This is a genomic window from Bacillus thuringiensis (assembly GCF_022095615.2).
GTDB lineage: Bacteria > Bacillota > Bacilli > Bacillales > Bacillaceae_G > Bacillus_A > Bacillus_A cereus_AG.
In genome coordinates, this window is sequence record NZ_CP155559.1 from 768,872 (window position 1) to 825,729 (window position 56,858).

The window sequence follows — 56,858 nt, forward strand, 5'->3', positions numbered from 1 at the left end:
TATTAGCAACAGCAATCTCAACAAGTGCATTCTATCCAACTCTAAGCGGTCACAAAAGCGGTAACCTACTATTGAAAAACTCATATAAGAAGCCTGTTATTAAATATATACCAACGTTAATATTGTTTATTTTGGCTTCTATTTCTTCCGTTATGTTTGTATTAAATAACGGAATGGGAGAGCTGATGATAGCAGTCTCTTTAGGGATTGCAACGATAGTGAACGGTCTTTTACTTCTTACATTGAAAGTAGTTCGTGTGATTGTTGCAAGGGGAAAGTAGAGCATCGAATTTCGATGCTCTATTTTTTATATAAAAAAAATCCCTCTTTATGAGGGATTTTAATGTGGTAAGAAAATCAATTGATAAGCGAACAAGATTCCAAATAAGTATACAAGTGGGTGAACAGAACGGAATTTACCTTTTGCCACTTTCATAAGTGGGTATGAAATAAATCCAAGTGCGATACCTGTTGCGATACTTGATGTAAGTGGCATGCTTAAGATTACTAAGAATGCTGGGAATGCTTCATCAAATGCGTCCCAATCGATGTGGCGAACTGAACCCATCATAAGACTACCAACGATAATTAATGATGGTGCAGTAATAGCTGATACACCAGAAACGGCACTTACTAATGGTCCGAAGAATGCTGCTAGTGCGAATAGAACAGCTACTGTAACAGTTGTTAAACCAGTACGACCACCAGCTGCAACACCAGCAGATGATTCAATGTAAGCTGTTGATGGTGTTGTTCCAAACATAGAACCGATTGTTGCTGAGAATGAGTCAGATAGAAGAGCTCGTCCAGCTTTTGGAAGCTTTCCATCTTTCATAAAGCCACCTTGCTGAGCTACACCAAGTAATGTACCTGTTGTATCGAATAATGTAACAAGGAAGAATGAAAATACAACGCCGTACAATCCGTAGTTAATTACATCAGATACAGCAGTAATTGGATTTGAAACGATAATTCCTTCTGGTAATCCAGGCATTGATGTAACACCGTTTGAGAATGTTAATTGTCCTGTGAAGAAAGCGATAATACCAGTTAATAGCATTCCGATAAATAGCGCACCATTTACATTTAAAGACATAAGGACAATTGTAATTCCAAGTCCAGCTAATGCTAGTAGTACTGGAGCAGAGTGAAGATCACCAAGTCCAACTAAGTTTGCATCGTTTTTTGTAACGATACCTGTTAAACGTAAACCGATAAAGGCGATGAAAAGACCGATACCAGCAGTAATTGCATGTTTTAAGTTTTCAGGAATTGCTTCCATTAATTTTGTACGGAAAGATGTGAATGATAACAAAATTAAAATCATACCTGCTACGAATACAGCAGAGAATGCAATTGCGAAAGTCATGCCTTCATGAGCTTTTACAACAGAGTAAGAGAAGTAAGCATTTAATCCCATACCTGGTGCAATTGCGATTGGTAAGTTTGTAAAGATCGCCATAAATAATGTTCCGACAACAGCAGCGATAATTGTTGCTGTAAATGCTTGTTCAAATGGAACGCCTGCATCCCCAAGGATGACAGGGTTTACGACAATGATATATGCCATTGTTAAGAAGGTAATAATACCTGCCATAATTTCAGTTTTAATAGAAGTTTTATGTTTTGAAAGGTTAAACATATAAACATCCTTTCTGTTTACGAATAATTTCCACAACAGTTATATATAATATTCGTTTTTTAACTATTTTGCAATAGTTTTGCATAAAAAGTTTATAACAACTCATATTTTGTGTCTTAAATTCGAATATTAATCGTAAAACGATGTGTGAATTGCAGTTTTTATTGTGCGCATTATAAGGAAAAGGAGTTGAGAGAAGCTATGCCACAGCAAAAAAACTTTGTAACAATGCCTGCGCAACATCAAAATAAACAGCCTGGTATTGAATCATTAATGAATCCACGTCCCCAGTTTGAAGATCCGAATTATAAAGGTAGCGAAAAGTTAAAAGGAAAGAATGTATTAATTACAGGAGGAGATAGTGGGATTGGACGAGCTGTTTCCATCGCTTTTGCGAAAGAGGGGGCAAATATTGCGATTGCGTATTTAGATGAGGATGAAGATGCAAATGAGACGAAGCGACGTGTAGAACAAGAAGGTGTAAAGTGTGTGTTGTTACCGGGTGATTTAAGCGATGAACAGCATTGTAAAGATATTGTAGAAGAGACCGTTCGGCAGCTAGGTAGTTTACATGTTTTGGTAAATAATGTCGCGCAGCAATATCCGCAGCAAGGATTAGAGTATATTACAGCAGAACAGCTAGAAAAGACTTTTCGTATTAATATTTTTTCTTATTTTCACGTTACGAAAGCAGCACTTTCTCATTTAAAGCAAGGGGATGTCATTATAAATACGGCGTCTATCGTTGCGTATGAAGGAAATGAAACTTTAATTGATTATTCCGCAACGAAAGGAGCAATCGTAGCTTTTACAAGATCACTTTCTCAATCGTTAGTGCAAAAAGGGATTCGTGTAAATGGTGTAGCGCCGGGACCAATTTGGACACCACTTATCCCATCGAGTTTTGATGAGAAGAAAGTCTCTCAGTTTGGGAGTAATGTTCCAATGCAAAGACCTGGTCAACCATATGAACTAGCGCCAGCATATGTATACTTAGCGTCTGGTGATTCATCCTATGTTACCGGGCAAATGATACATGTAAATGGGGGTGTTATCGTAAATGGATAGTTTTCATTTATAAGAGCAAAGTAAAGTTAATTCCACTTATTATAGTGAGCGCTAGGGGGGATATAGATGAAAAAGTTATGTTTCTTCATACTATTATTTTTCATCCTACCGGTTAGTGCTTTTGCTGATACAGATCATTTAATATTAGTGAATCTTATGACAAACCAGTTGTCTTTTTTTGAAAATGGAAATTATAAAAAAACATTCCCCGTAACAACTGGAAGAGATCGTACACCTACGCCTGAAGGTAGTTTTTGTATTATAACTAAATTTAAAAATAAAGAATATCATCGAAAAAAAATACCTGGTGGTGCGCCAAATAATCCTCTCGGTACACGTTGGTTAGGTCTGGATAAAAAGGAGTATGCAATTCATGGAACAAATCGGGAATGGACGATTGGAAGCCGAGAGTCAAATGGTTGTATTCGCATGCATGATCGGGATATACAATGGTTATATGATCGGGTGCAATTACAGACGAAAGTAATTATTTCTCGCTTTCATACGAGCCCCGAGTATGAAGCGAATAAGCTTGGTTACCGCGTTGTGAGCTGGAATGGTCGTAAAGTAGAAGAAGAGCAAATTGGCATGCTTACGTTAGTAGACCGCGTGGATATATATTGGCAAGAACCAAATGGACAGTTAACAAAAGTGAAAACGATATTGCCAAACGAAAGATATGCAGTGTACTCAAAACGAAAAGATGGAATATATTATATAGGAAATAATTTGTATATAGTGGATGAAACAGGAGAAAAAATTCGTTATGAGCAAATTCCTACTTCGACTTTAAGTAATATATATAAACGGAAATATAATATTCCGTAATGGCTACCGTATTATAGACGGTAGCTTATTTCTACTTTGAGTTTAACTGCAACTATTGTATTTTGCTGAATATAATACAGTACAGATAGGGGGCGGTTACATTATGAAAAGTGAATTTGCTTTTAAAGTTTTCTTAGTAACGACCTGTTTATTTATCGTGTATTTGTATGCGTTTCTCGTCTTCTCTTTTTATGTTCCATATTTTGATTTAATATTGTTTTTCGGATTTATTTGGGCATTTGTGAAAGCGAGAGAAGGAGAGAAGAGTATATATCGGCGCATTACCCTATGCGGGACAGCTATTCTTGTTATTTTGTATTTTTTTATCATGCATGATTTTTGGAGAGGGATGTAAAAAAAGCATACGAGTAATCGTATGCTTTTTATGTTTAATATTTTGGCTTAAACGTATGACAACAAGTTTCTACACTCGTTGCTACAGAACTTTCTAGCGTCTCGTTTGTTAAAACCGCGCCTGTATACGAATCATTTGCATTCGAACCAGCCTCTTGTGCATCTGGTTGAACAACGATTGCACTTGCTTGACAAAAGTTACCTTGTCCCCAAAATGAGCAATTGGAAACAGAACATTTCACTTCTGGCATAAAACCCCCTCCTTATACATTAGTTTGGGATTTTATGTCCATTTCATGTGTAGAAGGAGTTTCCTTTTCTCGTTATTTTTTCGTTTGTTCAAGCCATTCTTTTAATTTGTCTTCTGGTTGTTCACCACTAATACGACTTACTTCTTTGCCATCTTTAAAGTGAATGATTGTCGGAGTTCCTTTAATTTTATATTCATCCCAAGGAACATCTAGTTTTTCAATATCCATAACTTTCATATCAATGTTCAAGTCTTTAGCCATCGGTACTACGACAGGAGATAACTTTTGACAATGAACACAAGATGTTTGATAAAAGTATACTGTTTCTTCTTTTTTCTCTTTTAAATTCTTTTGAAGATCTGAAAGAGAGATTTTATTTGTATAGTAGTCAGGGCCATTTGTCTTACTATCAGTAGCATTATCAATTTTTTGGCTAGTAGCATTTTTTTCTTCCATTTGTGTGACAGCGAAAATTGCTGCAAACAAGGCGATAATAATACCACCAAATATAAGCATTTTTTTCATTGTTTCATCTCCTTATTTGTTTTTAATTACAATAAAGCTACAAACAGCGATTATGATAAAGCCGATAAGTGCTAAAAACGGGATTGTCACAAAGCCGAACCAGTTTATGTATTCTCCCGTACATGGTACACGACCGCAAGCTGCGCCAGCAGCTGAAAATGCCGCGATTTTTTGAATTGCATAGTGATATAAAGAAATACAAGCACCAATACTTGCGATTGGTAAAGAATAACTTGCGATACGGTAATCTTTTTTTACTACAGCGATACCGAGCCATAAAACGAATGGATACATAAAAATACGTTGATACCAACAAAGGACGCAAGGCTCAAATTTCATGATTTCGGAAAAGTATAGACTTCCTAGTGTAGCGATAAAAGAAGCTCCCCACGCGGTAAATAAAGCATATTCTTGCTTTTTTTCTCGTCCCATATTTTATACCTCACTTATAATAGTTACATACTAAATTATAGTATGAAGTGGCACAGAAAAGAAAGAAAAAATATGTTTATCAATAAAAGTTTTATAAGGGGAAACTTTTATTGATATAAACATTTTAAAAAAGCGCTATTCTCCAGAAGAGAATAGCGCTATATTTTACATTTGAATTTGCTCTACTTCATCTATATGTGACTTTTGGGATGCGTGGTCAATATATTGAAATAGGAGCTGCAATTGTTTGTCAACTTCTGGTAGTTCTTTACTGTATTGATAAGCGTGTAAAAAATGCTCAATACGTTTAGAAAATAATTGATCGTTCGTTTGAACCATGAGAACGAGTAATTTATCCCAATTACAGCAATACGTGTAATAGAGAGCTTTATCATAGTCGTTATATGTTTGCACTGTGTACCCTCCTTACTGAGGAGTTATATATAGTGTGTGAAAAGCAAGGAGAAATACACTTGAAAGAATTTGTTAAGAAAAAAAGTGAATGAAAAGAAAAAACGAGGTATTTCCTCGTTTTTAAGCTTTTGGCATTGGCGTAGGTGTTGGCTTGCCGTAACCCTCTTTGTATTTATTGTCGATATAGTTGCGGATTTCCAGCGTTGATTTTCCTTTTTGTTTCATGGAAGCAGATTCAACAGCTATTTCTAGGCAATTGACACAAGTCGTCGCGTGGGAATCCCAAACAACTTCACCATTCTTTTTAATTTCACGAATAAAGCAATTTTTATTATTTTTATGCCCTACACTTTCACCGCAACCGCAGTAACATGGAATCCAATCTAATAACTCTGCATTTTGTCCAGCGACAGTGTAGATATCTTTCATTTGTGGATCAAGCTTGTCTAGGAAAGTAGGAAGTGTGTCGACTCCTTTTGTTTTTTCTTGAATGTCAGCTTGCTGAGTATGCGATGCGTGGTCATGCTCTTCTTTTGGTTCAGAAGATTTTTTGTCATTTGTACTCGTACTTCCGCATCCAGCAAGAATTAGGCTTAGTACTGCAAGTAAAGAAAATACATACTTTTTCATTCGCTTGTCCCCTTTACAAATGTATTAATCAAATTGTATCAAATATCAGGGGGCGTTGGGTGAAGATTTTTTCGACTGATTTTTGAATCGCCACCGCAGTGAATGGAATAGAAATAAAATGGGGATATAAGCGTATACAATATATAAGCCGGCCTGAGAAAGTACGGTATTTAATGTATTGATGCTTTCCCTGTTTGTGAAAAACAGAGATGAAACAAATATAGTCGCGATAAACAATGGCAATGTAATGTTAAATGGTATGTGAAAAGAGTATTTACTAATACGACAAGAAGACCAAATGGTTAAACAAAGATTAGGTAAAATAATAAGAAACCAGATGAAAATAATAATGTATTCAAATCGCTGAATGAATGGCACTTTAATAATTTTTAGCATCGTTAAAGTAGGCCAAATTGTATGATGCAGTTGCCCCTGACTATAGTACATAAGGGAAACGATTGCTAGTATTACATATAAAATAGTTGTGAAAGCAATCCCGCCATGTGCCCATTTATGTAGTGATTTTCCCTTTTTAATAAGTGGATAAAAGATAAGAATTGCTTCAAATCCAAGAAACTCTAATGCAGATGCTTTCGCTGAATATAGAATGTCTGCAGGTGAATGGGTGAAAATAGGTAAAACATTACGGACATGTGCGTATTTCATAGGGAAAATTAAGAAGAATAGTACGAAAATTGGTATTATGACGCCCCAAAAACACATTCCTGTTACAGAGCGGAAGCCGCCTTTTATTACGTAATACGTCACGAGTAAAAATAATAATGTTAATTTCCATGGCTTAATTGTAGGAAAGACCCAAACTTGAATGACTTCAATATATGTACGAAGAACAGTAAGGCAAAATAAGAGAAGATATGCGGCAAAGCACATAGACAAAAAGGTTCCAATCCATTTTCCGAAACATGTCGTATGAATGGTCATCAAATCATTGTCTTTATCTAACATCTTTAACATACAAAACAGTACGATATGAGTTAAGACACCCGCAACAATAAGGGAAATCCAAGAATCATAACCAGCATATTGTGCAATAACTCGTTGGTATCCTAACACGCCTACTCCAATTTGAAGAGAGTGTAATAAAAGAAATGTGAAATAAGGGGAAACAGTCATTGTTTTATTTTGCTCAGCCATTGTAATACCTCACTATTCTCCGATACCAGATTGCACAACATTGATTTGTACGTGAACAGCAACATCTACATTAGGGTACATTTCTTGAATTTGTTTTATAGTCCATTTTCTTGAATGACTACGAATTTCTTCCCGTATCCCTATCGGATCGACCTCTTTTTTTTGGAATTGTTTTATTAATTCGTTTAAATGTTTCTCAACTGTTTTTTCTACATGTTTTTTTATGTAAGTTATGTTTTCGTTTTTCGCTAAATCAAGCCAGCTTGGAGCGCTTTTTATGAGTCCGTTTAATTTTAGGTGAATATGAACTTTCGGCATGTCACCAGTATCGGAAATGTAACAAACGCTCTTTCCAGATAAGTTTTGAGTGGCAATTAATCCTTTATGGTTACCTTGCTGTATTGGAACTTCGTAACGACCATTTGTAGTTGGATTAAGGAGTAATTTTAATAAAAAAGATCCTTTTTTATCTGTGTACATAACCACTTTATCCTTTTTTAAAAAAGCGAGTCCTTTAATGGAAGCGGACTTGTCTTCATCCATTTCAATATAAGGAAGAAATGGATCGCATCCTGATGAATAAAAGTTATATAAAAAAATATTTAAAGCAGTCCGTGGAATCGTTTCGGTTTCTATGTTTTGCTCCAGTAAGTCAGACAGATATAGTGATCCATTTGTTTTAATATGTTTGAGCAGTTTTTCTGTAGAACCGTCTACCAGTGCTAGTTGAACATCTCGACCAATATTAGGATCACGTTGCAAATTATTTATAATATCGCCAATTCCATGTTCGCCAATGGATTTTCCAAAAAGCACAACACGCATTTGACCGACAGCGATAGTATGAGGCGATTTTGCATTTAGTCGTGAAGATATTGTTTCAATCGTGCCAGCAGTAGTTGACTGAGTTTCTGGTTTTGATTGAACGCCTTTTGTGTAATCGGGATATAAAATCGTCCCGCGAAATTGTTTGTCTTTCGTTATATCAAATCCACCTACATGAATCATTCGCTGTGTGTCTACTATATTCGGTTGTGTACATCCCGATTGGAAAATTAAAACGATAATAGCAAAGTACAATAAAATTTTTTTCATTTCTCCTCACCATCACGTTTTTCTTTCGCTTTATTTGGATCATAGCGCCATTTCTTTTTTGGTCTCAGAAAAGAGGCACGTCCAGCAGTTTGACTAAATGGTAAGCGAAGAAGTCCTTCTGCAGTTCCTAAACCGCGAAATGGATATAAAGGCAATAAATAAGGCGACCCAAGTGATTTAAGACGAATTAAATGAGCTAATATGAATACGAATCCAACGATAAGACCTACGCCGCCAAATGCACCAGCTAAAATGATGAGAGGGAAGCGTAATATTCGGATGGTAGAGGACATTTTTACTGTTGGTGTCGTAAAAGACGCCAGTGCAGACAACGCAACAGCAATTAATAAAATAGTACTCGTTAAAGCAGCCTCAACAGATGCTTGTCCAATTACAATCCCACCAACAATACCAATCGTTTGCCCAACTTTAGTCGGTAAGCGTGCTCCAGCTTCGCGAAGTAATTCAATTGTAATTTCTAAAAAAAGTGCTTCTAACATCGGTGGAAACGGTACGTTAGCTCTAGAATAAATAATAGGACCAAGTAAATCAGCTGGAATCATTTGATAGTGATACGTTAATACAGCTGTATAAATAGCTGATGAAAATAGAGAGAATGCAGCTCCGAAAAAACGAACTAATCTAAGAAAGGAGCCTGCTATCCAGGGCAAATAATAATCTTCTGGAGAGACGAAGAAATCAAGCAACGTCGCTGGTCCGGCTAATGCATATGGTGAACCATCTGTTAAAATGACAACTCCTCCATTCAGTAACGCATAAACGGAGCGATCTAAACGCTCTGTAGGTAGTAAAACAGGGAAGGGTGAGTTGCTATTATCGCTAATAAACTGTTCAATCATAGTTGCATCAAAAGGAAAATCAAAGTCAATATCTTGTAGGCGTTGCACGGCAGTATTCACATGCTGTTCATTTGTAATATCCGCCATATAAGCGACTATGATTTTTGTTTTCGATATAGACCCAACGGAAAGCTCCTTGAAAATTAATTGCTCTGTTACGATATTTCGCCGAAGTAAATGCATATTTGTATCGATATTTTCAACGAATCCGATTTTTGGACCAATTACACTATATTCATTCTCCGTATCGTTATATAATCTCGTTCCTAAAACTGAACTTTCAGCGCGGAGGAGTGCATACGCTTCTTGCTCTGAACTTTTTTTTAGCTGTACTAACACGTAGCCACCTAATAATTTTTCGCGAATATCATTAACGGAAGGAGAGATGATAATGTCTTCAATTGCTACGATATTTGCGATATCCTCAATATTTTGAATTTCTTCTAATTTAATTTTTATAGGAGCTAAAATGAATCGTTTAATAATGAGTGATTCTACTGTAGATTGATAATAAAACAAACATAACGTCCCATCTTCTATGACGTTATAAGAAGAAAAGTCACTTGATTCTTTCATAGTGTGGATAAATTCTGGAATAGAACAAACAGTTTGTTTCTTCTTTTTAGATGATAAACGAAACATTTTTTCACCCCTAACATACATCATTTACTTATGTTAGTTTTTGGGAAATACGGGAATTTATACTTGGAAATTGAAAGTTCATAAAGAAAAGGAAGAGTATTGAAAATCTCTTCCTTTTTGGCATGCTAATTTGTTTTCTTTTCTTTAATAGACTTCACTAATTTAATCATTTCTGCTCGTATATCTTCTTTTTTTACATTTAATTTTTCTGCAATTTGTTTAATGTCCATTCCGTCTTTTTTCATTTTTAGTACATCATCGAGAGGGGTATTACTTTTTTGAGAGATGATTGTTAATACCGTGAGCTGACGTAATCCGATATTATATTCTTTCATTTTTTGTTTTAGGCCGTCTGGTGTAGATTTTTGTATATTTGCTAATTCTTGCAGCAGTGCTTTTTTCGTTTCTTTATTCATATGATGCTTTTTTAATTTACTTGGATCTACACCGAAATGCTGGGCTGTTTTCTCCCAAGATTTATTTTGCTTATAGTAAGCTAAAACGTCTTTTATTTCTTTTTTACCGATTCTTGCAATATGAGCAGCTTTCCAAATTTCATGTTTGTTATAGCCGAGTTTTTCGAGCGATTGCATTTCTTCTTCTGAAATAGGCTTATGATGGTGCAATGTTACTTCTTTTGGCGTAGCAGCGAAAGTAGGGAAGACGGTTGCCCCGAATAATAATGTTGCCATAGTCATACTTACTGCGATTCTTTTGTACATATAAACTCCTCCTAGATGGATAATGTGGAAAACTGTACACATATCATTTCCATAAAATGTGAAATACTTGTGAACAAGTTAAGTTTTTTTCTTCACAGTATAAAATGACGTTTTTGGAAGTTTTCCAACATAAAACATTGATTAATAGTGAAAAACTAGGGTATAATCGAAATTGAAAATCAATATCAATAACAAATGTATACATATAGATGAAAATAAGGGAGAGAAAAATATGACTACATATACTTCCATCGCAAATGTGATTAAAGAAAGACGTTCTGTACGTACATTCACAGATAAATCTGTAGATAAAGAGTTATTAGTTGAACTATTAAACGACGCAACGTGGGCACCGAATCATAAACATCGTGAACCATGGAATTGTAAATTATACATTGGAGAAGGCCGCAAAAAATTAGTAGATGCAGTATTAAACTCTTTCACAGAAGAAGAAAGAGCGAAACGCGGTAAAATTTTATCTGATCGTTTCTTAAGCACGCCTGCACAAATTGTTGTTTATATTAATGAAGATCCACGTCAAATTCAACGTGACGAAGATTACGCTGCAACATGTGCATTTATGCAAAACTTCCAACTTCTTGCTTGGGAACGTGGATTAGGTTGTGTTTGGAAATCAGGCGGATTAAACTACAATCCATTATTTATAGAAGGACTTGGTTTAACAAGAGGTCAACGCATCGTTGGAATTCTTCACCTCGGCTATTTCGATAAAGCACCAGAAGGAAAAGCTCGTACACCGATTACGGAGAAGATGGAGATTATTGAGGGTTAATAGATGAGACATTCTCGTTTTTATGAGGATGTCTTTTTATTATGCAATCAATCCTCATGAAAGCTTGTTCCTCATCATACACTTTCTTAAGGGAAAGTGTAAGGAGGGAAAATAATGAGAGCAAGTGACGATAAAGCACTGCAATATGCAATTGCGGAAATTACGGAAATTGCGACTGGATTTGGGCTTGATTTTTATCCGATGCGTTATGAAATATGTCCAGCAGAAATTATTTATACATTTGGTGCATATGGGATGCCAACGCGGTTTTCACATTGGAGTTTTGGAAAACAGTTTTTCAGAATGAAATTACAATACGATTTAGGTCTTAGTAAAATATACGAACTCGTTATTAACTCTGATCCATGTTACGCCTTTTTACTAGATACGAACTCGTTAATTCAAAATAAATTAATTGTAGCGCACGTTTTAGCACACTGTGATTTCTTTAAAAATAATATTCGTTTTTCGAATACGAAGCGAGATATGGTAGAAAGTATGTCTGCAACAGCTGAACGTGTGAAAGCATATGAGCATAAGTATGGAAAGGCAGAAGTAGAGACATTTTTGGATGCCGTACTTGCTATTCAAGAGCATATTGATCCATCGCTTATGCGTCCGAAATTGGCATGGAGTATTGATGACTTGGAAGAGGAAGAAGTAGAAAAGAAAAAAGCATCACAATACGATGACCTATGGAATTTAGATGATCGAAATAAAAAGAGGGAACAATCTAATGTACGTAAAAAGAAGAAAATTCCACCGCAACCAGAGAAGGACTTACTGCTCTTTATTGAAGAATATAGCCGCGAGTTAGAAGATTGGCAGCGCGACATATTAACGATGATGCGCGAGGAAATGTTATATTTCTGGCCACAGCTTGAAACGAAGATCATGAACGAAGGCTGGGCTTCGTACTGGCATCAACGCATACTCCGTGAAATGGACTTAACATCTTCTGAAGCGATTGAATTCGCAAAGCTTAATGCAGGTGTCGTACAGCCATCAAAAACAAGTATTAACCCATACTACCTCGGTATTAAAATGTTTGAAGATATAGAGGAGCGCTATAATAACCCGACAGAAGAAATGAAAAGACGCGGTGTAAAACCAGGTTCTGGTCGAGACAAAATCTTTGAAGTACGTGAAATCGAATGGGATGTATCGTTCCTAAGAAACTACTTAAATAAGGAACTCGTTATGAGAGAAGATATGTACTTATTCCAGCGACAAGGAAAAGAATATAAAGTAATAGATAAAGAGTGGGAACATGTACGTGATCAGCTCGTAAATATGCGTACAAATGGTGGCTTCCCATACTTAGTAGTAGAAGACGGAGATTACTTAAAGAACGGAGAATTGTACATTAAACATAGTTACGAAGGAATTGAGCTCGATTTAAAATACTTAGAAAAAGTATTGCCGTACCTTCATCAGTTATGGGGAAGAACGGTGCATATGGAGTCCATTGTGGAAAGTAAGGGCGTTGTGTTTTCTTATGATGGGAAGATGGTACATCGGAAGTATGTGTGAAGGAAAGAACGGACATAGAAATGCTATGTCCGTTTTTTTAAGTAAAGAATATGAATAATTGTTTGAGTTTGTTAAGTCAATGTAATTAATAATGATTATCATTATTAATTACATTGACTTCTAAAAAAAGAAAAACTAGAATTTATAAAGGGATCTTCAATTGTTCGCTATCATTCGTATAGGAGGTAAGTTATGTTGGATAGCTTTATTTCTATAAGATGTAGGTTGGCTCTTTATCGTTTTGGTGTTCTTTTTATCTTTTTTTGTACAGTATTTTTGGTGAATCAGAAGGCTTATGCAGAAGATGTACCGTGGACATCGGTTTCAAATGAGGGAGAACGTGTACTTTTTCAAGAACAATCTTTATATAGTAATGATCGAAGGGGAGAAGATCTTGTTTCGCCTTCATTTGAAGGGCGTAAACATGGTGGGGAAGAGTCGGAGCCTTTTCGGACATCGAATAACAGACAATGTGTTTAATAGTCTTAAAAAATAGTCTGCATAAATATAGTAAGTTTATATGGATTTTATTTTGTGTATTGGTCATAATCGTAATGGCTAGTTATATAGCAAATAATGAAAAGAAGTTTAGTAAGGTTGTTAAGTCTGTAACTTTTTACGTGAAAAATAAAGAAAAACAGCCGATAAAAGATTTTGAAATTATACTTATGAAAGACGAATCACCTGAGCCCAGTAAAGAAATTGGGATTTCAATAGGGAAAACAGATGAAGAAGGAAAAGTTATTTGGAGGAATGTGAGAAAGGGAAATTATATCGTATTTTTGCCAAATAGTGAGAAGCAAATAGTTAGGATTAACGATAGAGATGAAACGAGAGTAATAAATATATCATTGTAAAAAGAATCCATTTGGATTCTTTTTTTATTGGTAAGTAAATTAGCTGTACAAGGGAGTGGAAGGTTTGAAAAACAATTACCTTTACAATATACCCTTAAGGGTATATGATATTATACAAAGTTACAAAGTAATGTATAATATAGTTATAAATACGGAGGTGGTCTACAGTGGAATACAATCAAGATATGAAAAATAGATTGAAACGAATTGAAGGTCAAGTTCGTGGTGTACTTCGTATGATGGAAGAAGGAAAAGATTGCCGAGAGGTTATTACACAGTTAACGGCATCTCGTTCCGCACTTGATCGTACAATTGGACTTGTTGTTGGAACAAATTTAGAGCAATGTTTACGTGAACAGTTTGAAAGTGGTAATGGTTCAAATGAAGAGTTAATTAAAGAAGCTGTTCAATTACTTGTAAAAAGCCGATAATCTGTCAAACATAAGTGTTGACAGATTTTCAAAAGCATTTTATTATACCCCTATAGGTATATGTATATACGTTATGGAGGAATCGACTATGAGTATAAAAGTGGATATGAGTTTAGATTGTAAAGGATTGGCTTGTCCGATGCCGATTGTGAAGACGAAGAAGGCGATGGAAGGTTTGACATCAGGGCAAGTGATTGAAGTTCAGGCAACAGATAAAGGGTCTACTGTAGATATACAAAGTTGGGCGAGTAAAGTAGGTCATCAGTACATCGGGACGAAATACGAAGGAGATCTATTGATGCATTACGTTAGAAAAGCACACGAGCATGAAGTGAATGAAGTAGTGAAATATCCTCATACGATTACGAATGCGGATTTGCAAGAGATCGTATTAAGCGGTGAAGAGTGTATTGTAGTAGATGTTCGCGAAGCAGCCGAATTCGCCTTTGGTCATATTCCAGCGGCTATTTCAGTTCCATTAGGCGAACTAGACAGTGCAGCATTAGATCAGACGAAGCAAATATATGTTATTTGCCGAACTGGTAACCGCAGTGATGTAGCTTGCCAAATGTTGAAAGAGAAAGGTTATTCAAATGTGAAAAATGTCATTCCAGGTATGTTAGAGTGGCAAGGAAATGTAGAAAAATAAAATTTTTTTAAATTAAAATATACCTATGGGGGTAATTGGATGAGTGTTAAACCGTTACAAGCAAAAGATGTTGCAGAGAAAGTTTTATTCGGAGAGTTGTTTATTTTAGATGTTCGTAATGAGACGGATTATGAAGAGTGGAAAATTGAAGGAAAACAAATTTCTTCTATAAATAAACCGTATTTTGATTTATTAGATGGTGTAGACCATATTGCAAGTGAATTGCCGAGAGAGAAAGAAATTTTAGTCGTATGTGCGAAAGAAGGTTCTTCTATATTTGTGGCAGAGCAATTGTTGGATGCTGGCTTCTATAATGTTTTTTATTTAGCTGGCGGTATGAAAGCTTGGAGTGAATATGTGAAGCCGTTAAAAGTAGGAGATGTACAGGGCGGGGGAAGTATATATCAATTTAATCGCCTTGGAAAAGGTTGTTTATCTTATATGGTCGTTTCAAACGGTGAGGCAGCAGTTATTGATGCAGTAAGAACAGTTGAAGCATATGAAGAGTTTGCGAAAGAGCATGGCGTGACGATTACGAATGTAATGGATACACATTTACATGCAGACCATATTTCTGGCGGACGTAAGTTAGCTAAAAGAGTAGGTGGTACGTATTGGCTACCTCCAAAAGATGCGGAGGAAGTTGTTTTCTCATATAAACCGCTTGTTGAAGGATCAGTTATTACGGTGGGGGGTACTAAAATTGAAATTGACGCATTATACTCACCGGGGCATACGATTGGAAGTACATCATTTATTGTAGATGATTCCTATTTATTATCAGGCGATATTTTATTTGTAGATTCTATCGGGCGTCCAGATCTTGCTGGAAAGGCTGAGGATTGGGTTAGTGATTTACGAGAAACTTTATATGACCGATATAAAGTACTATCTCAACAATTAATAGTGCTACCAGCTCATTATTCAAAAATAAGTGAAATGGATGAGAATGGTGTTGTGAGCGCAAAGCTAAAAGATTTATTTGCGTATAATGCAGGGCTAAATATTGAGGATGAGGGAGAGTTTCGTAAAGTTGTAACAGAGAATTTACCACCTCAGCCGAATGCTTACGAAGAAATTCGTCAAACGAATATGGGTAAAATTCATCCGAGTGCGGATGAAGAGCGTGAAATGGAGATTGGTCCAAATCGTTGTGCAGTTCACGAATAAGAAATAAATAAAAAATGGAGGAATAGATGATGAATGTAAAACAAGTATTAGATGCGACAGGTTTAGCATGTCCAATGCCGATTGTAAGAACGAAGAGAGCGATGGATACTTTACAAACTGGAGAAGTGTTAGAAGTACATGTAACGGATAAAGGGTCAGTTAAGGATATTCCAGCGTGGGCAAATAAAGGTGGTCATGACATCGTGAAGCATATAGAAGAAGCTGATGTACTAAAGTTTTGGATTAAGAAGGCGTAGTAGTTTTATAAATGTAGAGAGGTTGATTATATGAATACAATATTAAGTACGCTTTTCATTGTATTTGCTGTAGTAATTGTTATTTCACGTTTTTTACCGGTAAAAGGTGTTCAAAATATAAGTGGAAAAGAATTAAAGAGTATAGCAGGAAAAAAGGGGAAACAATTTATCGATGTTCGTACAGTAGGTGAATATAGAGGAAATCATATGAAGGGATTTCAGAATATCCCGCTAAATGAATTAGCTAGTAAAGCAAAGCAATTAGATAAAAATAAGGAAATAATCGTTATTTGTCAGAGCGGGATGAGAAGTAAGCAAGCAGCAAAAGTATTAAAAAAATTAGGGTTTCAGCATGTTACTAACGTTTCAGGTGGTATGAACGCTTTATAAGGAAGGAATATCAAGATGAAAGAAATAACAGCGAAAGAAGTAGAGGAAAGATTATTAGGAAATGAAGAGCTACATGTAATCGATGTTCGTGAAGTAGAAGAAGTGGCGGAAGGGAAAATTCCAGGAGTGCTTCCTATTAGGTTAGGACTACTAGAGTTTCGAATGCATGAGTTAGATAAAAAGAAAGAATATATTATCGTTTGTCGCTCTGGCGGAAGAAGTGCAAGAGCAGTTCAGTTTTTAGAGAGCTACGGTTTTCAAGCAATCAATATGGTAGGTGGTATGTTAGCGTGGGAAGGTAAAGTCGTATAGTACAGAGATAAATGATTTGAGCCTTTTTACAAATAATAATATACCCCTATAGGTAATTGGAGGGAGAACAACATGGAACAACAGAAGAAAACAACAATCGTTTTATTTAGCGGAGATTATGATAAAGCGATGGCTGCTTATATTATTGCAAATGGTGCAGCGGCGTATGATCAAGAGGTGACTATTTTTCATACCTTTTGGGGCTTAAATGCTTTAAGGAAAGATGAACATGTGAAGGTAAAGAAAACGTTCATAGAAAAAGTATTTGGAAAAATGATGCCGCGTGGTGCGGATAAGATGGGATTATCAAAAATGAATTTTGCCGGTATGGGGCCAAAGATGATTAAAGGCATTATGAAAAAACATAATGCGATGCCTTTACCAGATTTAATGGATTTGGCGAAAGAACAGGGGATTAAACTTGTGGCTTGTCAAATGACCGTAGATTTATTAGGGTTAAAAGAGGAAGAGATTATGGAAGGGGTAGAGTTTGCAGGAGTAGGAGCTTATTTAGCAGATGCTTCGGATGGGAATGTGAATTTATTCATTTAAATCACCTTCTTTTTAGAAGGCGGGGGATATAAGGTGAGCTTAGTCGTATTACTTTTTATAATTGGGTTTATAGGATCGTTTATATCAGGAATGGTTGGAATTGGCGGTGCGATTATTAATTATCCGATGATCCTATACATTCCGGTATTGCTAGGATTTACTGGCTATACGTCACATGAAGTGAGTGGTATTACAGCGGTGCAAGTATTCTTTGCAACTTTTGCAGGGGCATGGGCCTATCGGAAAAGTAATGATATGGATAAAACGCTAGTTGTGTATATGGGAGCTAGTATATTAATAGGGAGTTTCATAGGTAGCTTTGGTGCTAACGTATTAGAGGAACACACGGTCAATGTTGTTTATGCAGCGTTAGCAACAATTGCTGCTATTATGATGTTCGTGCCGAAGCGGAATAATGGTGATAAAGTGAAATATAATAAATGGTTAGCAAGTTCGCTAGCGTTTATTGTAGGCGGAGCATCAGGCATTATAGGTGCTGGCGGTTCTTTCCTATTAGTTCCGATCATGCTAGTTATTTTAAAATTGCCGATACGTACAACAATAGCAACATCTATCGCTATTACGTTTATTTCTTCAGTAGGGATTACGACTGGAAAAGTGATAACTGGGCAAGTGGTCGTAATTCCAGCTCTCATTATTGCGATTGCAAGTATCTTTGCTGCGCCGCTTGGAGCGCGAGTTGGGAAGAGGATCAATCAAAAAGCATTGCAATATATGTTATCGATTTTGATTGTAGGGACTGCTGTTAAGATGTGGATTGATATGATATCGAAATAAAAGGATGGCGCTGCTTGCAGCCCATCCTTTTATTTATGCCCAAATAACTTTCATTAAGTTCTTATATTCGTCATTTGCTAATTTATATAGCATTCTCGTATGTTCAAAGACAAGTGCTGGATTAAAGTTTGGTTCTGAGAATGCAAGCGATGCTGAAATATCAATTGCATTTTGCTTGTTTAAAGTGAATTTTGCAAATCGATAAGATGTGTTTAATTCATTGATAACGTGCAAAATATCATTTGTTGATGTTGCATCAGGTACGTGAGCAACATTGAAGCAGTATATATCCACAGTAGGATGTTCGTTTTGGAAAGCAGCGATAAGTTGAATTTTTGCTCCAGCTTCTGTCTCTAACCCTACTGAAAAATGAACAGAATCATCATTTTCATCTATATTTTCTTCCATGTATATATCGTTTGACTTTAAGTAGTCTTTAAAATCTGAGATGTTATGTTTTACTGCAGCTTTCATATGTATGAGCCCCCTGATAATTGGAATAGATTGCTACTATTTATTATAATTTAAAAATATTAAAAAAGATAGTTAGAAAGTTCTGATTTTTAGATTCAGATAAATAAAAAGAAGCAGTTCTCTACCTCCATAGAGAACTGCTTCTTTTTTATTCATTGTCGTTAGACGATGTTTCTGTATCTTTACTGCTATTTTTATTTTTCACTTCATTGTTACTTGATTCGCGTTCACTTGAATTTTCTGACTTAGATTCTTTTGTTTTCTCTGTGCTTGTTTTCTTCGAATCAGAGTCTGTTTTTGTATATGCAGGTAATCCAAGGTGAGCACGAAGATCGTTTGTAACTTTTGCTAATTCTTTTTTATCTGGATTGTAGTAATATGTTCGGCCGCCACCAGCAGATTGGCTACATGTATCGTCACCTTTTGCCATATAGCAGTCTTCACCTTGAATTTGTAATTTTTCAATGTCTGAATCCGATCCATACTTATAGAATGAAAGCATATCATCGAATGTTAAGTTTGTAACGAATTGTCCGTTAATATCATCAATGATGTTACCAACTTTTGTTACAGATCCAACGCTTGTTAGTTTCTTTAAAATTGCTTCAATAACGAGCTGTTGACGTTGTCCACGCATTGCATCACTATCAATGTGTCGCGTTCTAGCAAGAGCAAGAGCTTCTTCACTATTTAGCTTTTGAACACCTTTCTTCAGGTGAATCGCATCAGCAGTATCATTACTATCTTGTTCAGTAAATTCAACTGGTACATCGACTTCAATACCACCTAAATCGTCAACAATCTTCATAAATGACTTGAAGTTAAATTTTACAAAGTAATCGACAGGAACATTCATTAATTTTTCAACTGCATCAATACTTGCTTGTGGTCCACCATCTTTTCCGTTTTTAGTAGAACCGTATGCATGAGCGTGTGTAATTTTATCTTTTTTCTTTTCCACTGGAATATAAGTATATGTATCTCGTGGAATACTTAATAGTTTTACTGTTTTGCTATCTTTATTAAACGTTGCAAGTAATAGTGCATCCGTTCTTATAGCTTCACCATATTCTTTCCCACGGACATCGCTTTCATCAACACCCATGATTAAGACAGAGACATTGTTCGTAATAGGTTTTACAGCTTTGTCACGTAAATCAGATTTATCACCGCGCGCTAAATCGTGTGCGGCATTTCGAACAGCAGAAGATGCTTTATTTACTAAAAACCAAGTATAACCGCCACCTATTATTAAAAAGAATAGAATAACGCTTATAATAATTTTTGTTTTTTTCTTACTTTTTTTCGGTTTACTGCGTGTATTTTCTTGCAAAGATGGGTTTTGCTCCATTTCCTGTACTCCTTCATTTGGATTGAAATACGACACTCACATCCACTTATTATAATGAAATTTAGCGAAAAAAAACATTACAAATCATTTACATTTCGTAAAAATTCAATTTATTTATAAAAAGTCAGATTTTCTATATTTTATTCTTCAGATGTAGATTAAGTATAAGGGCTTTTAGTAGAAATGAAAATATGTATTGTGAGAAAGTAATAGAGAAGTAAGATTTGTTGAAATATAGCCAAGAAGAAATGAGTAGGCTTATGTATTTCTTCTATATAATAAAGAAGAATTTTACGGATAAAGGAGAGGACATAATGAATCATACATCATTCCGAGCAATCGTTGTGAACGAAATAGAAAGTAAGCAATTTGTAAGAAACGTTGTAGAGAGAGAAATAAGTAGTTTACCTGAGGGGGACGTATTCATACAGGTTCATTATTCTTCGTTAAATTATAAAGATGCTCTTTCATCTACGGGGAATAAAGGGGTTACGAGGGCATATCCTCATACGCCAGGAATTGATGCATCAGGAGTGGTTGTGAGTAGTAAAGATGAAACCATTAAGGTAGGAGATCAAGTCATTGTAACGGGATATGATTTAGGTATGAATACTTCTGGTGGTTTCGGAGAATATATTCGCGTGCCAGCATCTTGGATCATCCCTTTACCCGATGGCATGTCATTAAAGGAAAGTATGATGTACGGGACAGCAGGTTTTACAGCTGCTTTATCGGTATATAAGCTTATTGGAGCAGGCATAACGCCTAGTATGGGAGATGTTTTAGTAACGGGTGCTACAGGCGGCGTAGGGAGTGTAGCTGTTAGTATTTTAAGTAAGTTAGGATTTAACGTAGTAGGAGCGACAGGGAAAATGGTAGAGGAAGAGATGCTACTACGTTTAGGGGCGAAAAAGGTGATTCACCGCGCGGAACTGAATGATGAATCTGGAAGACCAATGCTTAAAGGAATATACGCTGGAGTTATCGATACTGTAGGTGGACATATGTTAGAAACAGCATTAAAAACGGTAAAGTACGGCGGTTGTGTGACGACATGTGGTAATGTGGCAGGCCAGGAGTTACAAACAACAGTATATCCGTTTATTTTACGAGGCATAAGCCTTTTAGGGATAGATTCTGTGCAATGCCCAGTGAATGTGAGAAGAGATGTTTGGACGCTCCTAGCAAATGAATGGGGAAACAAAGAGTTACTATCTTATACAGAAGAATGTACATTAGAAGAATTAGATGAGAAGTTTACACTTATATTGCAAGGAAAGTTAAAAGGAAGAACGGTTGTAAATATGAAATGAAAAAAGAGACGCTTAAGTTAGCGTCTCTTTTTTATTATAATGATTGTTTTAAATTGATTTTACCTTGTTCACCTAAAACACCATCAGCAATATTTACAGCGTGATCACCGATACGCTCTAAGTTACTTACCATATCAACGAAGATGATACTTGCATCGCCTGAACAGCTACGTTCGTTTAGACGTAATACGTGACGTTTACGAAGAACACGTTCCATTTGGTCAATTTTACGTTCTTTTGCAATAACTGTTTGTGCTAGCTCAGTATCGAAGTTTGTTAAAGCTTCAACTGCGTCTTGTAATGTTGAAATTGTTAATTCAAGCATTTCATTTAGTTCAGCTAGTGCTTCGTCTGATAGGGAAACACGGTTTGAAATTTGGAAATCTACAAGTTCTACAAGGTTTTCTACATGATCACCGACACGTTCAATATCTCCAACAACACCAGCTAAAACGGAGTGTTTTTCAGAGTCTGAAGGTGAAAGTGGCTTTTCTGATAGTAAAACTAAATACTCGGTAATTTTTTTATCTAAATTGTTAATAGCTCCTTCTAATTGAGTAGCCATATTTTCATGCTTTTTGTCTTGTGTATTTAAATATTGATTCGCTTCTTTTAAGCCGTGTAATGAAAATTCAGCCATACGCACAACTTCTTTTTGAGCTTCGGTTAAAGCAATAGCTGGAGATTGTTCAATAAAGATTGGATTTAAATGTTGTGGTTTAAAGTTAATAGATGCATCTTCACCACGAATAATTTTTGTTACAATCCAGGCTAATACTGCAATGAATGGGAATTGAATGATTGTATTTGTTACGTTAAATGTTCCATGTGCAAATGCAATTGTCATTTCTGGATTTAAATTTAATGACGTTTGGAAATATTGAATTAAACTTGTAAATGGTATTAATATAATCGTAAAGATAATGGTACCGATAATATTAAAGATAACGTGAACTAATGCTGCACGTCTTGCCGCAATTGAAGTACCGATTGCTGCTAATACTGCTGTAATTGTCGTACCGATGTTATCACCGAATAATACAGGAAGGGCAGCTTGTAAATCGATTGCACCTTGACCGAATAATTCTTGTAAAATACCGATTGTTGCGCTTGAGCTTTGCACAATTAAAGTGAAGACTGTACCGACAATAATTCCTAAAATTGGATTATCACTCATGCTAATCATTAAATCTTGGAATGACTCTAAAGAACGAAGAGGTTTCATGCCTGCGCTCATTAATTCTAAACCGAAGAATAACATACCAAAACCGAATACAACTTGACCTACAGAATGTACTTTTTTATTTTTAAAGAAGAATAATAAAATCGCTCCAACTGCCATAACTGGGAGAGCGTATTCTCCGATTTTAATTCCGATAATAAATGCAGTAACTGTCGTGCCGATGTTTGCACCCATAATAACACCGATTGCTTGTCTTAATGTCATAAATCCAGCACTTACAAGTCCGACTGTTAAAGCAGTTGTTCCTGAACTTGATTGAATTAATACTGTAACTAGCATACCTGCTAGTACACCCATCAGTGGGTTTGTTGTAAAGCGATCTAGAATATCGCGAAGACGATCTCCAGCTGCTTGTTGCAGTCCATCGCCCATGTATTTAATACCGAATAAGAAAATACCTAATCCACCAATGAACTGGAAGATCATTTCTTGAACATTATATTCCACGCATTCCACTCCTTAAATTTCATGTACGATGTAATTATTAACTGAACCTTGAGGCACTGTAAACGGTTTGTTAGTAAAATTTACACTAAATTTACAAAGAGAAGAAAAGTTTACAATTCTTTAAAGAAACAGTTGTATTTTATTGGTTTTTATCTTGTATAAATCTTAATTTTGTAAAGAAATCACACTTTTTAGAATAGTATTTTCGGTTGCATATCAAGGAAAGCGTCTGCGAGTTCATTGTATATTTTTTGATGAAAGTTAAAAAAATATGTAGGAAAATGATTATATTAATTTTTCCTTATAACTCACTCCGCTTTTGCACATAAAAAAGCTACTGAATTATCCAGCAGCTTTTTCTCTGTTTTTATCTCCATGCTTTTGTTTTCTTATACTTGTGATGTAAATGAACAGGAAAGCAATAAGTAGTAGAGAGGAATAGCGATATACAGTTGCGTAGTTTGTAAAATGTGCAATGAATCCAAATATAATCGCGCCAGCACCAATGCCTAGGTCAAATGCTGAGAAGAATGTAGCTGTTGCCACTCCTCGTCGGTGCGGTGCTACTCGGTCGATCATCCATGCTTGTAGAGCAGGTTGAATCGCTCCGAAACCACTTCCGTAGCATGCTGCTGCAATGATTAAACTCGGAATTGTAGTTGTATACGACAATAAAATAATACCTGCAAACGTAATAATAACTCCTGGAATGATGACAAATGTATGACCTTTCGCATCGTATAACTTTCCAGAAAACGGCCGAGTGACAGCGATTGCAAGTGCATTAAATAAGAAGAAGAGGCTTATATCAGCCATTCCGACTTCCGTAGCAAATAATGTAATAAAGCTCCCGATTCCGCCGTACATTAATGTAATACATAATATTAATAATGAAGGAAGTAAAGCTTTGCGCTCAATAAATCCATCAAGGAAGGTACCAGATGTTTGTTGTGGTGGTTGCGGCGATTTTTTGATTTGAAGCAGTTTCGTTAATATTAATGAAACAATTGTACATGAAAGTGCACATAAAAAAAGAATCGTGAAGTTATATGTTTGCATAAGCCAAAGCCCGATAAGTGGACCTAGCGCCATTGCAATTGTTCCAGAAAGACCGAAATATCCCATGCCTTCGCCGCGGCGAGCTTGCGGAATTAAATCTGAAACGACAGTTCCATATGTAGTCGTTGTAATACCAAAGCCAGCTCCGTGTAAAATTCGCACGGCAAGCAATAGGAAAACGGTTGAAGCGAAAAGATAACTACCCATAGCGAGTAAACAAATAGCAGTACCGATCATTAAAATGATTTTTTTATTAAATTTTTGCAAGGCATTTCCAGTTAGCGGTCTAACAAAAAGTGCCGCCACGGTAAACATTCCTACAACAAATCCGATATTGGAACTTGTGCCGCCAATTTCTTTCACATAAACAGGCAAAGTAGGAATTAACATTTGAAACCCTAAAAACATACATAAGTTTGCAAAAATTAAAGCAACAAACTCTTTCGTCCATAACGATTCTCGTTTTACGAGTATTGCTTCTCCCATATATTCATCCCCTATATAAAATTTTCTCTTTTCTTTCGAGTATATGTATTGGTCAATGTAACAGTCAAGGAAGGTGCCTTGAAAACGTATAACAATTTTCGAGGTGGAAAAACTGATAAATTTGTGTAAAAGCTACACAACTATGAAAAAAAGTTGTAAAGTATAGATGTATAGACTTGTAGTTGTTATGAATGATAGAAATTGTTTTTTCTTTAAAGAAAGCGGATTCAAACAGTAGTGAATGAGAAGGGGATATATACTTTTTCACTACATATATTTGAAAAGGTTTACAATATGATGAAGAAAGAGGCGTGTACATATGAGACGATTAGGTATTTCTATTTATCCAGAACATTCGACAGTAGAGAAAGACAAGGAGTATGTAACGTTAGCAAGTAAATACGGATTTACACGTGTATTCACATGCTTATTGTCTGTAGATGGAGAAAAAGAGAAAATTATAGAAGAGTTTAAAGAAACAATCTCTCATGCAAATGCATTAGGGTTCCAAGTATTAGTTGATATTAGTCCGTCTGTCTTTACACAATTAGGTATTTCATATAATGATTTATCATTCTTCCATGAGTTAGGAGCGTACGGTATTCGTTTAGATGTCGGTTTCTCAGGATTAGAAGAATCAATTATGACTTACAATCCATATGGTTTGAAAATTGAAATTAATATGAGTAACGGTACGAAGTATGTAGATAACATTATGAGCCATAGACCAAATCGTGAAAATTTAATTGGGTGCCATAATTTTTATCCGCATCGTTATTCAGGATTATCATATGATCATTTTATTAAATGCTCGAAACAATTTAAAGATTACGGTATGAGAACGGCTGCTTTTATTTCATCATTTGATGCAACATACGGACCTTGGCCAGTAACAGAAGGATTATGTACGTTAGAGCAGCATCGTGAATTACCGATGACAACACAGGCGAAGCATTTATTTGCGACAGAATTAATTGATGATGTTATTATTGCGAACGCGTATGCATCAGAAGAAGAATTACAAGCACTAGGTGCATTAAATAAAGAGAAACAAACATTTGATATAGAACTATATGATACAACAACAGAACTAGAAAAAATTATCGTATTAGATGAGCCTCATTTTTACCGCGGAGATGTATCTGAATATATGATTCGCTCAACACAAAGTCGTGTGAAATATAAGAAAGAAGAGTTCAAACCGCATAATACATGCGAAATTAAACGCGGTGATCTTTTAATTGATAATGAACAGTATGGTCAATATAAAGGTGAATTGCAAATTGCTTTAAAAGATATGGTGAATACAGGAAAAACAAATGTAGTTGGTCGAATTGTAGAAGAAGAGATTTTCTTACTAGACTATTTACAAGCATGGGATAAATTCGGATTCACATTAAAGAAATAGAGAGAATATAAAGGGGAAAAACTACTGATTTCAGCAGCTTTTCCCCCTTTATATATAAAGAGCGAGAGGAAGAGCTATGACAAAGGTGCATCAGCGATTAGTTTCTATTTTAGAGGAGTTTTTAGAAGAGAAATCGATGTTAAATCGAGCTTTTTTAGCGAGCCGTTTACATGTATCAACGAAGACGATTCAAAAAGATATAAAATTATTAAATGATATATTAGAAGAAAACGGAGCGAAAATTGAATCGCAAAGAGGGACTGGATACGAACTAGAAATTATACAAATGAAGAAGTTTGAAGCGTTTTGCGTGAGTCTATTTCAAAAACAGACTGAAAAGATCCCAACTTCTTATGAAGAAAGGATAGCGTACATTCTGCAACGTATTTTAACGACAGAGGGATATGTGAAGCTTTCACAATTAGCAGAGGAGATTTATGTGAGTAAATCGACTGTAAATTTAATTATGAAAGATGTTACAGATATATGTGGTCGTTATCAATTACAAATTGAAAAGAGACCGTATTATGGTATACGTATTGTGGGAGAGGAGTTTCATATTCGTTCTTGTTTATCACAATATGGTTTACCGCGTTATGACCATACTCCGTTTCATGAGCAATTTGAGCAGAGTGATACATATGTATCGTTACCTCATATACCGCTTATCCGTTCGGTTATATTAAAGTATATTGAGGGAGGAACGATATATTTATCAGATATAGAAATTGATAATTTAGTCATTCATATTGCAATCGCATTAAAGCGTTGTGAAAATCAACATTATATGAAAGGGCTGAATAAAGAGCAAGCTGAACTTATCATAAAGAAAGAATATACAATTGCGAAAGAGATTTTAGGGGATTTAGAGAAAGCGTTACATCTTTCATTTCCCGAAGAAGAAGTTTTATATGTGACGATGCATTTATTAAGTACTGCTGTTACAGCGAAAGATCGTTATGAAAATGTGGAAGAACTATTAGGGAAAGATCTATATGCATTCATGCAACGTATTCTTTTTAAAGTAGCGGAAGAACGGAATCTTATTTTTTATTATGATGAAGAATTATTATTTGGATTTGGTATTCATTTAAAAACGTTATTAAACCGTTTGAAGTATAAGTTAAATACGAGAAATCCTCTTTTGGCAGAAGTGAAAAAGAATTATCCGTATGCTTTTGAAATTGCTGTTCTCGTTGGAGATATAATTGGTGAATATACGGGAGAATCGATTCCGGAAAGTGAAATTGGTTATATTGCGATTCACTTTGGCGGAGCGATGAGTCGTTTACAGGAACAGAATCAAAAGAAAAGATGTTTATTAGTTTGTGCAACTGGTCAAGGAAGTGCCCAGCTATTGAAATATAAAATTCTATCACAGTTCCGAGATAAATTAGAGATTGTAGGTATTACCGGTTATTATCAATTGAAAGTAGAAGACCTTTATAAAGATAAAATAGATTGTATTATTAGTACAATTCATATACCGAGTGGTTTGCCTGTGCCGGTTATAAAAGTGAATTCAATATTTGATGATAAAGAGATTAAATCAATTGGTCAGCAGTTGTTTACGCATGTGAATACTAGTGTACAGCAGTATATAAAGGAAGATTTGATCTTTTTAAATCATAGCTCTTCTACGAAAGAAGAGGTTATTCAGTTTTTATGTGAGAAAGCTGCTGAGAAAAACTATGTACCAGAAAACTTTTATGCATCTGTTATGGAAAGAGAAAATACATCTCCGACATCAGTAGGGAATTTAGTTGCGATTCCTCATCCGATGCAGTTATTAAGTGCAGAAACATTTTTGATGTTTTGTACACTTGAAAAGGCTGTTGATTGGGGAGATAAGAAAGTACAAGTTATTATTTTATTTAGTGTAAAGCGCAATAATAATGAAGATTTACAACGGCTTTATGATTTTTTATATGATGTTATGTCTAGTCAAAGTGCGATAGAGAAATTAGCTCAGGCTAAAGTGGTTGAAGATTTTCAAGAGATATTATTATCGTTATAAGAAAAGTATGTAAAAACTTCCGTTACATAACGGAAGTTTTTTATGTTTAATTGTATGCGTTTTCATAATAAGATAACAATATAGAAAAAAGATAGCTTGGGGGAATTTAAAATGACTGATATGCAAACTCCATTTGCGTTAATTTTACATGGTGGCAACGCGAGAAGCGCGTCACTTGAAGCAATTGCTTTTGCAAGACAAGGAGATTTTGAGAATGCGAGTGAAAAGATGACACTTGCTAGTGAAGAAATTTCAGCAGCTCATCGCATTCAAACAAATTTAATTCAAGAAGAAGCAAGAGGAAATCATGCAGAAATCAGTTTACTGTTAGTGCATGCACAAGATCATTTAATGAATGCAATTACAGTGAAAGAACTTGCTGAAGAATTTATCACTCTTCATAAACGAGTAGAAGAGAAAGTGACAGTATAAGATGTACATTTTATTATGTTGTGCAGCGGGCATGTCAACGAGTATGGTTGTAAGAAAAATGCAAGAAGAGGCAAAGAAACAAGGGAAAGATTATAAAATTAAAGCAGTTGATTCAGAACTTGTGAAACTGGAAATAAAAAATGCTGATGTAGTTTTAATCGGACCACAGGTGAAGTATTTGTTTCCAGCTGTACAGTTTCTTGCGAACTCATACGATATACCGGTTGCAATTATAGAACAACGAGATTATGGCATGTGTGACGGTTTAAAAGTATTGAAACAAGCAGAACAGTTAGTTTTAGCATAATTATATTTTTTTAAATATAAACATTATAATGTTATAACTTTATTTCATTCTTTCGTAGTAAAGAAAAAGAGGAGGGGTATTGATGAATGGGTTTATGAGTTTTATGGAACAAAAGATTATGCCAACAACGCAAAAAATTGCGGGACAGCGACATTTATTAGCAATTCGAAACGGGGTTATTTCTACATTACCGTTAACGATTGTCGGATCATTTTTCGTTATCTTTTTAAATTTACCGATTGATGCATATATGGAGTGGATTGCACCGTTTCGTCATATTTTAGATATTCCATTCCGATTTACAGTAGGATTAATGGCATTATACGCAGCATTTGGGGTAGGGGCTTCACTCGCCAACTTTTATCAGCTCAATCAATTAAGTGCAGGATTATTATCTGTACTCGCCTTTTTACTAGCATCGGTTGAACCAATTCAAATCACGAAAGCTGTGCCAGGTGTTATTGATGCAGGTAGATACATTTCAGTAGGAACATTAAGTGCAACATCTTTATTCGGAGCAATTGTTACAGCATTAATTGCAGTAGAAATTTATCACTTTATGATTAAGCATAATATCTCGATTAAATTACCGGACAGTGTACCACCAGCAGTTGCAAACTCGTTTGCAGCATTAATTCCAACTCTAGTCGTTATTCTTTTATTCTGGGGTATTCGTTACGGTTTAAAATTTGATGTAAATACAACAATCACGTATTTAATTGCACCACTAAAATCAGTATTAGTTGGAAATAATTTATTCGGCGGTTTATTAACAGTATTCTTAATCGTGTTCTTCTGGTCATTCGGTATACATGGACCTGCGATTTTAGGACCAATCATTCGTCCGATGTGGGATTCAGCAATTCTTGAAAATATGGAAGTATTCACAGCTACAGGAAATGCACATCAATTACCAAACTTATTTACAGAGCAATTTATTCAATGGTTCGTATGGATTGGCGGATCAGGCTCAACGTTAGCTTTAGTAATTATGTTTATGTTCTCTAAATCTAAGTTCCTAAAAGAGTTAGGTAGATTATCATTTGTACCAGGTTTATTCAATATTAACGAACCAATTATTTTCGGGGCACCGATTGTAATGAACCCAATCTTAATTATTCCGTTCGTTATTACACCGCTAGTTACAACGACAGTATCATATTTCGCAGTTGTTTCAGGTATGATTCCGTTGATGATGGCGAAATTGCCATTTACGATGTTAGCACCAATTGCAGCGGTTATTAGTACGGACTGGACAATTATGGCTGGTGTACTTGTACTTGTTAACTTTGTTATCTCATTCGTTATTTACTATCCATTCTTCAAAATGTATGAGAAACAACAAATAGCAGGAGAGGAGAAAACAGAATGCTCGGAGCAATTATCATCTTAATTACATTCGTAGCGGGGCAGTGTATTGCACATTATTCAAAATGGGTACAAAGTAAATCGTTATTCGTTTTACTACTCGTATCAATTGTATTTATCGGTAGTTCAATGGGTGCCTATGTAATGTTAGGATTACAATCACCGTACGTAATTATTGTACCAACGATTTTATGTGCAACATGTTTATCTGCAAAATATAGATTTACGAGCATGGCATTAATACAACGTGTGAAGGAGATGCAAAAGCATGGAGCGTAAATTAGGAATTTCACTTTATCCAGAGCATTCAACGAAAGAAAAAGATATGGCATACATTTCGGCAGCGGCACGCCACGGATTTTCAAGAATATTTACATGTCTATTATCTGTGAATCGTCCGAAAGAAGAGATTGTAGCTGAATTTAAAGAAATTATTAATCATGCAAAAGATAACAATATGGAAGTTATTTTAGATGTAGCTCCAGCTGTCTTTGATCAGCTCGGTATTAGTTATAGTGATCTATCCTTTTTCGCAGAATTAGGTGCAGATGGTATTCGTTTAGATTTAGGATTTGACGGATTAACTGAAGCGAAAATGACAAATAATCCGTACGGCTTAAAAATTGAGCTAAACGTAAGTAACGATATTGCGTACTTAGAAAATATCCTTTCGCATCAAGCGAATAAATCAGCTTTAATTGGTTGTCATAACTTCTATCCGCAAAAATTTACTGGACTGCCGTATGACTATTTTATCCGCTGTAGTGAACGTTTTAAAAAGCATGGTATTCGCACGGCAGCATTTATTACGTCACATACAGCTAACATCGGTCCATGGGATATTAACGACGGATTATGTACGTTAGAACAACATCGTAACTTACCAATTGAAGTACAAGCGAAACACTTATGGGCAACAGGGCTAATCGATGATGTGATTATCGGAAATGCTTATGCAAGTGAAGAAGAGTTAGAGAAGCTAGGAAACTTAAATCGTTACATGTTACAGCTAAAAGTAAACTTTGTAGACGAAGCAACTGAAGTAGAGAAGAGAGCGACATTGAAAGAATTACACGTAAGACGCGGCGACATAACAGAATATATGGTACGTTCTACAGAAGTACGTAAAAAGTACAAAGACTATGACTTCCCGGTGCGCGAAAGTGTACGACAGGAAAGAGGGCAAGTTGTAATTGGTAACAATTCATTCGGAAAATATAAAGGTGAACTGCAAATCATTCTAAAAGAAATGCCGATAGATGAACGGAAAAATATTGTCGGTACAATTGCAGAAGAAGAGTTATTCTTACTAGATTATGTAGGAGCTTGGACGCAGTTTACTTGTGTGGAATAGGGAAGAGAAGGAGAGGATGCTATGGCATCCTCTTTTTTCTGTTGAAATAGTAATCTATCGTATATAGAATGCAAAGAGATAGATTTCATTTGGACGGGAGAGAAGGAGAAAGAATACAAGAATCATAAAAAAGAGCCAGCCTCAACGATGAGACTGACTCTTTTTTACTAACTAGTTTAATACTTTAACTGTAACTGTTTTACGTCCCCAGCTACTTGATGTGCCTTTATCTGGCATTAAAACGTCGATTTTATTTCCTTTAATCGCTCCACCAGTATCACCAGCGATTGCTACTCCGTAACCTTCAACCCATACTTTTGAACCTAATGGAATGACACTTGGATCAACTGCAATTAGTTTCATGTTTGGATTAGCTGTTAAGTTATGACCCATAGCTGATTTTACTTGGTCGCCTGCTTTATAACCATTTTCAAGTGGATCTGCTGTGTAAGCTGTTGCTACAACTTGTAACTCACGAGAAGATGATGGTGCACTTGTTTCAGTTTCTTTTGCAACAGGTTGTTGTGTAGCTGGTTTTTGAGCTTTAGCCGCTTCACGAGCTTTAGCTGCCTCTTGAGCTTTAGCTGCTTCACGAGCTTCAGCCGCTGCTTGAGCTTCAGCCGCTTCACGAGCTTTAGCTGCCTCTTGAGCTTTAGCTGCTGCTTGAGCTTCAGCCGCTTCTTGAGCTTTAGCTGCTTCACGAGCTTTAGCTGCCTCTTGAGCTTTAGCTGCTGCTTGAGCTTCAGCTGCTGCCTGAGCTTTAGCTTCTGCTTGAGCTGAAGCTGCTTCACGAGCTTTAGCTGCTTCTTGAGCCTTAGCTTCTGCTTGAGCTTCAGCTGCTTCACGAGCTTTAGTTGCTTCCTCCGCCTTAGCTTTAGCTTGCGTTTCAGCTATTTCACGAGCTTTAGTTGCTTCCACTGCTTTAGCTGTATCTTGAACTTTAGTTGTTTTTTCTACTTTAACTGCTGGTTGAACTTTAACTGGAGCTTTACCTGTTAAGTAAGGAACATGAACATAAGCTGTTTTGCCGTTATATTCAAATTGAATCCAGTCATTTTGTACTTGGTGTGTTGTTTCGATTACATCATCTTGTTTCAACTTACCAAGAATTTCTGAGTCAGTGTTTGCACCAGCACGTACGTTTAATACGTTTGCTGTTACGTAGTAAGTGTCTTTTGTGTAGTCAGCGCTAATGAAAGCTTCTTTACCGCTGTTCAATTTTACTTTTGACCATCCGTTTTCTGTATGTAAAACGTTAACTTTATATCCATCTAATAATTTTCCGACAACTTGTGATTCAGTAGTTGGGTTTTCTCGTACGTTTAGTACGTCAGTTGTTACAATCGTTTCTGCTTTAGCAGATGTTGTGAAAATCCCAAGACCAAAAACCGCTGCTGTTGCTATACCCATAATTTTTTTCATAATAGCCTCCATTGCATTTGTTTTCGTTGACCTCATTATAGCAACCATTATTTTCTTATTTGCGGAAAACACAAAACTACAAAGCATTCGTAACGGGTCATTAATATTCTGTAATAATTCCAGTAATATCCTAAAAGCGCTTTCTTGTAGTTGTTAGGGGAGGTTAGAGCGTATGATACATAAAAAGGAGAGTATTTCAATTTCTAATAGGTTAATAGTATTTCTGTAGTGTTACAAAAATTTTTCGTATGTGTTACAAAAGTGGTGTATTTCACTACTGTAAGGTAGAGATAGTTATGTAATAATAACTATTTTGATTGTGTAAATATATATATGAGGTGAAAATCAATGAAATATCGCTATAATTGTTACAAAATAAGTCGAGGTATGGAAAAAATTACGCCTTGATTTTAGGGTGTCACATATTATTTTTGCAATAATAGGATTCTATAATGGCTTTAGTAGGTTGAAATAATTAAAGGTGTATATAAGGTGAAACATATATAATAGAAGAAACACGATTTGATAGATAAATAAAAAACGTAGGAGTGTAAACTCCTACGTTTTTGTTTATTCATATCGTAAACATTCAATTGGATCCAGTTTTGCAGCTTTGTTAGCTGGAAGTAAACCGAATATAATACCGATTAACATGGAGATACCTACTGCAAGAAGTCCAAGTTCTTTTGAGACAACGAGTGGCCATCCAGCAAAGATCGAGACGATCCAAGCGAAGAAGATACCGAGCATGAATCCGATGAATCCACCGAGTCCTGTTAAAATACAAGATTCAATTAAGAATTGTGTTAATACTTTACCGCGTGTTGCACCAAGTGCTTTACGAATACCAATCTCACGTGTACGTTCTGTTACAGATACAAGCATAATGTTCATTACGCCGATACCACCAACAAGTAATGAAATAGCGGCAATACCACCGAATACCATTTTCATCATACCGATTGATTCGTCTAGTTGCTTCGTAAATTCACCCATATCTTGCGCTTCAAATTTATGCTCAAATTTAGGAGCTTTCATTTCGTTTAAAACAGAAACGGCTTGTTTTTCTACACTTTTACGTTCTGCTGGAGAAACGAGCGTTAATTTCACAGTGTCATACTCAGTTACTCCTGAAATTACAGGGGCATTTTCAAGTGATGTATAACCTTCTGACATAGCCATTCCAAACTCATTTTTCGTTTCGTACACACCGACTACTTTATATGGTTTTCCTTTTATATCTGTGTATAAATTTGATTCCCAACCATTAAATAATTTATTGAAAGCTTCTTCATTTAATATAACAGCAGGAATTGCTTGGTTTAATTCGCTATCGTTTAATTCGCGACCGTGAACTAAATTTATTTTCGAATCTGTCATGAAGTCGCCTGTTCCACCTTTTAAATCAAGAGAAACATCTTTTGAACCAGCAGATGCTTTCACTTTCATACTTACATCTGGATACACATCTTTAACGCCTGGTACAGTTTGAAGACGGTTTAGCATATCGGCTGTAATTTTGGCGTTGTCTGGTCCATAATCAGGGTTTTTGTAGTAAATCGTTACTTCATTATCTTTTCCTTGCCCTAACTCTTTTTTAAACTTTGCGTTTGTACCATCACCCATTGAAATGATAGTAATAATGGCGCTAATACCGATAATAATTCCTAGCATCGTTAAGATAGAACGCATTTTATGAGCAAAGATAGAGGAAAGGGCCATGCGTATATTTTCACTCGTGTTCAAAATTAACCTCTCCAATCTTGGACGATATTTCCGTCACGAATTACAATTTGACGTGCTGCAGCTTCCCCGATTTCACGGTCATGGGTAATCATAATGATTGTTGAGCCTTGTTTGTTTAATTCGTAAAAGAGGTCCATAATCTGTGTACTTGTTTTCGTATCAAGCGCTCCCGTTGGTTCATCGGCTAAGATGAATTTCGGGTTATTTACGATTGCACGTGCGACTGCGACACGCTGTTTTTGTCCACCTGATAATTCGTTTGGCAGGTGAGTAGCACGATCAGCTAAACCTACTTTTGTTAAAGCGGCTAATGAGCGCTCACGTCTTTCTTTTTTATCAACTCCAGCGTAAATAAGAGGTAGCTCTACATTTTGAAGTGCTGTAAGTCTTGGTAATAACATGAAGTTTTGGAATACGAACCCGATCTCTTTATTACGAACGCGTGCAAGTTCTGTTTCAGACATATTTGAAATATTTTGACCAGCTAGTTCATACGCACCTGTCGTTGGTTTATCTAAGCAACCGATAATGTTCATTAATGTTGATTTACCAGAACCAGATGGTCCCATAATAGAAGTGAATTCTCCCTGGTTCAGTGTTACGTCAATGCCGTGTAATATTTGTACGGATTCTGCACCATTTTGGAAAGATTTCGTGATGCCTTTTAAGTTAATCATTCAACGACAACCTCCATACCATCTTTTAAGTCTTTTTCAGGTTTAGAGATAATTTGTTCTCCTTTTTTCACTCCAGAAACTTTTGCTTCGCTATCAGTCTCGAATTCGACAGTAACCGCTTGTTCTTTCGCTTTCCCGTCTTTTACAACGAAGACAACATTTTTGTCACCTTTTTTCACGATGCTGCTTTTCGGAACAATTGTACCAGTTGCTTCGCCAGATTTACTTGTTACGTATACGTGGAATCCGTTTTGTAATTCTTCACTATTATCTAATGTGACAGTGAACTGATAGTTAGAAACAGTTTTATTTTCATCCATGCTCTTTAATGGTGTAGACCCGATTTCTGTTACTTTTCCTGTCCAAGTCTTACCAGCGACAGTTTTTGAAGAAACAGTTACTTCTTGCCCAACTTTCATACTAGCAAGCTCATATTCAGAAAGTTGACCTTTTACTTTAAATGGACCAGCGTGACGAAGTGTAATACCGCTCATACCTGTTTTTTCATCAGCAGTTTTTACGATGTCATCAATTACGCCATCAGTAGGGCTCGTTACAGAAAGTGTGTTTACTTTCTCTTTTGCTGCTTTAATCATTTCATCAGATTTTTCAACTTCAAACTTTTTCATTTCAATTTGTGATTCTAATTGTTGTACTTCGATTTCTGATGCCTTTAATGCTTCAGCAGGAAGGCCTGCATTTTTATCTTTTTGTAATTTTTGTTTCGCTGTATCAATTTGTTTTTGTAACAATGTTACTTCTTTTTGTGCGATTTTCTTTTGCATTTCTGCTTCCGTTACACCTTGTTTCGCAGTAGGGTCATTATATTTAAACAGGAGTTGCCCTTTTTTTACTTCATCACCTTTTTTTACAGCTAATTCATACGTACCTTTTGTTGGATCAAATGAAATTGTTTCGATGCCGTTTGGAATGACTTCACCGCCAAATTTTTGCGCGTTTTCAATTTGTTTTTCTGTTACTTTATATCCGCTATATGCCATTGCTACTTCTGAACTACCGCCAGCAAATGCAAAATATGATCCAGCTGCAATACCGATTGCTACTACACTAGTAATTAACACTTTATTTTTCTTCTTCATCTATTTATCACCTTTTCGTTCGTTTTAGTATCTACATTAAGTATAAAAGAGGTGAAGAATCTGACAAATCGTTTTAGCTTACAATAACCTTACAGTTTTGTAAGGTATGAATATGTAAATGTAAGGTAGAGCTTGTCCAAGTGTAAGCAAATGAATTGACTCGTCGTTTCTTTCTTACAATAATATTGTATGAAGGAGAGGAGGAGGCAAGGTGGAAGCTTATTTTAGTGCGCATCCATTAAAACCATTTATTCCATACTCAAGGCAACATGTCCTTATATTATTTATTATGTTGGTGGGGATATTTTTTCTGTATCAATATCAAGATTTATTGCGTCAAAGTGAGTGGAATATAACGGTTCGATATGCGATTGCATTTTTATTTATAGGAAGTGAAATTGGACTTCATATGTGGGAGTGGAAAGCAGGGATTTTTGAGCTAGCCACTTCATTGCCATTCGAGTTGTGTACGATTAGTTTGTTGTTAGCATCGATTATGGTTGTAACGAAAAGTTACCGCATATATGAAATTGTATTTTTCACAGGGATCATCGGTGCATCACAAGCTATTTTAACGCCGAACGTGCAATATGCTTTTCCGCATTTTCGTTTCATTGAATATTTTATCGCACATGTATTGCTTATTTGGGCACCACTCTTTATGACATGGGTGGAAGGATATCGTCCAACAGTACAATCTATTAAACGTACAATGATATTTTTAAACATATTGATTCCGATTGTTTCGTTTGTAAATTACAAAACAGGTGGTAATTATATGTTTTTAGCTCATAAGCTAGAAACAGCTTCATTACTCGATATGTTAGGGCCACACCCTTACTATATTATTTCATTAGAAATAGCTGCGCTTATTGGATGTTTTATTTTGTATATGCCATTTGTGAAAAGAGAAGGGCATGCGCATAAAGAATCACTAGGATCATAACCTAGTGATTTTTTCATATAAACATTTACAATTCAGAAAATTAAGAATAAAATTAGGGGGTAAATTATATAGAGAGAGAAGGGAAAACGTGGTCAAAAAAGTTTTTCTGAATGGGATGGAAGTGACGGTTCAATTTCTTATTTCGATTTTGGGTATTATTTGTTTAGGGGCACTGCCGAAATTATTTTATGGATTTGAGCTGCATGCATCAAGGTACATACAGAGTTTAAAAGAAGTGTTTGTGAACTTAATGGATATTTCCAATTTGCAATATGTGAGAGGTAAATTTTTATTTCCGCAGCTGTTCGTCCATTATAAAGAAACGATTATTATTTTTTTAGCTGCTTTTTTTATTTCATTATTTGTAGCATTTTGTATTGTTTATGTAATTATGAGTAGTTCACCGCGTATACAACATCGAATTAAATCATTTCTTATCTTCCTAGAATCCATTCCAGATATCCTTCTTATTTTAGTATCACAAATTTTAGTTGTATGTTTTTTTAAACAAACAGGTTTTTTACCTTTTCAAATTGCTTCAATTGGAGGCGAGTCGATTAGGGGGTTGCCAATATTGTGTTTGAGCATCCCGACTACGATTATGTTTGTAAAAATGGTAGTGCTTCGTTTTGAAAATGAACTAGAAAAAGATTATGTACTATTTGCTAAGGCGAAAGGGCTGGGGCGCTTTCATATTTTAAATCGTCATATTTTACGAAATGTGTTGCTTAGTACATTATTCTTTGCGAAAACGAATATCTTTTTTATGTTATCTAATTTATATATTATAGAATGGATTTTTAATACGGGTGGTATTTTTATGTTTTTGAAATCGTATTTCGGTATTAGAGTTGAGGTTTTCATCGTTAGTGTGCTTCTTATATATATTCCGATTTTTATTTTATTTAAATTGTTTCATTATCTCATTCCGGCTGCGATGAAGGAGCGATTATAATATGTGGACGTATATAAAACGTGATAAAAGATTTTGGATAAGCATTGGGTTTCTTCTCCTATTAGTTCTTTTGAGCATCGGAAATACGTTATGGAATGATGGACATATTAGACAAGTTACATTGCAATATGATGCGGATGAAAATCCACAAGTGCCACCGTTTCCACCTTCATTACAATTTTTACTCGGGACAGACCGGAAAGGGTATGACCTGTTACATTTAGTCATTGAGGGCGCGAAGTGGACGATTGGTATATCTATTTTAATTGCGGCACTTAGAATGGTAATAGGTGTGTTTTTCGGTGTCGTACTCGGAACGTATATAAAAAGAGGATTTTCAAAAATTGAGGCTTTCTTTGATAGTTTTACAGTTATTCCGACAGTTATGATTGCGTATTTTTTTCTTCAATCTGCAAATGCATTTGGAAGCGGAGAGGAGACAACAACCTTTTTTGAAAGGGCTTCGTTTCAAGTGGTATTACTTGTACTGCTTGTAATGCCAGTTATTGCACTGTATGTGGCGAAGGAAGTTCGTAAATTGCGAACGGAAGAATTTGTTGATGCCGCGCGCATATTAGGTGGATCGAGAAGACATATTGTTATAAAACATATTTTTCCGCATCTCTATATGCCGTTTATACTCGTATTTCTTCAGCAGTTTACGCAGACTCTTACTATTTTACTGCACTTAGGATTACTTGAAGTGTTCTTTGGTGGGACTGTAATGTTTGGTGGACAAATAAAAGAGGTGGAATCTTATACGCATGAATGGTCAGGTTTAATTGGAGTATACTTTAGGTCATTAACAGTGCATCCATGGATTCCTCTCGTTCCCATTACATTTTTTGGACTTACTATTTTTTCAGGAAATATGATTGTAAAAAGTATAGAAGAGGCGATGATGAAAGTAAGGTTAGGGGGAGAGATGAAGAAGGACGTTGTAGAAGAGGAACAACCTGCTGTGCAGTCAAAAGAAGAGCTGTTTACGTTTAAACATACGATGTGAAGAACCTAGGAAACTAGGTTCTTTTTTAGTTTGCTATATTACAATAACGTAAGGGAGCTGTAATGAAAATCGATAGGGAGAACATCTTTTTTCGTATACACTCATGTATAGAGAAATGCGAGAGCGGGTGAAGGTATACGATGGATTTTTTTGAAGTATCAAAACGTAGTATAAAACGAAATGTGAAAGATTATTTTCTATACTTTATTTCATTAGTAGGCAGCATTATTATTTATTTTACATTCGTATCGATTAAACGAAATGAAAGTGTAGTAGCTCTTTTAAAAGAATCGGATAAGGTGGAAACGACATTTACGTTTGCACAAATATTGTTGATTATCTTTTTGACGATATTTATTTTTTATTGTAATAGTTTCTTTTTACGAAAGAAGAAAAAAGAAATTGCGCTATACAATTTATTAGGTATTCGTAAAGAAGAAATTGCGAAATTACTCTTTTATGAAACATTATTGGTTGGGGCTGCGGCAAGTGTGTTAGGTATTCTTTCTGGTTTATTTATAGCGAATATGTGCGCGGGGCTTCTTGTGAAGTTAATGGGAAGTGCGTTTACTTTTACATTTACAGTTTCATTTTCATCTATCGTAGAAGTTCTTATAACGATAGGTGCAATTTTCTTTATTGCATCATGGAAAAGTAAAAAGTTAATTTATGATCATCGTTTAGTTGAATTATTGTACGGTGAAAACCAGAAAGAAGAGGCGCCTACTTATTCAAGTAAGAAAGCGAAAAGTGCAATTGTATTACTTTGCGCAGGATATATGGTGGCATTTTCTACTTTGATTTTTGGAGTAGTGATGTTGCTTCTTACAGGATTAGTTATTTTTGGATTAATTGTAAAAGGTACGTTTTTATTATTTGAGCAGTATACTGTGAAATCACTGCATAAAGTAAAAGAAGATAAGAAGAAATATTGGAATGGAACGAACATTTTATCAATTTCTTCATTGTTCTTTAGAATAAAAGGAAATGTAAAGATGCTTGCGTTATTATCTTTATTAAGTGCGGTAACGTTATGCACAATTGGTATGAGTTCTAGTATGTATTATGGAGCGAAGAAAACGGCTGCACTTATGAATCCGGTTAGTTATGAGTATGTAACAACTGGGAATGAATTAGATAAGAAGGTTAAAGAAGAGATTCAAAAACATGCGGGAGTCATCAAGGGTGAAACAAAGGTAGATTTGTTTTCAGTGCAAGTAAATATGGATGGTTCGAGTATGTTAACAGGGTATTTAATAAGTGACGGTAATGTACAAATTATAAAAGAGTCGGATTATAATAAATCAGCTTCTATGTTAGGAAATAAGAAAGCTGTCCTCGGTTCTGAAAAGGAAGTTGTTTTATTGGATCCTTATAAGTCATATAATATCGAAAAAAATTCGCTTGATGGAAATAACGTGTCTTTAAAAGGAATCGGGAGTGACGTAACAATTGTAAATCATCGTGAGGAAACAATTGTTAGTGCAAAACTTGCGCCAATTGGACTTGTTGTTCAAGATTCTTTATTTAATAAGTTGCAGCAAGGAAATATCGTTTCAAAGGTAAGTGGATTTATCGTTGAAGGAAACGGTAGTGGAGAGCTAACAGAAAAAATAGGAGCTATTATTCCGAAAGAAGCGAAATTCCAATCATTTGAGAAGACGAATCAATCTGAATTGCAAGATGGTGCAGTGTTATTATTTGCAAGTGTATTTTTAGGGATCGTCTTTATCCTTGCAACAGGTTGTATTTTATACTTTAAACAAATAACAGAAGCGATGGCAGAGCGACCAACATACGGAATGTTAAAGAAAATGGGACTAACAAAAAAAGAAGCGACGGAGACTGTAAGAAAGCAGGTAGGAGCGATTTTCTTAGCTCCATTATTGCTTGCGATATGTCATACATTCTTTGCGTTTTTAAGTTTGATGGGCTTTGCGGGAATGTTTGAATATAGTCTTCCTTTACTCGGTAGTATAGGAGTATATATCATGATCTACTTTGGTTACTATATGTTAACGGTTCGTTCGTACACAAATACTGTATTTAATGATAGAAGATAAAAAGAAGCAAGCATGTATTTCATGCTTGCTTCTTTTCTTTATTTTGTAGAAACTTCACCTTCAGCTTCTGTTTGCGGAATAAAGTATCCAATTATACCACCGATGATCGCCGGGATAATCCAGCCAATTCCTAAGTTATAAAAAGGAATGGTGTGTACGATATTAGCAATAAAACTTGGTATCATTTCCACATTATCAAGTGCATGAATACAGCTAATAAGGAATGCTGCGATCATTGCTCCGATATAGACAGAAGGTTTACGTTTCGTATATTTATCGATAAATGATACGAAAATTAAAATGATCGTAATTGGATATAAAATAATTAATACAGGTAATGTAATTTTGATTAATAAACTTAATCCTAAGTTTGAAATCACGAAGCTAAAAAGACAAACGTATAGTACGAGCTTCTTATATGAAACATTTGTTAGTACTGTTGCGAAATAGTTGGCGAATGCACTTACAACACCAATTGCTGTCGTTAAACAAGCGGCTATAATGGCGATACTTAATAAAACATTACCGCTTGTCCCAAAGAAATGGTACATAACAGTAGCTAATAGTTGACCACCGTTTTCGAATTGTCCCAAGTTGCCGTTTGAAGCGCCGATATAACCGAGTAGGAAATAAACAATTGTTAAGAATAGGGCTGCAATGCTTCCGCAAATAATTGTATATTTTGCAATCGATTTTTTCTCTTGTATACCGTTTTGGCGAATTGCATTTACAACAATTGTTGATAATACGAGAGCACCAATTGCATCTAACGTTAAGAACCCTTCAAGAAATCCTTTGAAAAATGGAATTTCTTTATAGTCACCAACAGGTTCTGTGAACGTTCCTGGTGAAAGAATCGCTTTTGTTGCCATAATTGCAATAATTCCAAGTAAAATGGGCGTTAATATTTTTCCGATATGATCTACTAATTTTGATGGATTTAATGATAAGAAGTAGACGACTGTAAAGAAAATCGCACTAAAAACTAACATAGAGTACCATTGGTCTGGGAAAAGTGGTGCAATCCCAATTTCGTAAGATACAGATCCAGTTCGTGGAATAACAAATAGTGGGCCGATTGAAAGATAAATAATGATAGCGAATACTGCTGCAAATTTTGGATGAACACGGCTTGCTAAAGTGTTGAAACTACCACCGGCAAGGGCAACAGCGACGATAGCAAGTAAAGATAAACCGACGTCTGTAATAATAAATCCTGTAATGGAAATCCACATGTTTTCTCCGGAAGAAAGACCGAGAAGGGGCGGGAAAATCATATTACCAGCACCGAAGAAAACTGCGAATAGTAATAAACTAATCGAAAGTATTTGCGCTGGTTTTAAAGTTGTACGCATATAAAGAAAATCCTCCTAATGAGTGTTTTTGTCGAAAATTCAAATAATTTGTCGAGTAACTGTTACTATTTTAAAGGTCTGATGACTAGAAAGCAATAGGGAATTTTGAAAATATTAAAAAATAATACATTAAATCGAATAAATATACTATTTATATCTTTAATAGGAAGGATTTAACTTTTAACGTAAAAAAAACACATATCGCTAGGATACGTGTGTTAAAAATAAATTTTTCGATCGCGTTCTTCTTTTAAAATTTCAACAGCTTCTCGGAAACGTTGTGAATGGACAATTTCTCGTTCGCGTAAGAATCGCAAGCTATCATTTATGTCGGGATCGTCTGATAAATCAATTAGCCATTGATAAGTTGCTCTTGCTTTTTCTTCGGCAGCAATATCTTCATATAAATCTGCGATAGGGTCTCCTTTTGCTTGAATATAAGTAGCAGTAAAAGGAACGCCACCTGCATTATGGTAAAATAAAGCACTATCATGATTAGCGTACTGTGCGTCCAATCCAGCAGCCTTCATTTGCTCTGGCGTTGCATCTTTTGTTAATTTATAAATCATTGTCGCAATCATTTCTAAATGTGCGAATTCTTCTGTACCAATGTCGGTTAGTAAGCCGACAACTTTGTCAGGAATTGTATAACGCTGATTTAAGTAGCGAAGAGCAGCAGCCAGTTCGCCGTCCGCACCGCCATACTGTTCAACTAATAATTTGGCGAGTGCTGGATTACAAGTACTCACTTTAACTGGATATTGTAATTTCTTTTCATAAATCCACATAGTTTCTCTCCTTTATATTTGCCATGGCCACGGTCCTTTGCTCCATTCCCATGGAGCATTAGAATAACTATTTCCAAACTGCTGAAGTGGCCCGTATTTTTCTTCGATTTTTTGTTGTAATACTCTTCGTTTATAGGAGAAATCGTTGAATTGATTTATAGCTGTAGTATCGTTGGGGTGCGTATCTAAATAGAGGGTAAGTTCAACTAATACAAAGTCTAGTTCTTGTAGTTCTTCAATCCATTTGTAATATTCATCAGGCAATGTTTGTGTCACGTTTTTATTCACCGTCCTTTTTTGTGAGGATTTTCATAAAAATCATAAAAAGCAGGCCATAAAGTCCCTTTTCTTAAAGCCTCTTTAGGTGGGAATTGGGGTAAGTTAGGTGGTTGAAATCCCATAAATAGGTGGGGGGGAGTTGAGTAATATTTCTTTCCAATTGGAGGGCAAGGGTCGTTTGGGCCATGATAAGGTATGTAAGATTTCATAAATTCATCCATGTTACAAGCCTCCTTTATAAATGAAATATTCATCACTACGTATTGTATTCGTACATAATTGCAAATTATGACTCATATAGAAAACTAAGAGGGGTAGGGGGAGTGCGGATGGAAAGTGTTACAACATGTATTGTCTTAGAATCTAAAAACTTAAAGGAAACATTATATTTTTATGAAGGAATTCTAGGGTTTAAACCGAGCAAGGAGAGGCCACAAATACGTGTAACAGGGGTGTGGTATGATATCGGTTCAACGAGAATTTGTTTTGTTGTAAATAGGGGATTGGGAGAGTATCAAGAAACTGTTACCTCATCAGTGAAAGAATTATTGTTAAAAACTACAAATATCGAGCGGTTAAAGAAAAAGTTAACGTTTTATCAAATATCATTTGTAGAAGAGCGCCATGGTGAAGAAGCTAGAATAATATTTCATGATCCGGATGGTTATATACTCCAATTCCTTTCCATAGAGAACAGGGAAGAGAGCCTTTTGCAATGTAATAATATGGATGTCGAATGAAAAAAATATTGACAAGCTTAGGCAAATATTTTAATGTGATTGTATAAAATTGTGTATATAAAGGGGAGTAACTTATTACAGTAAAGTCGTCATTACAGGGAGAAACCCTCGGCTTTATTGGCAACGTTTCGTTGTTAGTGAGACCTTTACCAGCAATGGTAAAGGCCCCTTCTTGTCTTTTTTAGGACCCTTACCATACTTGGTAGGGTCCTTTTTGTATACAAAGAGAGGAGAAATAAAAATGAAAAAACTTATTAGTAGATTAAGAGTTGTATTTCATGTCCGCCGTTTCGTTCCATTCCTATTTGACTTTTTTACTTCAAAAGAGGTTTCAATAAAGAAGAAAATCTTATCTATTGCTTTTTTAGTTGGTTATGTAGCGATGCCGCTCGATTTCATTCCAGACTTCTTACCGTTCATCGGTATTTTAGATGATATTGGAATTGTGTTATTTATTTTAAATCGAATTGTAAAAATGGCGCCAGTTCAATTACAAGAAAAGCATAACGTAAACGTAGGATAGGAGTTAAAAATATGGAGCAAATGATTTTAGATATAATCGAGTTTTTAAAGCAGTTTTCTTATTTTGGAGTTGTGTTAGCTTTAACGTTTGAATTTATTCCAGCAGAAGTAGTTTTGCCCATGGTTGGATATTGGGTATACGAGGGTGATATGAATTTTTGGCTAGCTGTATTAGCTGGAACACTTGGTGGAACGACAGGACCTTTAACGTTATATGCCCTCGGTTATTACGGTGGTCGTCCTCTATTAATAAAATACGGGAAATACTTCTTTATTAAAGAAGAACAAATTCAAAAAGCAGATGATTTCTTTGAGAAATATGGGCCAGTTGTAGCGTTTGTTGGACGCTTTGTACCGGGAGTTCGAACGCTTATTTCTGTTCCATGTGGTATGGCGAAAATGAACATATGGAAATTTAGCATATATACATTTGTAGCAATGTTCCCGTTAACGACTTTGTATATTTATTTTGGGATGAAATTAGGTCCGCATTGGGCAAAAGCGGCGGATGTTGTTGGGCAATATATGCTACCTATAGTAGGAGGCATTATTCTTATCGTGGCTAGTATCTTTGTCTATAAATATATGAAAAAAAGAAACAAATCGGAATCTATCTAGTCATTGGTACTGGAATTTGCATATTTTTTGAAAATAGATGAATAGTACAGGCAAAAGACTCTAAGGGACATACACATATAGGGAATAAGTAAGAGAGAGGGGAATTTTCTATGTCTTGTGAGTGCTCAGGGGTGGCATTAACGTGTTGTCCAGATAAAAATTATGTGCAAGATAAAGTGTGTAGCCCATGGTCAGGAACTGTAGTAGCGACTGCTATTACGAATGTACTGTACAACAATAATATTAATCAAAACGTAATTGGAACAGGGTTTGTTCGATATGATGTCGGGCCAGCAGCGATAACGTTAACGGTTCTTGATTCAGCTGGGAATACACTTGATACCCAAACTTTAAATCCGGGAACAAGTATTGCTTTTACGTATCGCCGTTTTGAAACAATTGAGGTAACTTTACCAGCTGCAACAGCTGGGACATATCAAGGTGAGTTCTGTATCACGACGCGTTATCCACTTTCATAGAAGAATAGGAGAGGGCTAAAATGGGAAATTCTAGTTTATCTTGTTGCTCCAATAATACGCTTGTACAAGATCAAGTATGTATAGATTGGTCCGCTACTGGTGCGGTAACCGAAACGGTGTATACGAATAATATTACGCAAGATTTATATGCATCAGGTTATGTGAAATATGATGTAGGTACAGCTCCAATTACCGTGAATTTTTTAGTAGGAGCGACAGTGGTGAATACAATTACTGTACAACCACAAAGTAGTGGATCCTTTACAGTAAGGTACTTTACTACAATTCAAATCGTAACGACAGGAACGGGAGTAAGCCAAGGACAATTATGTCTAACGGTACGTTATCCAATTTCATAAGAAAAAGCATACCGTAATGGTATGCTTTTTTATATAGTTTGTAAGTTGAGGTCATAAATAATTTTATAGGCAAAATGAGAATTGACAACAATATTTTCCTTCTATATACCGAGTTGGGTTATTGGAAATATTAATAATTTTCACAGATTGTAATGATTGGCCTGTATATGACATTGTGTTGCCAGGATAGACAGTAAAAGTATTTGTCACCTGTCCAATAATTTGAACCGTAACCGCTTCAGTACTACTAGTACTATTATACACAGAAATGGTACCCGATATTTTAAGTACACCATCTCCTTCCCATAAGATTAATGTAGAACTTTCAGAAGGCGGTGGAATTTCTTTTGTTATAAAAAAATTACCAGCGAATTCATTGTTGACTAATTCACAAGATGGTGGGTTTGGGGGATTAGGTGGATCATAGGGAGGGCAAATGATAGATAAAGGGGCATAGCAGCCGATATTTTTTTTACAAGCCATTAATAGCTCCTCCCTTCATAGTTTCTTTTTTATTACTATTAAATGTTGCAAAACGATAGTTGTGTTAAGAAAGAGGAAAAAAATTTATGAAAGTTTGTTTAATAGGCTTCCAACTCATAATAATGAATAAGAGTCTGTTAGACAAAAGGTGGTTGTATAAGATAATACAAGTAATGTTGGATGTCACGGAAAATTGACTGTATATTTACAAAAGTGAAATAAATTTTATTTGTAATTTATACGAAGTTAATATGTGTTCAGTACAATAAGCATTGTAATTAATTTATTATATGAGGAGGATTCACGTGGACAGAACTGCTTTACGAAAAGTAAAAGGCCTTATTGGATTATTCATGGTTTTTGTATTAGCATTCGTATCATTTCCGTGGAGTACATCAGTCAAAGCGGAAGAGAAGAAGCAAGAAAAGGCACCAAGTGAAAAGAAGATAGTTTTTCCAGTTGTAAGTGATGTACATATTAAAAATAGTGGAACGGATGATACGTTTCGCTGGAAACGAGCAATCGAGCAACTTAATACACTTGCACCTAAACAAGATGCGTTCGTAATTGTGGGAGATTTTACTGATTCAGGATCGGTACAACAATATGATCGTTTCATGCAAGTATATAATGAAAATGCAAATAAAGATGCCGTGCGAATGAACTCTCTTGGTAACCATGATTATTGGAATGGTTTATCTGTAGAAGGAGCACAGAAACGATTCTTAGAAAAAACAGGTATGGAATCGATTTACTATCATAAAGTGGTGAAAGGGTATCACTTCCTTGTAATGTCTCCAGAGGATGGGACAACTCATGGATATTATTCAGACAAGCAAATTAATTGGTTAAAAGAAGAGATGGCAAAAGCGCAAAAAGATGATCCAGAAAAACCAATTTTCGTATTTTTACACCAACATATTAAAGATACAGTATACGGTAGCCAAGAATGGGGAACGAAAGATAGTGCGAAAATTAATGAGGTATTAAAACAATACCCACAGGTTATTACGTTTTCAGGTCATTCACATTATCCGTTAGATGATCCAAGATCGATTCATCAAAAAGACTTTACATCAGTTGGTACATCTTCTGTAAGCTATATGGAAGTTGAAGGTGGTAAAGTACAAGGAAATATCCCGCCAGGAGCTAGTACATTAAGCCAAGGTTTATTAGTAGAAGTAGATGATAAAGAAGTAACGATTAATCGCCGTGATTTCCATACGAATTCTTGGACAGGCGAACCGTGGAAAATCCAGTTGCCATCAAAGAAAGAAACTTTTACACATGTAGAAGATCGTGATAAAGAAAAACCATACTTTGCAAAAGATGCAAAGCTTGCTGTATCCAATGTAACAGAAAATGCAGTAACAGTAACATTCCAGCAAGCGTTGGACAACCTTCTTGTTCATTCTTACCGTGTACAAGCGAGAGATAAGCAAACGGGAGAAATAAAGAATAAATTGTTGGCATTCTCAGAGTTTTATCGTGATCCAGTACCAAAAGAGCTGACATTTACACTTGCCGGATTAGATGGTGGGAAAACATATACACTGGAAGTCGTTGCAATTGATTCATTCGGCAATGAAAGTGTACAACCATTAACGGCAGAAATTACTACGAAAAAAGATAATATTGACCCGAATGTGAAAGTACCAAAGGCGGATGTTTTTGATGTGAACTTTGCAGATGGTACATTTAAAGACAATTCATCATTTGGTACAAAAGGTGATGTTAAAGGCAATGTGACTATTGAATATGATAAAGCATTGAAAAAGAATGTTATGAAGCTAAACGGAAAAGCAAATACATTTGGATTTCTTCCGTTTTCAGCAGCACAAAAAGAGAAAGTAGCAAACACGTTTACGTTAGAAACTGTATTTTCAATGAATGAAATCCGTGGGCAAGGTATTTTACAAAATACAGAGAGCGGCGGAATTGGCTTTGAATCTACAGGAAGTGGATATGTTGAATTATGGGCTCATATTGGCGGTAGCTATAAGCGTGTTGGCGTTCAATTAGAGGCAAATAAAACGTACCACTTAACTGGAACGTATAATGGAAGTGAAGTAGCCATTTACGTAGATGGTAAAAAAGTAAATAGCCAGCCAGCTACAGGGAAAGTATATCACCCGAACGTACCATTTGCACTTGGTGCAGATCCAGATAGCAATGGGAATGGTGGTATTCCGTTAAATGGACAAATTGCGCTTGCGAAATTATATAGTAAAGCGTTAAGTTCTTCAGAAGTATTAGCAGCATATAATGAGTTTTCTAACCGTACAAAGTTAGAAGAAGTAAATGCTTTATATGAAGAGCTTGGAAAAGTAAAAGAAGTGTTAGCTGGTACGTATGAGTTTGGTGATAAGCCAGGTCAATATTCAAAGGAAGCATTTCAAGAATTAGAGAAAAGCTATAATAATGCAAAGCAAGCATTTGAAAATGTAGGAAGTACTGGAGAGAAAATCGTTCAAGCGTATAACGAATTAAAAACAGCTAATGTGACATTTATACAATCTAAAGTAGTAGAACAACCGAAAACACCGAAAGAAAAATTACAAATCAATATTGAATCTGCAAAAGCAGTAGTGAAAAAAGCGCAATCTACAAATGTAACGGACGGTTCAGTGAAATCATTGAGTCAAAAAATTACAGTGGCAGAATCTGTGTTAAAAGATGCGAAAGTAAAAGATGCACAAGTAGAAACGATGAATCGTACGATGGAATATGCGATTTCACTCGTTGAAAAAAGCATAAACAAATAAGAGAGAAGAAAAGAAGCTTATCATGATAGGCTTCTTTTTTGTTATACTAAAAATAGTATAGAATGAGGGAGCGAATAATTTGGAAGAGAAAAAGCTAAAAAGAATTCTTGAATATGTATGGATCGCGGTTGTGCTCCTTGTAGGATATTATTTCTTAAAAGAAAAAAGTATATGGGTTTTATTTTTAATGACGTTTTTATTAGCGGGTTTAGGCACGTTATTTATTAATTTCTTCTTTGACAGTTTAAATGCATGGAAGAAAAAGAAGGGAACGAAGTAAAGGAGGGAATATATGCAAAAGTGGAAGCTTATATATCAGGTGATTATTTTCCTATTGCTTGTAGGTATTGGCGTTTTTAAATATTCTACACCAATAGGGAATTGGGCATCGTTTACAGCTTGCATCGGCATATTTTTCATTTTACAATCGTTAACGAAAAAATATAATAATATAACAAAATAGCTCGCCGTTTTATCGGCGAGCTATTTTGTTATGCTTTTTTCTCTGCATCACTTGTTTTTTCAGTAGCTAAATGACTATGTTTTCTAGAGTAGAAGAAATAGAAACATAAGCCAACCATAAGCCAAGCTATAAAGCTAATCCATGTCGTTTTAGACAAATTAATCATTAAATATAAACAGCAAAGAATCGCGACAACTGGTAATGCAGGTACGAAAGGTGTGCGGAATCCGCGTTTTAAGTCAGGGTGTGTTTTTCGTAAAATAAGTACCGCGCAGCAAACGAATGTAAAGGCTGTTAGCGTACCGATGTTTACTAAATTAGCTAGTAGATGTAGGTCTAGAAGTCCTGCTAATAAAGCAGCAACAACACCAGTGATCCATGTGTTTAATAAAGGGACTTTTACTCTTTTATTTACACGTGCTAGCGCTTTTGGAAGTAGTCCATCGCGGCTCATCGCATAAGAAACGCGAACTTGTCCGTACATAACGACTAGGAGAACGGTTGTCATTCCAGTCATCGCCCCAACAGCGAGTAGTCCTGCAATTGTATCTTCGCCAACGAAATGTAAGGCAAACGCAACTGGATCAGAAACATCTAATTGTGTATATGGAACCATACCTGTTAAAACGAAAGATACAATCATGTATAAAACAGTACAAATAAGAAGAGAACCGATAATGCCAATTGGTAAATCGCGCTGTGGTTTTTTCGTTTCTTCTGCAGCGGTTGCGATTGCATCAAATCCTAAGAAGGCGAAGAATACAGTGGCAGCTCCAGTAATGATACCGTCGTATCCGAACGGAATGAACGGTGTCCAATTTTCAGGTTTTACATATTTTGCGCCTGCTACGATAAAGGCGATAATAACAGCTAACTTGATAAGAACCATAATGTTATTAATGCGTGCGCTTTCGCGTATGCCAAAACTTAAAAGCCCCGTAATGAGTAGTAAAATACAAACAGCCGGTAAATCGATAAGGCCGCCTTTTCCTACACCAGGTGCCGAGGCGATTATGGCGGGCAGATGGATGTTAAATCCTTGTAGTAAAGATTGTAAATAACCAGACCAACCGACAGCTACTGCTGCGACTGCAAGTAAATATTCGAGCATTAAACACCAGCCGACGATGAAGGCGACGACTTCTCCGACTGTCATGTATGCGTAAGTATACACACTTCCTGAGACAGGAATAGAAGAAGCAAATTCGGCATAACAAAAGGCTACACAAGCACAAGTAAATGCAGCAATAAGGAATGATAGCATAATACCAGGACCAGAATGTTTTGCTGCGACAATACCTGTTAATACAAAAATACCTGTTCCAATTACGGCGCCAATTCCTAAAAATGTTAAATCGAGTGCCGTTAATGTTCTATCTAACTGCCGTGGTGATTCAGTACTAAGCGGTTTTTTTCGTAATAATGACTTCACTTTGGACTCTCCCCCCGTTTTTTCATTTCCATAACTGCGAATATAGTATGAGCCCACTAGAAAAGAGTATGTACGTAAATGGAGGTACAGTTATGGTATGTAGTTTTTAAAATTGCTGGATTAATTTTATTATAATTCAGAATATTTTGTCAAATAAAAATGTGACAAATAAAATGCGAATGAATAGGGGAAACTACTTACAGGAATGGACGAGGGTTACCAATCTACTTTGGATGGAGAAAACCCACTGATTAAAGTTAAAGTAGGAGAAGATGTTATGTTATTTTATTTTGAACTTGTCGTCATTTTACTTTGTACGAAATTAGCTGGTGATATTAGCGTAAGACTTGGCCAGCCCTCTGTACTTGGTAAATTAATTGTCGGTATTATTATCGGTCCGGCTGTGCTTGGTATTATTAATAGTTCTGAACTCATTGATGAACTGAGTGAAATTGGTGTTTTACTACTTATGTTTATGGCAGGGCTTGAAACAGATTTGGAAGAGTTAAATCGGAATTTGAAATCTGCATTCGCAGTAGCGATGGGAGGCATTATTTTCCCATTCCTTGGTGGATATTTAGCAGGACTTGCGTTTGGAATGTTACAGTCGCATGCAATCTTTTTAGGGTTATTACTTTGTGCCACTTCGGTTAGTATTTCTGTTCAAACACTAAGAGATTTAGGGAAAATGAATACGAGAGAAAGTACGACGATTTTAGGTGCAGCTGTATTTGATGATGTAATTGTTGTTATTTTATTAGCATTTGTGATGAGTTTCTTAGGTACACAAGATGTAAATGTAACGCTTGTCATTGCAAAGAAAATTATCTTTTTTGTAAGTATCGTTTTCATTTCTTGGAAAGTTGTTCCATGGATTATGAAAATGCTCGTACCACTTCGCGTAACAGAAGCATTAATTAGTGCGGCTCTTATTATTTGTTTCTCTTTTTCGTATTACAGTGAAATGATGGGAATCGCAGGTATTATTGGGGCTTTTGCAGCAGGGATTGCCATTTCTCAAACAGAGTACAAGCATGAAGTAGAACATAAAATTGAACCGATTGCTTATGCGATATTTGTACCAGTGTTCTTCGTAAGTATTGGAATGGAAATTACATTTCAAGGTATCGGAAGCCAGCTTTGGTTCATTATCATCATGACTCTTATTGCGATATTCACAAAGTTAATCGGATCAGGTTTAGGCGCAAGATTGACAGGATTCAACCTTCAATCTTCTATTAGTATCGGTGCAGGAATGGTTTCGCGCGGAGAAGTGGCGCTTATCATCGCAGCGAATGGACTTGCAGCGAATTTATTAGCGAAAGAAAATTTCACAGCGATTGTTATTGTTGTTATATTAACGACGATTATTACGCCGCCGCTTTTGAAGAAGTATTTTGTATAGAGAAGAAGGGCTTATCTGATGTAGGTAAGCTCTTTTTTTATTGGAAAAAAGCAATAGTCATATAGCGTGAATAGGTTGTAATTATGGTAAAATCTACGTATATGATAAGTCGAGGAGAGAAAATGTGTGAGGCTTACGAAGGGGAAGGTTATAGGTGTAATCATACTTATTGCACTGTGTATACCATTTACTGCATGGAAAGAATCAAAAGTGAAAGATTTTCCGGTTTCTATTTTTTCTACTTATGTAGAAGACGAAAACCCGAAAGACTATAAGTACACTGCTTTTGTACCTGACTTTGTAATTTGGATACATGGATGGGAAAAACAGCGATCTGAAGGTGAAATAACGTCATATAAAAAAGGGGATCGAACTGTAATTGTTCACCATCCTCCTGGTGATGATGGTTTTTATCTTTTTGAAGCAAGAGAAAATAAGTGAAAGCAACCGTAAGAAGTGGAGGGTAAATAGTGAAAGCTTCAACATTACTATTTAAAATTGAAAGTAATATGGATCAATTTTCACCAGCTGAAAAGAAGGTTGCCATGTACATAATGGAGAATGCAGAGATTGTTCCGAACTTAACGACGAAAGAAGTGTCAACGAATGCAGGCGCAAGTGAGGCGAGTGTTGTTCGCTTTTGTAAATCGATTGGAATCGGAAGCTTTAAGGCATTTAAAATTGCACTCGTTCGTGAATTAACGATTGCTGATTATAATATTAACGATTTTTCGGTGATGAATACGGAAGATGGCCCGTACGACTTGTTTAATAAAGTTACATATGTGAATAAAGCTGCAATTGAGGCGAGCGTTACGGCGATAGATAAGAAGGAACTTGAAAAAGCAGCAGATCGTATTGTAAATGCGGATAAAATTATATTTTACGGAGTCGGCGGATCAGCTACTCCAGCGATGGACGGGGCTTATAAATTTACAAGGCTCGGATTTACAGCGATGATGTTATCTGATTTTCATATGATGTTGCCGCTTGTGACGAATTTAAAAGAGGGCGATATATTTGTTGCGATTTCAACATCGGGTCGTACGAAAGATGTACTTGAAATGGCGCAATATGCGAAGAGACAAGGTGCAACTGTTATTGCGATTACAAAGCTTGATCAATCATCACCGTTATATAAAGAGGCCGATATTCGTCTTTGTATGCCAGATGTAGAGCAAGATCATCGTATTGCGAGTATTGCTTCGAGAATGACGCAATTGAATATGATTGATGCTTTATATGTAATTACTTTTAATCGTATTGGTAATAAAGTGCTGGATCAATTTATGGAGACAAGAGAAGAAGCTCTTCGGTTACGGAAGTTAAAATGAAAAGATGGGGGAACCCATCTTTTTTTGTATACTGACATAAATTCGTCATGAAAAGAAATAAAATTTCATAAAATAATAAAGTAATATTGATTTTAAATTTCTTAAAGTTATAATGAAAGTATGAAATTAAATTTCAAAGCGGGTGATAATATGTTAGAAAATTTATCGACAGAACATCGTAATGAGAAGACGATGAATTTAGATGAGATGAGCATAAAAGAAGTGTTACAAAGTATGAATGAAGAAGATCGAACTGTTGCGTTAGCAGTTGAAAATGAAATAGAAGAAATTGAAAAGGTTGTACAGATTGTCATTAAATCCTTTGAAGATGAGGGCCGATTAATTTACATTGGGGCTGGTACGAGTGGCCGTTTAGGTATTTTGGATGCGGTGGAATGTCCGCCGACATTTGGCACAGATGATAAAATGGTGCAAGGGTTTATAGCAGGTGGAATGAAAGCGTTTACTAAGGCGGTGGAAGGTGCAGAAGACCGCGAAGGATTAGCAGAAGAAGATTTAAAAAGTATTGGATTAAACGAGAAAGATACAGTGATTGGAATTGCAGCAAGTGGTCGAACTCCTTATGTAATTGGCGGTTTGAAGTACGCGGCTAGCGTGGGAGCGAGCACGGCGAGTATTTCTTGTAATAAACATGCTGAAATAAGTAAATATGCAAAACTAAATGTGGAAGTAGAAACAGGCGCAGAAATTTTAACAGGCTCAACGCGTTTGAAGGCTGGTACAGCACAAAAATTAGTGCTGAATATGATTTCAACAGCTTCTATGATTGGTGTGGGGAAAGTATATAAAAACTTAATGGTAGATGTTCAATCTACAAATGAAAAGTTAGTAGAACGATCAAAACGAATTATTGTGGAAGCAACAGGCGTTAGTTATGAAGTAGCGGCAGAGTATTATGAAAAAGCAGAACGTAATGTGAAAGCTGCGATTGTTATGGTGTTATTGCAGTGTGAGTATGGGGAAGCACTGGAGAAATTAAAAGAAGCGAAAGGGTTTGTGAAGAAGGCACTATAAAATAATAGGGAGGGGGATTCTATTATGAAGAAAGAAGAGAGAATGGCCAAAGAGATTTCAGAGCAACTTGGGGGAGTAAAAAATATTCGTGGCATTGCTCATTGTATGACGAGATTGCGATTAACGCTTCATGATGAAAGTAAAGTGAATATGGACCTTTTGAAAAAGGTTGAAGGGGTTATGGGCGTTATTGAAGATGAGACGCTTCAAGTTGTTGTTGGGCCAGGGACAGTAAATAAAGTAGCAGCTGAAATGGAAGGTTTAACAGGACTGCGAATTGGTGAGGTGGCAGATCATCATCTTGAAGATCTCGGGCAAGAGATGAAGTCAGAGATTAAGAAGAAAAATAATACACCAGTGAAAAACTTTTTAAGAAAAATAGGAAGTATTTTCATTCCGTTAATTCCAGGTCTTGTTGCGTCAGGAATTATAAACGGGGTGGCTAACTTTGCGAAAAACGCAGGTGCGGATCCGAATGCAACGTGGCTACAAATGCTACTACTCATTGGCGGCGGTATATTTACATTCTTAGGGATTTTAGTCGGCTGGAATACAGCGAAAGAGTTTGGCGGGACACCGGTTCTTGGGGCAATTGCTGGTATTTTAATTTTTAACCCAGCGATGGCGACTGTAAAATTATTCGGTGAAGCACTCGTACCCGGACGGGGCGGATTATTTGCAGTTATTTTTGCAGCATGGCTTATGGTTGTAGTGGAAAGACAAGTTCGAAAAGCAGTGCCAAATGCAGTTGATATTATTGTAACGCCGCTTATTACTGTATTAGTCGTAAGTATCGTAACGATGTTAGCAATTCAGCCAGTTGCAGGTTTCTTATCTGAAGGAATTACAAGCGGAATTAATGGGATTTTAAGTATTGGCGGCGCATTTGCAGGAGCAGTGCTTGCTGGAACATTTTTACCGCTCGTTATGGTCGGATTACATCACGGTTTAACACCAATTCATATGGAATTTATTAATCAAACGCATGTGACGCCTTTATTACCAGTACTAGCAATGGCAGGTGCTGGGCAAGTAGGAGCAGCGATTGCGATTTTTGTAAAAACAAAAAACAAACGACTTCGTAACGTAATTAAAGGTGCATTACCAGTTGGCTTTTTAGGAATTGGCGAACCGTTATTATACGGGGTTACATTACCACTTGGGAAACCGTTTCTTACAGCTTGTTTAGGCGCAGCTGTTGGCGGTGCATTCCAAGCAGTTATGAAAACAGCCGCACTCGGAATTGGCGTATCAGGATTATCATTAA

64 protein-coding genes and 1 pseudogene (2 of these 65 running past the window's edge) are annotated in these 56,858 nt (G+C 35.9%); 41 read left to right on the forward strand and 24 right to left on the reverse strand.

What is annotated here, in order from left to right:
- Positions 1-281: the 3' portion of a hypothetical protein gene (locus KZZ19_RS03930; protein ID WP_237982609.1), read on the forward strand. The gene continues 37 nt to the left of window position 1, outside the view; only the last 281 of its 318 coding nucleotides appear in the window; its start codon lies beyond the left edge, outside the window; its stop codon occupies positions 279-281.
- Positions 282-340: 59 nt separating this feature from the next.
- Here KZZ19_RS03930 and KZZ19_RS03935 read toward each other — a convergent pair whose 3' ends face one another.
- Complete coding sequence (locus tag KZZ19_RS03935) at positions 341-1,642, reverse strand: NCS2 family permease (RefSeq protein ID WP_098341987.1); 1,302 nt, start codon at positions 1,640-1,642, stop codon at positions 341-343.
- Between the two features lie 201 nt (positions 1,643-1,843).
- On the opposite strand from KZZ19_RS03935, the gene KZZ19_RS03940 reads away from it, so the two are divergent.
- From KZZ19_RS03940 to KZZ19_RS03950, 3 genes are all read left to right on the forward strand, one after another.
- On the forward strand, positions 1,844-2,710 hold the full coding sequence (locus tag KZZ19_RS03940; protein WP_098341988.1) for an SDR family oxidoreductase: 867 nt from the start codon (positions 1,844-1,846) through the stop codon (positions 2,708-2,710).
- A 66-nt stretch (positions 2,711-2,776) separates the two neighbouring features.
- Positions 2,777-3,538, forward strand: coding sequence for a L,D-transpeptidase (locus tag KZZ19_RS03945; RefSeq protein ID WP_088095232.1), 762 nt, complete (start codon positions 2,777-2,779; stop codon positions 3,536-3,538).
- 103 nt (positions 3,539-3,641) lie between these two features.
- Positions 3,642-3,893, forward strand: coding sequence for a hypothetical protein (locus KZZ19_RS03950; protein ID WP_087985823.1), 252 nt, complete (start codon positions 3,642-3,644; stop codon positions 3,891-3,893).
- A gap of 34 nt (positions 3,894-3,927) precedes the next feature.
- Here the strand turns inward: KZZ19_RS03950 and KZZ19_RS03955 are convergent, their stop codons facing one another.
- The 9 genes from KZZ19_RS03955 to KZZ19_RS03995 form a co-directional block, all read right to left on the reverse strand.
- Entirely contained in the window at positions 3,928-4,143 is a 216-nt protein-coding gene (locus KZZ19_RS03955; protein WP_088062010.1) for a DUF1540 domain-containing protein, read from the reverse strand.
- Between the two features lie 72 nt (positions 4,144-4,215).
- Positions 4,216-4,668 carry a thioredoxin family protein gene (locus KZZ19_RS03960; RefSeq protein WP_237982610.1) on the reverse strand — a complete coding sequence of 151 codons (453 nt, stop codon included), beginning with the start codon at positions 4,666-4,668 and terminating at the stop codon, positions 4,216-4,218.
- 12 nt (positions 4,669-4,680) lie between these two features.
- Entirely contained in the window at positions 4,681-5,100 is a 420-nt protein-coding gene (locus KZZ19_RS03965) for a disulfide oxidoreductase (RefSeq protein WP_237982611.1), read from the reverse strand.
- Positions 5,101-5,265: 165 nt separating this feature from the next.
- Positions 5,266-5,514 carry a YhdB family protein gene (locus KZZ19_RS03970; protein WP_048526289.1) on the reverse strand — a complete coding sequence of 83 codons (249 nt, stop codon included), beginning with the start codon at positions 5,512-5,514 and terminating at the stop codon, positions 5,266-5,268.
- Between the two features lie 120 nt (positions 5,515-5,634).
- On the reverse strand, positions 5,635-6,144 hold the full coding sequence (locus tag KZZ19_RS03975; protein WP_237982612.1) for a PCYCGC domain-containing protein: 510 nt from the start codon (positions 6,142-6,144) through the stop codon (positions 5,635-5,637).
- A gap of 45 nt (positions 6,145-6,189) precedes the next feature.
- The gene (locus KZZ19_RS03980) at positions 6,190-7,299 is read right to left on the reverse strand and encodes a GerAB/ArcD/ProY family transporter (RefSeq protein ID WP_237982613.1); all 1,110 of its coding nucleotides are present in this window, start codon (positions 7,297-7,299) and stop codon (positions 6,190-6,192) included.
- Between the two features lie 12 nt (positions 7,300-7,311).
- Positions 7,312-8,394, reverse strand: a complete 1,083-nt coding sequence (locus KZZ19_RS03985) for a Ger(x)C family spore germination protein (RefSeq protein ID WP_237982614.1) — start codon at positions 8,392-8,394, stop codon at positions 7,312-7,314.
- A complete protein-coding gene (locus KZZ19_RS03990; RefSeq protein WP_088095239.1) occupies positions 8,391-9,896 on the reverse strand; it encodes a spore germination protein in 1,506 nt (501 codons plus the stop codon). The genes KZZ19_RS03985 and KZZ19_RS03990 overlap by 4 nt, the downstream gene beginning before the upstream one ends.
- 125 nt (positions 9,897-10,021) lie before the next feature.
- The gene (locus tag KZZ19_RS03995) at positions 10,022-10,618 is read right to left on the reverse strand and encodes a hypothetical protein (protein ID WP_348638026.1); all 597 of its coding nucleotides are present in this window, start codon (positions 10,616-10,618) and stop codon (positions 10,022-10,024) included.
- 232 nt (positions 10,619-10,850) lie between these two features.
- On the opposite strand from KZZ19_RS03995, the gene KZZ19_RS04000 reads away from it, so the two are divergent.
- The 12 genes and pseudogenes from KZZ19_RS04000 (at position 10,851) to KZZ19_RS04055 (ending at position 18,360) form a co-directional block, all read left to right on the forward strand.
- The gene (locus tag KZZ19_RS04000) at positions 10,851-11,411 is read left to right on the forward strand and encodes a nitroreductase family protein (RefSeq protein ID WP_088095241.1); all 561 of its coding nucleotides are present in this window, start codon (positions 10,851-10,853) and stop codon (positions 11,409-11,411) included.
- Positions 11,412-11,525: 114 nt separating this feature from the next.
- A complete protein-coding gene (spoVR, locus tag KZZ19_RS04005; RefSeq protein ID WP_237982616.1) occupies positions 11,526-12,944 on the forward strand; it encodes a stage V sporulation protein SpoVR in 1,419 nt (472 codons plus the stop codon).
- Between the two features lie 192 nt (positions 12,945-13,136).
- Positions 13,137-13,382: pseudogene (locus KZZ19_RS04010) on the forward strand (trypsin-like serine peptidase); the annotation flags it as partial.
- Between the two features lie 32 nt (positions 13,383-13,414).
- Positions 13,415-13,801, forward strand: a complete 387-nt coding sequence (locus tag KZZ19_RS04015) for a DUF2606 family protein (protein WP_237982618.1) — start codon at positions 13,415-13,417, stop codon at positions 13,799-13,801.
- Positions 13,802-13,968: 167 nt separating this feature from the next.
- Positions 13,969-14,232, forward strand: a complete 264-nt coding sequence (locus KZZ19_RS04020) for a metal-sensitive transcriptional regulator (RefSeq protein ID WP_000456206.1) — start codon at positions 13,969-13,971, stop codon at positions 14,230-14,232.
- A 73-nt stretch (positions 14,233-14,305) separates the two neighbouring features.
- Positions 14,306-14,881: a sulfurtransferase TusA family protein gene (locus KZZ19_RS04025; protein WP_237982883.1), complete on the forward strand. Its 576-nt coding sequence runs from the start codon at positions 14,306-14,308 to the stop codon at positions 14,879-14,881.
- Between the two features lie 39 nt (positions 14,882-14,920).
- Positions 14,921-16,051 carry an MBL fold metallo-hydrolase gene (locus KZZ19_RS04030; RefSeq protein WP_237982882.1) on the forward strand — a complete coding sequence of 377 codons (1,131 nt, stop codon included), beginning with the start codon at positions 14,921-14,923 and terminating at the stop codon, positions 16,049-16,051.
- Positions 16,052-16,077: 26 nt separating this feature from the next.
- Positions 16,078-16,308, forward strand: coding sequence for a sulfurtransferase TusA family protein (locus tag KZZ19_RS04035; protein WP_088095246.1), 231 nt, complete (start codon positions 16,078-16,080; stop codon positions 16,306-16,308).
- Between the two features lie 30 nt (positions 16,309-16,338).
- Entirely contained in the window at positions 16,339-16,698 is a 360-nt protein-coding gene (locus KZZ19_RS04040; protein ID WP_237982881.1) for a rhodanese-like domain-containing protein, read from the forward strand.
- A 15-nt stretch (positions 16,699-16,713) separates the two neighbouring features.
- A complete protein-coding gene (locus tag KZZ19_RS04045; RefSeq protein ID WP_088095248.1) occupies positions 16,714-17,010 on the forward strand; it encodes a rhodanese-like domain-containing protein in 297 nt (98 codons plus the stop codon).
- Between the two features lie 72 nt (positions 17,011-17,082).
- Positions 17,083-17,562, forward strand: coding sequence for a DsrE/DsrF/DrsH-like family protein (locus KZZ19_RS04050; RefSeq protein ID WP_000437730.1), 480 nt, complete (start codon positions 17,083-17,085; stop codon positions 17,560-17,562).
- Positions 17,563-17,595: 33 nt separating this feature from the next.
- Complete coding sequence (locus tag KZZ19_RS04055; protein WP_088095249.1) at positions 17,596-18,360, forward strand: sulfite exporter TauE/SafE family protein; 765 nt, start codon at positions 17,596-17,598, stop codon at positions 18,358-18,360.
- 33 nt (positions 18,361-18,393) lie between these two features.
- On the opposite strand, the gene KZZ19_RS04060 is transcribed toward KZZ19_RS04055, so the two are convergent.
- On the reverse strand, positions 18,394-18,834 hold the full coding sequence (locus KZZ19_RS04060; protein WP_237982160.1) for a hypothetical protein: 441 nt from the start codon (positions 18,832-18,834) through the stop codon (positions 18,394-18,396).
- A gap of 148 nt (positions 18,835-18,982) precedes the next feature.
- Positions 18,983-20,185, reverse strand: a complete 1,203-nt coding sequence (locus KZZ19_RS04065) for an LCP family protein (RefSeq protein WP_088095250.1) — start codon at positions 20,183-20,185, stop codon at positions 18,983-18,985.
- Positions 20,186-20,499: 314 nt separating this feature from the next.
- On the opposite strand from KZZ19_RS04065, the gene KZZ19_RS04070 reads away from it, so the two are divergent.
- The gene (locus KZZ19_RS04070; protein WP_226545535.1) at positions 20,500-21,498 is read left to right on the forward strand and encodes a YhdH/YhfP family quinone oxidoreductase; all 999 of its coding nucleotides are present in this window, start codon (positions 20,500-20,502) and stop codon (positions 21,496-21,498) included.
- Positions 21,499-21,532: 34 nt separating this feature from the next.
- On the opposite strand, the gene KZZ19_RS04075 is transcribed toward KZZ19_RS04070, so the two are convergent.
- Both KZZ19_RS04075 and KZZ19_RS04080 read right to left on the reverse strand, forming a co-directional pair.
- Positions 21,533-23,188 carry a Na/Pi cotransporter family protein gene (locus KZZ19_RS04075; protein ID WP_098342000.1) on the reverse strand — a complete coding sequence of 552 codons (1,656 nt, stop codon included), beginning with the start codon at positions 23,186-23,188 and terminating at the stop codon, positions 21,533-21,535.
- Between the two features lie 342 nt (positions 23,189-23,530).
- Positions 23,531-24,733: an MFS transporter gene (locus KZZ19_RS04080; protein ID WP_237982159.1), complete on the reverse strand. Its 1,203-nt coding sequence runs from the start codon at positions 24,731-24,733 to the stop codon at positions 23,531-23,533.
- 319 nt (positions 24,734-25,052) lie between these two features.
- Between KZZ19_RS04080 and KZZ19_RS04085 the strand changes: the two genes are divergently transcribed.
- The 7 genes from KZZ19_RS04085 (at position 25,053) to KZZ19_RS04115 (ending at position 31,619) form a co-directional block, all read left to right on the forward strand.
- On the forward strand, positions 25,053-26,141 hold the full coding sequence (locus KZZ19_RS04085) for a DUF871 domain-containing protein (RefSeq protein WP_237982158.1): 1,089 nt from the start codon (positions 25,053-25,055) through the stop codon (positions 26,139-26,141).
- A 76-nt stretch (positions 26,142-26,217) separates the two neighbouring features.
- Entirely contained in the window at positions 26,218-28,158 is a 1,941-nt protein-coding gene (locus tag KZZ19_RS04090; protein ID WP_237982157.1) for a BglG family transcription antiterminator, read from the forward strand.
- A gap of 111 nt (positions 28,159-28,269) precedes the next feature.
- On the forward strand, positions 28,270-28,590 hold the full coding sequence (locus tag KZZ19_RS04095) for a PTS lactose/cellobiose transporter subunit IIA (RefSeq protein WP_088095256.1): 321 nt from the start codon (positions 28,270-28,272) through the stop codon (positions 28,588-28,590).
- Between the two features lies 1 nt (position 28,591).
- Complete coding sequence (locus KZZ19_RS04100) at positions 28,592-28,897, forward strand: PTS sugar transporter subunit IIB (protein WP_061680155.1); 306 nt, start codon at positions 28,592-28,594, stop codon at positions 28,895-28,897.
- An 82-nt stretch (positions 28,898-28,979) separates the two neighbouring features.
- Entirely contained in the window at positions 28,980-30,290 is a 1,311-nt protein-coding gene (locus KZZ19_RS04105) for a PTS sugar transporter subunit IIC (protein ID WP_098342003.1), read from the forward strand.
- Entirely contained in the window at positions 30,266-30,544 is a 279-nt protein-coding gene (locus tag KZZ19_RS04110; protein ID WP_098342004.1) for a hypothetical protein, read from the forward strand. Before KZZ19_RS04105 ends, KZZ19_RS04110 begins: the two co-directional genes overlap by 25 nt.
- Positions 30,534-31,619, forward strand: a complete 1,086-nt coding sequence (locus KZZ19_RS04115) for a DUF871 domain-containing protein (protein ID WP_237982156.1) — start codon at positions 30,534-30,536, stop codon at positions 31,617-31,619. The genes KZZ19_RS04110 and KZZ19_RS04115 overlap by 11 nt, the downstream gene beginning before the upstream one ends.
- A gap of 171 nt (positions 31,620-31,790) precedes the next feature.
- Here the strand turns inward: KZZ19_RS04115 and entC are convergent, their stop codons facing one another.
- From entC to KZZ19_RS04135, 4 genes are all read right to left on the reverse strand, one after another.
- On the reverse strand, positions 31,791-33,164 hold the full coding sequence (gene entC / locus KZZ19_RS04120; protein ID WP_237982162.1) for a cell wall-binding protein EntC: 1,374 nt from the start codon (positions 33,162-33,164) through the stop codon (positions 31,791-31,793).
- A gap of 447 nt (positions 33,165-33,611) precedes the next feature.
- Positions 33,612-34,763 carry an ABC transporter permease gene (locus KZZ19_RS04125; RefSeq protein WP_423779781.1) on the reverse strand — a complete coding sequence of 384 codons (1,152 nt, stop codon included), beginning with the start codon at positions 34,761-34,763 and terminating at the stop codon, positions 33,612-33,614.
- Between the two features lie 26 nt (positions 34,764-34,789).
- On the reverse strand, positions 34,790-35,464 hold the full coding sequence (locus KZZ19_RS04130) for an ABC transporter ATP-binding protein (RefSeq protein WP_000609098.1): 675 nt from the start codon (positions 35,462-35,464) through the stop codon (positions 34,790-34,792).
- Positions 35,461-36,564: an efflux RND transporter periplasmic adaptor subunit gene (locus KZZ19_RS04135; protein ID WP_237982155.1), complete on the reverse strand. Its 1,104-nt coding sequence runs from the start codon at positions 36,562-36,564 to the stop codon at positions 35,461-35,463. The genes KZZ19_RS04130 and KZZ19_RS04135 overlap by 4 nt, the downstream gene beginning before the upstream one ends.
- A 211-nt stretch (positions 36,565-36,775) precedes the next feature.
- Between KZZ19_RS04135 and KZZ19_RS04140 the strand changes: the two genes are divergently transcribed.
- From KZZ19_RS04140 to KZZ19_RS04155, 4 genes are all read left to right on the forward strand, one after another.
- Positions 36,776-37,510: a YwaF family protein gene (locus tag KZZ19_RS04140; protein ID WP_237982154.1), complete on the forward strand. Its 735-nt coding sequence runs from the start codon at positions 36,776-36,778 to the stop codon at positions 37,508-37,510.
- An 88-nt stretch (positions 37,511-37,598) separates the two neighbouring features.
- Positions 37,599-38,465, forward strand: a complete 867-nt coding sequence (locus KZZ19_RS04145) for an ABC transporter permease subunit (protein ID WP_237982153.1) — start codon at positions 37,599-37,601, stop codon at positions 38,463-38,465.
- A 1-nt stretch (position 38,466) separates the two neighbouring features.
- Positions 38,467-39,471 (forward strand): ABC transporter permease, encoded by a 1,005-nt coding sequence (locus tag KZZ19_RS04150; RefSeq protein WP_237982152.1) that lies wholly within the window; start codon positions 38,467-38,469, stop codon positions 39,469-39,471.
- 140 nt (positions 39,472-39,611) lie between these two features.
- The gene (locus tag KZZ19_RS04155) at positions 39,612-41,534 is read left to right on the forward strand and encodes an FtsX-like permease family protein (RefSeq protein WP_237982151.1); all 1,923 of its coding nucleotides are present in this window, start codon (positions 39,612-39,614) and stop codon (positions 41,532-41,534) included.
- A 38-nt stretch (positions 41,535-41,572) separates the two neighbouring features.
- Here the strand turns inward: KZZ19_RS04155 and brnQ2 are convergent, their stop codons facing one another.
- The 4 genes from brnQ2 to KZZ19_RS04175 all read right to left on the reverse strand — a co-directional run bounded on the left by brnQ2 (position 41,573) and on the right by KZZ19_RS04175 (position 44,177).
- The gene (gene brnQ2, locus KZZ19_RS04160) at positions 41,573-42,889 is read right to left on the reverse strand and encodes a branched-chain amino acid transport system II carrier protein BrnQ2 (protein WP_237982150.1); all 1,317 of its coding nucleotides are present in this window, start codon (positions 42,887-42,889) and stop codon (positions 41,573-41,575) included.
- A 218-nt stretch (positions 42,890-43,107) separates the two neighbouring features.
- A complete protein-coding gene (gene cotJC, locus KZZ19_RS04165) occupies positions 43,108-43,677 on the reverse strand; it encodes a spore coat protein CotJC (RefSeq protein WP_002170510.1) in 570 nt (189 codons plus the stop codon).
- 12 nt (positions 43,678-43,689) lie between these two features.
- On the reverse strand, positions 43,690-43,953 hold the full coding sequence (locus KZZ19_RS04170; RefSeq protein WP_237982149.1) for a spore coat protein CotJB: 264 nt from the start codon (positions 43,951-43,953) through the stop codon (positions 43,690-43,692).
- A gap of 8 nt (positions 43,954-43,961) precedes the next feature.
- Positions 43,962-44,177: a spore coat associated protein CotJA gene (locus KZZ19_RS04175; protein ID WP_237982148.1), complete on the reverse strand. Its 216-nt coding sequence runs from the start codon at positions 44,175-44,177 to the stop codon at positions 43,962-43,964.
- Between the two features lie 108 nt (positions 44,178-44,285).
- Between KZZ19_RS04175 and KZZ19_RS04180 the strand changes: the two genes are divergently transcribed.
- The 5 genes from KZZ19_RS04180 (at position 44,286) to KZZ19_RS04200 (ending at position 46,674) form a co-directional block, all read left to right on the forward strand.
- On the forward strand, positions 44,286-44,696 hold the full coding sequence (locus tag KZZ19_RS04180) for a VOC family protein (protein ID WP_237982147.1): 411 nt from the start codon (positions 44,286-44,288) through the stop codon (positions 44,694-44,696).
- Between the two features lie 241 nt (positions 44,697-44,937).
- A complete protein-coding gene (locus KZZ19_RS04185; RefSeq protein ID WP_071711316.1) occupies positions 44,938-45,219 on the forward strand; it encodes a YkvA family protein in 282 nt (93 codons plus the stop codon).
- A gap of 11 nt (positions 45,220-45,230) precedes the next feature.
- On the forward strand, positions 45,231-45,836 hold the full coding sequence (locus tag KZZ19_RS04190; protein WP_237982146.1) for a DedA family protein: 606 nt from the start codon (positions 45,231-45,233) through the stop codon (positions 45,834-45,836).
- A 110-nt stretch (positions 45,837-45,946) separates the two neighbouring features.
- A complete protein-coding gene (locus tag KZZ19_RS04195) occupies positions 45,947-46,315 on the forward strand; it encodes a DUF3992 domain-containing protein (protein ID WP_237982145.1) in 369 nt (122 codons plus the stop codon).
- 20 nt (positions 46,316-46,335) lie between these two features.
- Positions 46,336-46,674, forward strand: coding sequence for a DUF3992 domain-containing protein (locus tag KZZ19_RS04200; protein WP_000528442.1), 339 nt, complete (start codon positions 46,336-46,338; stop codon positions 46,672-46,674).
- Positions 46,675-46,737: 63 nt separating this feature from the next.
- On the opposite strand, the gene KZZ19_RS04205 is transcribed toward KZZ19_RS04200, so the two are convergent.
- Complete coding sequence (locus KZZ19_RS04205; protein ID WP_088095270.1) at positions 46,738-47,157, reverse strand: S-Ena type endospore appendage; 420 nt, start codon at positions 47,155-47,157, stop codon at positions 46,738-46,740.
- 305 nt (positions 47,158-47,462) lie between these two features.
- Here KZZ19_RS04205 and KZZ19_RS04210 point away from each other — a divergent pair, with 305 nt between their 5' ends.
- The 3 genes from KZZ19_RS04210 to KZZ19_RS04220 all read left to right on the forward strand — a co-directional run bounded on the left by KZZ19_RS04210 (position 47,463) and on the right by KZZ19_RS04220 (position 50,385).
- A complete protein-coding gene (locus KZZ19_RS04210; protein WP_237982144.1) occupies positions 47,463-49,922 on the forward strand; it encodes a LamG-like jellyroll fold domain-containing protein in 2,460 nt (819 codons plus the stop codon).
- A gap of 79 nt (positions 49,923-50,001) precedes the next feature.
- Positions 50,002-50,202 (forward strand): hypothetical protein, encoded by a 201-nt coding sequence (locus KZZ19_RS04215; protein ID WP_237982143.1) that lies wholly within the window; start codon positions 50,002-50,004, stop codon positions 50,200-50,202.
- A gap of 12 nt (positions 50,203-50,214) precedes the next feature.
- On the forward strand, positions 50,215-50,385 hold the full coding sequence (locus KZZ19_RS04220) for a hypothetical protein (protein ID WP_237982142.1): 171 nt from the start codon (positions 50,215-50,217) through the stop codon (positions 50,383-50,385).
- 28 nt (positions 50,386-50,413) lie between these two features.
- Here the strand turns inward: KZZ19_RS04220 and KZZ19_RS04225 are convergent, their stop codons facing one another.
- Positions 50,414-51,817, reverse strand: a complete 1,404-nt coding sequence (locus tag KZZ19_RS04225) for an amino acid permease (RefSeq protein WP_237982141.1) — start codon at positions 51,815-51,817, stop codon at positions 50,414-50,416.
- A 205-nt stretch (positions 51,818-52,022) separates the two neighbouring features.
- On the opposite strand from KZZ19_RS04225, the gene KZZ19_RS04230 reads away from it, so the two are divergent.
- From KZZ19_RS04230 to KZZ19_RS04250, 5 genes are all read left to right on the forward strand, one after another.
- Positions 52,023-53,222, forward strand: a complete 1,200-nt coding sequence (locus tag KZZ19_RS04230; protein ID WP_237982140.1) for a cation:proton antiporter — start codon at positions 52,023-52,025, stop codon at positions 53,220-53,222.
- A gap of 126 nt (positions 53,223-53,348) precedes the next feature.
- Positions 53,349-53,663, forward strand: coding sequence for an outer surface protein (locus KZZ19_RS04235; RefSeq protein WP_237982139.1), 315 nt, complete (start codon positions 53,349-53,351; stop codon positions 53,661-53,663).
- Between the two features lie 29 nt (positions 53,664-53,692).
- The gene (locus tag KZZ19_RS04240) at positions 53,693-54,556 is read left to right on the forward strand and encodes a MurR/RpiR family transcriptional regulator (RefSeq protein ID WP_000648163.1); all 864 of its coding nucleotides are present in this window, start codon (positions 53,693-53,695) and stop codon (positions 54,554-54,556) included.
- Between the two features lie 150 nt (positions 54,557-54,706).
- Positions 54,707-55,591 (forward strand): N-acetylmuramic acid 6-phosphate etherase, encoded by an 885-nt coding sequence (gene murQ, locus KZZ19_RS04245; RefSeq protein ID WP_237982138.1) that lies wholly within the window; start codon positions 54,707-54,709, stop codon positions 55,589-55,591.
- 24 nt (positions 55,592-55,615) lie between these two features.
- Positions 55,616-56,858, forward strand: partial view of a PTS transporter subunit EIIC gene (locus KZZ19_RS04250; RefSeq protein ID WP_088095274.1) — the 5' portion only. It continues 122 nt past the right edge of the window; 1,243 of the gene's 1,365 nt are visible here — the first part of the coding sequence; it begins with the start codon at positions 55,616-55,618; its stop codon lies off the right edge, out of view.

Excerpts from the sequence above, each read along its gene's own strand:
- KZZ19_RS03935 (WP_098341987.1), bottom strand. The coding sequence starts at position 1,642 with ATGTTTAACCTTTCAAAACATAAAACTTCTATTAAAACTGAAATTATG.
- KZZ19_RS03940 (WP_098341988.1), top strand. The coding sequence starts at position 1,844 with ATGCCACAGCAAAAAAACTTTGTAACAATGCCTGCGCAACATCAAAAT.
- KZZ19_RS03945 (WP_088095232.1), top strand. The coding sequence starts at position 2,777 with ATGAAAAAGTTATGTTTCTTCATACTATTATTTTTCATCCTACCGGTT.
- KZZ19_RS03950 (WP_087985823.1), top strand. The coding sequence starts at position 3,642 with ATGAAAAGTGAATTTGCTTTTAAAGTTTTCTTAGTAACGACCTGTTTA.
- KZZ19_RS03955 (WP_088062010.1), bottom strand. The coding sequence starts at position 4,143 with ATGCCAGAAGTGAAATGTTCTGTTTCCAATTGCTCATTTTGGGGACAA.
- KZZ19_RS03960 (WP_237982610.1), bottom strand. The coding sequence starts at position 4,668 with ATGAAAAAAATGCTTATATTTGGTGGTATTATTATCGCCTTGTTTGCA.
- KZZ19_RS03965 (WP_237982611.1), bottom strand. The coding sequence starts at position 5,100 with ATGGGACGAGAAAAAAAGCAAGAATATGCTTTATTTACCGCGTGGGGA.
- KZZ19_RS03975 (WP_237982612.1), bottom strand. The coding sequence starts at position 6,144 with ATGAAAAAGTATGTATTTTCTTTACTTGCAGTACTAAGCCTAATTCTT.
- KZZ19_RS03980 (WP_237982613.1), bottom strand. The coding sequence starts at position 7,299 with ATGGCTGAGCAAAATAAAACAATGACTGTTTCCCCTTATTTCACATTT.
- KZZ19_RS03985 (WP_237982614.1), bottom strand. The coding sequence starts at position 8,394 with ATGAAAAAAATTTTATTGTACTTTGCTATTATCGTTTTAATTTTCCAA.
- KZZ19_RS03990 (WP_088095239.1), bottom strand. The coding sequence starts at position 9,896 with ATGTTTCGTTTATCATCTAAAAAGAAGAAACAAACTGTTTGTTCTATT.
- KZZ19_RS03995 (WP_348638026.1), bottom strand. The coding sequence starts at position 10,618 with ATGTACAAAAGAATCGCAGTAAGTATGACTATGGCAACATTATTATTC.
- KZZ19_RS04000 (WP_088095241.1), top strand. The coding sequence starts at position 10,851 with ATGACTACATATACTTCCATCGCAAATGTGATTAAAGAAAGACGTTCT.
- spoVR (WP_237982616.1), top strand. The coding sequence starts at position 11,526 with ATGAGAGCAAGTGACGATAAAGCACTGCAATATGCAATTGCGGAAATT.
- KZZ19_RS04015 (WP_237982618.1), top strand. The coding sequence starts at position 13,415 with ATGTGTTTAATAGTCTTAAAAAATAGTCTGCATAAATATAGTAAGTTT.
- KZZ19_RS04025 (WP_237982883.1), top strand. The coding sequence starts at position 14,306 with ATGGAGGAATCGACTATGAGTATAAAAGTGGATATGAGTTTAGATTGT.
- KZZ19_RS04030 (WP_237982882.1), top strand. The coding sequence starts at position 14,921 with ATGAGTGTTAAACCGTTACAAGCAAAAGATGTTGCAGAGAAAGTTTTA.
- KZZ19_RS04035 (WP_088095246.1), top strand. The coding sequence starts at position 16,078 with ATGATGAATGTAAAACAAGTATTAGATGCGACAGGTTTAGCATGTCCA.
- KZZ19_RS04040 (WP_237982881.1), top strand. The coding sequence starts at position 16,339 with ATGAATACAATATTAAGTACGCTTTTCATTGTATTTGCTGTAGTAATT.
- KZZ19_RS04045 (WP_088095248.1), top strand. The coding sequence starts at position 16,714 with ATGAAAGAAATAACAGCGAAAGAAGTAGAGGAAAGATTATTAGGAAAT.
- KZZ19_RS04050 (WP_000437730.1), top strand. The coding sequence starts at position 17,083 with ATGGAACAACAGAAGAAAACAACAATCGTTTTATTTAGCGGAGATTAT.
- KZZ19_RS04060 (WP_237982160.1), bottom strand. The coding sequence starts at position 18,834 with ATGAAAGCTGCAGTAAAACATAACATCTCAGATTTTAAAGACTACTTA.
- KZZ19_RS04065 (WP_088095250.1), bottom strand. The coding sequence starts at position 20,185 with ATGGAGCAAAACCCATCTTTGCAAGAAAATACACGCAGTAAACCGAAA.
- KZZ19_RS04070 (WP_226545535.1), top strand. The coding sequence starts at position 20,500 with ATGAATCATACATCATTCCGAGCAATCGTTGTGAACGAAATAGAAAGT.
- KZZ19_RS04080 (WP_237982159.1), bottom strand. The coding sequence starts at position 24,733 with ATGGGAGAAGCAATACTCGTAAAACGAGAATCGTTATGGACGAAAGAG.
- KZZ19_RS04085 (WP_237982158.1), top strand. The coding sequence starts at position 25,053 with ATGAGACGATTAGGTATTTCTATTTATCCAGAACATTCGACAGTAGAG.
- KZZ19_RS04090 (WP_237982157.1), top strand. The coding sequence starts at position 26,218 with ATGACAAAGGTGCATCAGCGATTAGTTTCTATTTTAGAGGAGTTTTTA.
- KZZ19_RS04095 (WP_088095256.1), top strand. The coding sequence starts at position 28,270 with ATGACTGATATGCAAACTCCATTTGCGTTAATTTTACATGGTGGCAAC.
- KZZ19_RS04100 (WP_061680155.1), top strand. The coding sequence starts at position 28,592 with ATGTACATTTTATTATGTTGTGCAGCGGGCATGTCAACGAGTATGGTT.
- KZZ19_RS04105 (WP_098342003.1), top strand. The coding sequence starts at position 28,980 with ATGAATGGGTTTATGAGTTTTATGGAACAAAAGATTATGCCAACAACG.
- KZZ19_RS04110 (WP_098342004.1), top strand. The coding sequence starts at position 30,266 with ATGCTCGGAGCAATTATCATCTTAATTACATTCGTAGCGGGGCAGTGT.
- KZZ19_RS04115 (WP_237982156.1), top strand. The coding sequence starts at position 30,534 with ATGGAGCGTAAATTAGGAATTTCACTTTATCCAGAGCATTCAACGAAA.
- KZZ19_RS04125 (WP_423779781.1), bottom strand. The coding sequence starts at position 34,763 with ATGGCCCTTTCCTCTATCTTTGCTCATAAAATGCGTTCTATCTTAACG.
- KZZ19_RS04130 (WP_000609098.1), bottom strand. The coding sequence starts at position 35,464 with ATGATTAACTTAAAAGGCATCACGAAATCTTTCCAAAATGGTGCAGAA.
- KZZ19_RS04135 (WP_237982155.1), bottom strand. The coding sequence starts at position 36,564 with ATGAAGAAGAAAAATAAAGTGTTAATTACTAGTGTAGTAGCAATCGGT.
- KZZ19_RS04150 (WP_237982152.1), top strand. The coding sequence starts at position 38,467 with ATGTGGACGTATATAAAACGTGATAAAAGATTTTGGATAAGCATTGGG.
- KZZ19_RS04155 (WP_237982151.1), top strand. The coding sequence starts at position 39,612 with ATGGATTTTTTTGAAGTATCAAAACGTAGTATAAAACGAAATGTGAAA.
- brnQ2 (WP_237982150.1), bottom strand. The coding sequence starts at position 42,889 with ATGCGTACAACTTTAAAACCAGCGCAAATACTTTCGATTAGTTTATTA.
- cotJC (WP_002170510.1), bottom strand. The coding sequence starts at position 43,677 with ATGTGGATTTATGAAAAGAAATTACAATATCCAGTTAAAGTGAGTACT.
- KZZ19_RS04175 (WP_237982148.1), bottom strand. The coding sequence starts at position 44,177 with ATGGATGAATTTATGAAATCTTACATACCTTATCATGGCCCAAACGAC.
- KZZ19_RS04180 (WP_237982147.1), top strand. The coding sequence starts at position 44,286 with ATGGAAAGTGTTACAACATGTATTGTCTTAGAATCTAAAAACTTAAAG.
- KZZ19_RS04185 (WP_071711316.1), top strand. The coding sequence starts at position 44,938 with ATGAAAAAACTTATTAGTAGATTAAGAGTTGTATTTCATGTCCGCCGT.
- KZZ19_RS04190 (WP_237982146.1), top strand. The coding sequence starts at position 45,231 with ATGGAGCAAATGATTTTAGATATAATCGAGTTTTTAAAGCAGTTTTCT.
- KZZ19_RS04195 (WP_237982145.1), top strand. The coding sequence starts at position 45,947 with ATGTCTTGTGAGTGCTCAGGGGTGGCATTAACGTGTTGTCCAGATAAA.
- KZZ19_RS04200 (WP_000528442.1), top strand. The coding sequence starts at position 46,336 with ATGGGAAATTCTAGTTTATCTTGTTGCTCCAATAATACGCTTGTACAA.
- KZZ19_RS04205 (WP_088095270.1), bottom strand. The coding sequence starts at position 47,157 with ATGGCTTGTAAAAAAAATATCGGCTGCTATGCCCCTTTATCTATCATT.
- KZZ19_RS04220 (WP_237982142.1), top strand. The coding sequence starts at position 50,215 with ATGCAAAAGTGGAAGCTTATATATCAGGTGATTATTTTCCTATTGCTT.
- KZZ19_RS04230 (WP_237982140.1), top strand. The coding sequence starts at position 52,023 with ATGGACGAGGGTTACCAATCTACTTTGGATGGAGAAAACCCACTGATT.
- murQ (WP_237982138.1), top strand. The coding sequence starts at position 54,707 with ATGTTAGAAAATTTATCGACAGAACATCGTAATGAGAAGACGATGAAT.